The sequence below is a fragment of the Sphaerotilus uruguayifluvii genome (assembly GCF_013294065.1).
Taxonomy (GTDB): domain Bacteria; phylum Pseudomonadota; class Gammaproteobacteria; order Burkholderiales; family Burkholderiaceae_C; genus Sphaerotilus; species Sphaerotilus uruguayifluvii.
Genome location: NZ_JABSNM010000003.1, coordinates 54,753 through 97,251, shown reverse-complemented (window position 1 = coordinate 97,251; position 42,499 = coordinate 54,753). Strand labels below are relative to the sequence as shown.

Here is a 42,499-nt window from a genome sequence, read left to right as displayed (position 1 = left end):
AGACGCTGGGGGGTGCTCATCCCGCCCCGTGACATGAGCACCCCCCCGAAAGAACACTGAAAGCGTCGCATCAGTTCTTGAACGTAATCAATCGGAATTCCCATGAAAGAAGCCAGCAACAACAGCAACAGCAACAGCAACACCACGACCGGGGGCACGTCCCCGGTGCAATTCCTGTCCGTGAATGATGTCATGGCACTGACGCGCACCGGCCGGACCTGGCTGTATGCACGCATGAAAGACGAGGTTGACCCCTTCCCGGCGCCGGTGCGGTTTTCGCCTCGCTGCGTGCGCTGGTCGGCGTCCGAGGTCAACGCATGGATGGGCCGCCGGGTAGACGGCAAGTCCGCCGACCTGGTGGAGCAGGCGAAGGGCGGAGCCTGAGAAGGCATGACGATGGACCACGACGACGAAACCGGCCCGACGCTGGCGGACTGCCGCGCCTGGTGCGTGTCCTTCCTTGAGGGGGTCGCCGACTTCCTCCAGTCGCATGACTGCGTGAACCGGCGTGAATTCAAGTACCGGGCGAACCCGGGCGAGCTGTACCGGGTGACGTTCGATCACCGGGGCGTGATCCGGGTGACGGAATGGGCCACGGGGCGCCATGTGGTCACGTCCCTTCCCGGCCGGCCGACTGAACCGAACATGGGCATTGCGCCTGCTGCCCTGGGCATCACTGCCCGGGTGATTCCGTTCCCCGGGGGCAACGCATGAGCGCGCATCACCGCGAGATCACGCCCGACCTGGTTGAACAGGCCCTGTCCTTCATCCCGCCCGACATCGGGCACGACGAGCGGGTCAGGGTCGCTTTCGCTGTCTTCGACGGGCTGGGCACGGGTGGCGGCGACGCCTGGAAGGCATGGGCCGGCCGGCGCCAGAAGCCGAGCGAGGCGGAAGACGCCGCGACCTGGCGCAGCGCCTGCAAGCCTGGCGGCAAGGTCAAGGTGTCAACCCTGTTCCACATCGCCAAGCAGCACGGCTTCAGGTTCCCGCGTGCCGAGCGTGACGGGCAGCCGCAGCGGGCCGGCCGGCCGGCGCCGAGCGCCGACGAGATCGCGGCGCAGCGTGCCGAGCGCGAGCGCCTGGAAGTCGAGGAAGCGGCGGCGCTGCTGGCCGAACACGAGGAAGCGGCCCGGCGCTGCGCCGAACTGTGGGAGAAGGCCAGCGAGACACCCGCAGCCGAGGGCGTGCCCTACCTGCAGCGCAAGGGCGTGCAGGGGCTGGGCCTGCGCTACCTGCACGACGGCACGGCGCTGGTGCCCATGCGGGACGCTGCCGGCAAGCTGTGGAGCCTTCAGCGCCTTCTGCCGGCCGACCTGGTGGACAAGGAATCCGGCGAGGTGATCGGCTGCAAGCTCTACGGCCCGCCCCCGCGCAAGGGCGGGCGCGACAAGGTGCGATCCCGCAAGACCGGCTTGTTCCACCTGGTCGGCCTGCCGGCCGATGCCGACCCCCTGGCCGTGTCCCTGGTGCTGGTCTGCGAGGGCTACGCCACCGGGGCGAGCCTGCACCAAGCCACGGGGCACCCGGTGGCCGTGGCCTTCGATGGTGGCAACCTGCGGCACGTCGTGGGGGCGCTGAACGGGCGATTCCCTGCGGCGCGGCTGCTGATCTGCGGCGATGACGACAAGCCGACCGAGGCCCGCGGCAAGGGCAACCCGGGCCGCAAGTCCGCAGCCGCTGCAGCCCGTGAGATCCGGGCGGCCGGCGCCCTGGCCCGTGTTGTCTTGCCCGAGGGCCTGCCGGATGGCGGGTCCGACTTCAACGACCTGCACCAGTCGGCCGGCCTGGCTGCGGTGGTCGATCAGGTCGGCGCGGCGGTCGCCGAGCTGCTGCAGGCCGATGCCGCCGAGCTGGCCGACACCCCCGACGATGCGCCGGCCGATGCCTCGCCCCCCTGGAGCGATGACCCGGCCCCGAGCGGCGACGATCAGCGCCCCGAGCCCCCGCCCGAGGATGAGCCCGCCAGCAGCGCCAGCAGGCCCGCCAAGCCCCGGGGCAAGGCCGGCAAAGGGGCCGGCAAGGGCCGCAGCGGATCGGGTGACGGCGACAGCGCCAGCAGCGCCACGGACGACGGTTTCCGGCTCGATGACCGGGGCGTGTGGTACCTGCCGAAAGACGCCGAGGGCAACCCGAAGAAGCCGATCTGGTTGTCGTCCCCTCTGCAGGTGACGGCGATCAGCCGCGCCACGGACGGCAACGGCTGGGGCTTCCTGGCTGAGTTCACCGACCGGGACGACCGCCCGAAGGCGTGGGCGATTCCTGCGGCGCTGCTGGCGAGCGATGGCGCTGAATGGTTCGCTCGGCTGCGTGACATGGGCTTGCGAACCAGCGTGACCCGTGGCGCCCGGTCCCTGCTGGCGCAGTACATCGACACCCGCAACCCGTCGGAGCGGATCACCAGCACCGACCGCACCGGCTGGCATGACGGGCGGGTGTTCGTCACGCCCAGCGCCAGCATCGCAGCGACCGGGGCGGGCCGGCAGTTCGTGTTCCAGTCGGAAAGCAGCGTGGAGGACACGCTATCGACGGCGGGCGACTTCGACACCTGGCGCGATGCCGTGGCGCGGCGCTGCGTGGGCAACAGCCGGTTGTCATTCGTGCTGTCCTGCGCCTTCGCGGCTCCCCTCGCGCATGTGCTGGGCGTGCCCACGGGCGGATTTCACCTGCAGGGTGATTCGAGCCTGGGCAAGACGACCGCCCTACTTGTGGCGGCGAGCGTGTGGGGCTCGCACAAGTTCAAGCGGCAATGGCGCCAGACAGACAACGCCCTGGAGTCGGTCGCGGCGCAGCACTGCGACCTGCTGCTGATCCTTGACGAGATCGGGCAGGCGGACGGGCGCATCGTCGGGGAGTGCGTCTACATGCTCGGCAACGAGATGGAGAAGGGCCGCGCCACCCGGGGCGGCATGGCCCGGCGTGTGCGCACCTGGCGCCTGCTGTTCCTGAGCAGCGGGGAAAAGAGCCTGTCCGACTACATGCGCGAGGCCGGGCGCAAGGTCAACGAGGGGCAAGAGGTGCGCATGCCGTCGATCGTCGCGGATGCTGGCGCTGGGCTCGGCATGCTGGAAGCCCTGCACGACCAGCAGAGCGGGCGCGACTTCTCCGACACCCTGCAGCGGGTCACGGCATCGCACCACGGGCACGCGGGCCGGCGCTGGCTGCAGCACCTGGCCGACCGGATGGACAACCTGGAAGGCGAGGCCGGCGAGCTGGTCGGCCAGTTCGAGGACGCGGCCGTGCCGCAGTACGCGCACCCGCAGGTGTGGCGGGTGGCCCGGCGCTTCGCCCTGGCGGCTGCAGCCGGCGAGATGGCGACCCGTGCCGGCCTGACCGGCTGGCCCGATGGCGAGGCGATGGCCGGGGCGCGGCGCTGCTTCGAGGCGTGGCTTTCCTTGCGGGGGCACACGGGCAGCGGCGAGAAGGTCGCGGCGCTGCTGCAGGTCCGCGCCTTCCTGGAAAAGAACGGGGATGCGCTGTTCACCTGGTGGCACCGGGCGACCGACGATCACCGGCCGAACACGGCTCTACGGGTCGGCTTCAAACGGTGGGTGAACGCCAACGGCGAGCCGGTCAAGCGGACCACGGCGGATGACTACTGCGACGCGCGCGCCCCCGATGGCGGGCGCAGCATGGATGACGATTCTCTGTCCCTGGAATACCTGGTTCTGCCTGAGCAGTTCCGCTCCGAGGTGTGCAAGGGCCTGCGGCCCGACTTCGTGGCGCAGGTGCTGAAGGACGCGGGGTGTCTGAACCATGAAAAGGGCCGGTTGACCCGGAACCATCGGTTGCCGGGCATGGGCTCCACCAAGGTGTTTCACATCCTGCCGGCGGTCTTCTCTGTTGACGTGGAAGGGCTGGAAGCATGAGAGAGACATTCACGCCACCTGCCGAGCTGGCGCCCGCGGCGGATGCCGCTGAGTCGGTGCTGATCTGGGCAGAGGATGCCGCCCGCCGGCTCCTGGAGCGGGACAGCCCGGCCAGTGCGCCCGAGCTGCTGCGGCGCGTGGCGCAGGGGGGCGCAGTGCTGCGGCTCACCCTGTCGGGGTCGGTCCAGCGGTGCGCGCTGCTGCTGCAGGTGGTCGAGGCCGGCCACGGCGGCGACTGCTGCAGGTCGGTGCCCGTGCCCGATGACCTGGCCGCCGAGCTGCCCCCCGTCCTCCTGGCGCTGCTGCACATGGTGGACGTGGCCCGCACGAGCGGCCGGCGGCCGGCCCGGCGCCTGGTGGCCCTGTCCCGGTCGGTCGAGGCCAGCAGCGCCGGAATCGTGTTCCGGGTTGACCTGCGCGGCTCGCTCGCCTGCATCGCGGCGACCGACCCGGGCGGGATCGTATTGATGCGGGCCGCATGCCTGCGAGAAGGGCCGGGCATGGACGCCCGGCCGTCCATTCACTGAGGGAAAAGACATGAACGACACCCAGACCATGAACCCGCAACCGCTGTCTATCGTCGGCGTGGACATCGCACAGGACGAATGCGGGCGCTACTCGCTGAACGATCTGCACCGGGCTGCGGGCGGCGCCGAAAAAGACAAGCCCGCGAACTTCCTTCGGGCTGACGGTGTGGCGGCGTTCATCGCCGAGCTTGACCGTACCGATGCTCAAAATCGAGCATCGGTATCAAGCACCAAGGGCGGACTGAATCAAGGCACCTACGGCACCCGCCTGGTGGTCCTGCGCTATGCCGCATGGATCGCGCCCGCCTTCGAGGTGCAGGTTTACCGCTGCTTCGACGAGATGACGCAGGGCCGGGCCGACGCCTACCGGGTCAGCGATGACGCGCGGCGCGTGCGCGAGGTGTTCGCGGCGGCGGCGATGCCGTCGCGGGCGATGGGACTGAAGGGCGCGGCCCGGGTCGAGTCTGTGCGGGCGGTGGTGGCCGACATCGCGCCCGACCTGCTGCACCTGGTGCCGGATCGGCCTGCCCCGAAGGGCAAGCCCGATGAACCGAGCCCGGCCGACCTGGTGGCCGTCGTGCGTGACTGGCTGCGCCAGTACGGGCCGGCGTTGCCCGCTTTTTGAAGTGAGGATGTTTGCGACGTGCTGCGGTGCACGTCATCGGGCCTGCCTCATCGACCAAGCGCCCAGCATCTCGCAGCGCCGCAGCCAAGGCACCTGCGTTCTAGCCCTGTCAGATGACGGAACCGAACGTATGCGAGCTAATGATGTACTCGCCCCGGTCGCTGTCGATGAAGTCAGCCGCTGCCCCGGTGTAGTTGCTGTTGCGGCCCGCAGCGATCAGCAGATCGGGCTCCGTTCGCGTCAAGTCGCCGTGACGAAGCACACGAAGAACGCCAGAACTCTGACGACACAATCAAATTGATCACTTCTCTCAGTGAAAATTTGAAAATTTCAGGGGTAAAAGATGCATGTGAACTACGACTTTCTTCAGTTCGATAAGGCAAGACTGCGCGCAACTGAAGCAGCTTGGCTCGATGATGCGGAACAGGAGTACGCCTTTCCGGGCACCGTTGAAGCACACATGACGTGGCTTGAGAACCACACTGAACATGTAGAAGGAGAGGGTGTAGCTTACGGAGTGTTCCCTCCTGAAGGAGGTGCTGTCGCCGTAGCAACATGCAAGTGCATCTTCCGGGGGTATGCCAAGAGCACTCAGTGGGTCAAGTTCATCAGCATGACGTTGCGACCTGAGCTGGAAAACCGCCTTGATGGCGGAGAGGTTCACGCTCTCCGAGTCGCGATTGATGCATACAGAGCTGCCGTCTTCGGGGTCATGCGCTTGATGAGCGAACAGAAAGCACCCATCATGAAGATATACGGAAGAAGTCACGACCAGTTACGATTGCTCCAGCAGTTGGCCGTCGACCTAGACGATAACGAGGACTTCAGCGAGCACCACACCTCGAAGATTGAGGGTCGCTGGCTAGTCATTGGTCCTCGCTGCTAAACATCCGACGAATCGCATCAACCACAGCAAGCCAGAACCATGAATGTCACTACGCTGTTCCCAACGCAACAACAGACCTCCCTGTCGCCTGTAGCCATCGAAGCCTTCTGCAAGGTTTTTGATCAACGGATTGCACAGATGACAGAGGCACAACTGAGATCTCTGGTCGAAGGCTATCGTGCGTGGAACACGGCGCCGGAGGCCGTCAAGGCCGCATGAGTCGTCAGACGGACTCAAAAGCCGGCGGAATGCCGGCTTTTTGTTGCCTGTACTACGGCGTCTCTGCTTGGTGGTCCCGCACTATGGACACGGATCGTGCTTGCCTTCGAGGTGCAGGTTTACCGCTGCTTTGATGAGATGACGTAGGGCCGGGCCGGCGCCTAACGGATCAACGATGATGTGCGGCGCGTGCGGGCGGTGGTGGCCGACATCGCGCCCGACCTGCTGCACCTGGTGCCGGATCGGCCCGCCCCGAAGGGAAAGCCCGATGAGCCGAGCCCGGCCGACCTGGTGGCCGTCGTGCGTGACTGGCTGCACCAGCACGGGCCGGCGCTGCCCGATCTGCTGGCGCTGCGGGCCGCAGCAGCAGCGACACCGGGGCAGCGGATGGCGGCGGCCGACTTCATGGACGATGCCCGGGGCGAGTACGTCATAAGTGCGCATACGTTCGCTTCCGTCATCTGCAAGGGCTGGAATGCGGGTGCCGTGGCTGCGGCTCTGCGAGATGCCGGGCACCTGATCCATGAGGCAGGCCGGATGACGCGAACCCGGCGCATGCCGGGCGGGGGCATGGCGAAGTTCTACACGGTCCGGGCGGCGCTGCTGTCCTGACCCGAGGGGTTGCGGCCCCTTGCCTCCACCTGAGCCGGCCCCGTGCCGGCTTTCGTGCTTCTGGCCGGCGCCCAGCGCCAGCAGCGGATCGCAGGGGCGCTGACCTGGCCGGGCGGTGCGCTGGGCGTCAGCCTGGCTGCGGCTGCGCTACGGGGCCGGCAGGCCCGGCCGCTGGCACGTCGAGGCGCTGGCGCTGCTGCCGGCCGGCGCCGAGCTGGTCGAGGTCGAGGGCCTGCCTCCTGGTGCTGCAGGCTGTGGCCGGCGCCCAGCGCCAGCAGCGGGAGGACGGTTGTTCCCGCGATCCTGCCGACTGTTCCCAATGCTGTTCCCGATGGCCCTTCGTCGGATCGGACGCATGCGGGCCAATGCGAACAATTTTCGGCCTTTCGTTCCCGTGTTCCCGATGCCAAAGCAGCCGGGAAGGCTTCGCGAGGTGCGTTTTCTGCGTCGAGGCGCTGGCGCTGCTGGCCGGCCGGTGTCGGACTGGTCGAGGTCGAGGGCCTGCCCCCTGGTGCGTCAGGCGGTGGCCGACACCCTGCGCCAGCCGTGGAAGGACGGTTGTTCCCGCGATCCTGCCGGCTGTTCCCAACGTTGTTCCCGATGGCCCTTCGTCGGATCGGACGCATGCGGACCCATGCGAACAATTTTCGGCCTTTCGTTCCCGTGTTCCCGCTGTTCCCGAGGCCAAAGCAGCCGGGAAGGCTTCGCAAGGTGCGTTTTCTGCGTCGAGGCGCTGGCGCTGCTGGCCGGCGCCGGGCTGGTCGAGGGCCTGCCTCCTGGTGCTGGGGTCGGTGGTCGGACAGCCCTTGCCGGTTACATGGCCGGCCGGTCGCGGCGCTTCCAGCATCGGCAGGGGTCCGAAAAGTTACAGCGCCTGCCCTGCGATGTGTCCGGAAACTTCGCGTACCGTTACTCTCGATAATCCAGAGTTATCGCTAGTAATCCGACTTATCAGACCGCTCGGCAGGTACGGCGCACCGTAACCGTGCCACCGAGAAAAAGGGAATCGGGTTACATGGTGGCCGGTGCCGGGCCGGGGGCGGCTGGTCGCAGTCGGCACCAGCGCCAGCAGCAGACCGCAGGAGGTGCCGACCTGGCCGGGCGTTGCGCTGGGCGTCAGCCTGGCTGCGGCCGCGCCACGGGGCCGGCAGGCCCGGCCGTGGGCACGTCGAGGCGCTGGCGCTGCTGCCGGCCGGTGCCGGGCTGGTCGAGGTCGAGGGCCTGCCTCCTGGTGCTGTGGTGGCCGGTGCCCAGCGCCAGCAGCGGGCCGCAGGGGCGCTGACCTGGCCGGGCGGTGCGCTGGGCGTCAGCCTCGCTGCGGCTGTGCCACGGGGCCGGCAGGCCCGGCCGCGAGCACGTCGAGGCGCTGGCGCTGCTGGCCTGGCCGGTGCTGAGCTGGTCGAGGTCGAGGGCCTGCCTCCTGGTGCTGTGGTGGTCGGTGCCCAGCGCCAGCAGCAGACCGCAGGGGGCGTGATCGGGGAGGGTGGCGGGTGTTCCGCTGGTGTGCCGATTGGGGGCAACAGGGTTCCGAAGATGGGGGCAACATGGTGTTTTTCGTCGTTCCCTCATTCGGAAATTCTTCCCTGTCGGGGACCAGACCCGTCCCCGCTCACTTTCCTGCCGTCGCCCCCGACGCCGCCCGCACCGGCGGCAGCAGCGCAGGCGATCCCCACTGCCAGGTCCAGATCAGGTCGAGCGCGTTGTCCGCGCCGGACTGGGCGCGCAGCGTGAAGCGTCTGGCCGCGCGGTAGATCAGCTGCCAGGTGCCGCTGGCGGCGGTCAGGCTGCGTTCGTAGCCGACGTACCAGCGCTGGCTGATCTGCTTGCCCAGCGTGACCACCGTCTCGCGGCTGTCGCCGTCGCCGCTCTGGCGCACCGAGAGCTGGTCCAGGCCGATGCGCTCGACCAGCGAGGGCGCGTCGTTCTCGCCGGCGATCAGCGCGGTGGCGGCGCGCTGCAGCAGCGCCAGGTCGGTGCGGCCCAGGCCGTCGGAGGCCCGCCCCAGGATCAGCCACGACAGCCGGTCGGTGTCGCTCATCGACGGCTCGCTGATCAGGCGAACGCGCGGGTTCTGCGCGGTGCCGGTGACGCTGACGCCGACGCGCACGTCCTCCAGGTCGGGCCGGATCGCCTCGATGTCCAGACGCGGGTTCTCGGGCACGCCGGTGAAGCTGATGACCGAGCGCTCGATGCGCAGCTTCTGGCCGTAGGCCGCGTAGGTGCCGTCGACCGCGTGGATCGCGCCCTGCACCGCCAGGCGGCCGGCCGGGCTGCCGACCCTGAGCTCGCCGGTCAGGCGCGCGCCCAGGCCGCGGCCGCGCAGCATGAAGCGCTCGCCCAGGTCGACGCGCAGGTCCAGCGCGGTGGTGCGCCGGCTGGCCGGCGCCGGATCGCGGGCGCGCGTGCCGCGGCCCGGGCTGCCGCGGTCGACGTCCACGTCGTCGCCCAGCGAGGGGGCCTCGGACTGGCTGAGGTCGAAGCGGCCCTCGTCGATCTTCAGCCGGCCCTGCAGCCGCGTCTGCTGCGCGTCCAGGCGCAGGTCGGCGCCACCGCTGAGCACGACGCGCCGGTCGATGCGCTGCAGCGCGGCGAAGCGGTCGGCCTCGAGCCGCAGCGTCAGCACGGGGGATCCGGCCAGCTCGGCCTGGCCGCGCAGGTCGAGCGTGCCGGTGCCGGCGCGCACGGTGAAGGTGTCGATGCGCGCGGTCTCGCCGTCGAGCCGCACGCGCAGCTGCGCATCGCGCCAGTCGATGCCCTCGAGCACGTTGCGCACCGACAGGCCGCTGCCCTGCAGCGTGCCGGCGTAGGTCGGCGCGCCGGCGCGCCCGCCGATCTGCGCCTGCCCGGCCAGCTTTCCGCCCAGGCGCCAGCCCGCCGGCAGCCAGCCGCCCCAGTGCTCGAGCTGCGCGACCTGCAGCTCGAGGCGGCCGTCGAGCGCCGAGTCGGCGGCCGGCCAGGGCTGGTCGGCGCGGGTGCGCAGGCTCTGGCGGCCGTCGATGCGCCCGAGCTGGCTGCCGTCGATGCGCTGGCTGAACTGCCACAGGCCGTCGGCGGCCTGCAGCTGCAGCGCGATCTCGCGCAGGCCGAGGTGGCGCGGCCCGGTCCCGAGCTCGCGGTCCTCCAGGCTCAGGTCGCCCGACTCGCGCCGCAGCGCGCCGTCGAGCGTCGTGCGGCCGTCGGCCGACTGCAGCTTCAGGTGGCCGCCGAGCACCAGGTCGCCGCTCCAGCCGAGATCGGGCTGCAGCCGCTGCAGCACCGGCGCCAGCGCCAGCGGCTCGAGCCGGGCCTGCAGCGCCAGCCGGGGCGGCTGCTGCGGCGCCAGCCGCGCCTCGAGCGTGTCGATCGCGACGCGGCCGTCGAGCAGCGCCAGCCGGCCCGGGCCGGCGCGCAGCTGCGTCGCGCCCTCGGCCAGCCGCTGCAGCGACAGCGGCAGGTCGTCCAGGTGCAGCAGCGCCATGACCGGAGCCGGCGCGGCCGGATCGGCGCCGCGCAGGTCGAGCTCGCGCAGCCGGCCCTGCCAGTTCAGCGGCCCGTCGGGAGCCGCCAGCCAGCGCGAGGCCTCGGCAAGGCGGCCGTCGAGCGCCAGGCGCAGCTGCAGGCGCCGCGGCGTGGCGGCCACGTCGCCCGCGTCCGCTCCAGGGTCCGCGGGCGATGCGGCGGCGCTAACCAGGCGGCCGTCGAGGTTCAGCTGATGCTCCTGCAGGCTGCCGCGCCCGCGCAGCGTCAGCGCCTCCAGGCTGCGGCCGGGCTGCTCGAGGCGGTCCAGGTCGAGGTCGATCTCGAGCGGGTCGCCGGCCGACTGCAGGCCGGCGCGGGCCTGCAGCTTCAGGCCGCGCAGCGTGCTGCGCTGCGGCAGCTCCAGCCGGCCGGCATCGAGCCGCGACTGCAGCCGCAGCGCCGGCCAGCGGCCCTGCAGCTCGGCCTCGCCGCGCAGGTCGCCGGCCAGCCGCGCGTCCAGGCCGGCCAGCCGCAGCCAGGGCTGCAGCCGCTCGAGCGTGCCGCTGCGCAGCGTCGCCTGCCAGCGGTCGTCGGCGCCGCGCTCGGCCAGCGCGCCGCGCAGCGTCAGCTCGGTGGCCTCGGCGCTGCCGGCGCCGGCCCCGGCCTGCAGCGCCAGATCGGCCTGCAGCGGTCCGGCGCTCCCGGCCGGGCTGCTGCGCGCGCCGCGCTGCAGCTGCAGCCGCCCGGACAGCGGCACGCCCGCCAGCACGCTGGGCTGCAGCTCCGCATGGGCCTGGCCGTCGATGCTCGCCGCCAGCGTCGCCGCATCGACCCCGGCGGCGGGGCGGGGCAGCGTCAGGTCGGTGTCGAGGTGGCCGTCGAGCCGGTGCGGGCCGCGCTGCCATGCGCCCTGCGCCTCGCCCGGCCACCACAGAGAGGGATCGAAATGCGCCAGCCCGGCCTGCAGCCGCAGCCGCCAGCGCTCGTCGCGGCCCTCGCCGCTGCGTTCGGCGCGGCCGGAGGCCTCGAGCCGGGCGCTGCCGCTGCTGGCCAGCAGCCGCTCGAGCTCGAGCCGCTGCGCGGTGGCCTGGGCCTGCAGCAGCAGCCGCACCTCGCCGACCTCGGCGCCGCCCGGCGCCGGCCCGCTCAGGCGGCCGCGCAGATCGGCGAGCAGCGTCGCGCGCGGCAGCGCCACCGCTGCGGCCGGCGGACTCGCGGCCTGCGGCTGGCTCCAGGTCAGCGTCAGCGGGCCGCTGACATGCATCGCCGGTGCGCGCGGATCCAGCCGCGACGGACGCAGGTCCTGCAGCGTCGCCGACAGCGCCAGCTCGAGCGGCGTGCCGGCCCCGCTGCCGATGCTCCAGCGACCGCTGCCCAGCACGGTGCCGGCGGGATCGCGGCCGTCGTGCAGGCCGATGCGCAGCGTCTCGAGCGTGCCGGTGTCGGCGGTGCGCAGGTCGCCCAGCGCACCCAGGCGCAGCGTCTCGACCGGGATGCGCTGGCGGTCGAGCCGGCCGGGCTGGTGATTGACCAGGTCGGCCTGCACCCGCAGCTGCTGCGCGGTGGCCGCGCCGGCGCGCTGGTCGAGCTGCGCGTCGATGCGGCCGCTCAGCGCGGTCGTCGGCAGGCCGCTGGCGAAGGGCGCCAGATCGAAGGCCTGCATCTGCGCCTGCAGCCGCGACAGCGGCTGGCGCTGGTCCGGGCGGATCTCGGCCTCGGCGTCCAGCGCCTGGCCGTGCGAGACCAGCCGCGCCTGCAGCGCCAGCCGCGCCAGCGGGCCGCGGGTGCCGACGTCGAGCCGCCAGTCCGGCACCGGCGTGTCATGCGCCGGCTCGATCTCGAGCTGGGCCTCCAGCGGCAGCGGCGCGGCCGCGCCGAGCGCGAGCCGTCCGCGCAGGCCGATGCGGTCCCAGCGCAGCGCCAGCGCGTCGATGCGGTGGCGCGCGCCGCTGCCCGCGGGCAGGTCGATGCGCGCGACGATGTCCTGCACCGGCCGATCGCGGATCGCGTCGACGCGGAGCCGGCCGATGTGCAGCCGGTCGACGGACAGCGCCAGCGGCAGCGCCAGCGCGGTCGGCAGCACCGCCGGGCTGTCGTCGGCCGAGCGCCCGCGCAGGTCGATCGCTCCGATCTCCAGCGAGGCCAGCCGCAGCGAGGGCGCCTCGCCGCGCGGCCAGCCGGCCTGCAGCCCGCGCCAGGCCAGGTGCTCGAGGCGCAGCGTGCGGCCCGGGCCGAGCGCCAGCTCGAGCGCGTCGATGTCCAGATCGCCGGCCAGCCGGCCGCGCAGCCCGTCGACCGTCAGGCCCGGCACCATCGACAGCAGCCGGCGGCTGCCGTCCTGCGAGCCCAGCGCCGACAGCAGCAGCGTCGCCGCCGCCGTCAGCAGCAGCACCAGCGTCAGCAGCGCGAGTGCCCAGCGGCTGCCGCGTCGGCCGCGGCCACCGCCGGAGAGGGCCGGCGCGCCGGCAGGCGGGGTGTCGGGGGAAGGGGAGGGGGCGGAGGCGTCGTCGCGGGGCATGGGCCGCAGTCAGGCGAAGGGGGCGGTGGAGGCAGGTCGGTCCGGTTCCGGCCGGGTCGTCAGTAGGTGATGCCGAGGCTGAAGTGCAGCCGCAGCCGGCGGTCGCGCTGGCCGTAGGCGAGGTCGAGCCGCAGCGCGCCGACCGGGCTGCGCCAGCGCAGGCCGACGCCGTAGCCCAGCACCGGGTTGAAGCCGTTCCACGAGGCCTCGGCATGGCCGGCGTCGATGAAGACGGCGCCCTGCAGCGCCGGATTCGACGCCCGCAGCGGCCGCGCCGCCTCGACGCTGGCCACCGCCAGCGCCCGGCCGCCGACCGCGTTGCCGGAGGCGTCGGTCGGGCCCAGGCTCTGGCTGGCATAGCCGCGCACGCTGTCGTCGCCGCCGGTGCGGAACAGCAGCGTGTACGGCACCGCGACCGCGTCGCGCGCCAGCACATGGCCGAGCTGCACCCGCGCGGTGGTGTACCAGTCGCCGAGGCGGTCGTAGCGGGTCAGCCGGCCGGTGGCGCGCACGAAGGGGCCGGGCTCGCGCGGCGTCGAGCGGTAGGAGTGGCCGACGCCGAGCTGCAGCGACAGGCTGGTGCCGCGGGTCGGCAGCAGCGCGTCGTCGAGCCGGCGCCAGACCCACTGGTAGTTGGCGCTGACGGCGGGGGTGTCGTCGCTGATGCTGCCGTCGGCGATCACGCGGGTGCGCACCCGCTGCCACTCGAGGTAGTAGAGCCGCTCCAGCCGCTCGTCGTCCTTGCTGCGGCCCAGGCGCGCGCTCTGCGTCGTCACCGCCAGGCCGCTGGCCTCGGCGTGCTGCGCCAGCACCGAGGCGACGTTGCGGTAGGGGCCGGGATGCGGATGCGAGGTCAGGTCCAGCGACAGCAGCCGGTCGGTGCGCGCGAGCTGCAGCTTGGTCTTGCCCTGCCAGTTCAGGCCCATCCAGCGCTGGTGCAGGTGCTCGAGCGTGACGCGCGGGCCGGTCGAGTCCGACACGCCCAGGCCGAGCGTGGCCTGCTGCAGCGGGCGCTCGCGCAGCCGCACCGTGACCGGCATCGCGCCGGCCTGCTCCGGATCGGGTTCCATCTGCACCGCGACGGTGTCGAACAGCGACGAGCGCGTCAGCCGCGCCTGGAATTCCTGCAGCGTCTGCTCGCGCAGCGGCTCGCCCGGCGCGAAGTTCTCCAGCGCCTGCACCGCGTCCGGGGCCACATGGTCCAGGCCCTCGTAGCGCACCTTGCCGAAGCGGAACAGCGGGCCGCTGTCGGCGACCAGGAAGAGCCGCGCCTGCGCCTGCCCGGCCTCGACCTGCGCGACGGTGCCGCTCCAGGCCGCGGTCGCGTAGCCCTCGGCGCGCAGCAGGCCGAGCGTGGCACCCTTGGCGCCGCTCCAGGCGTCCTGCGTGAAGACCTGGCCCGTCCCGAGCGACCAGGACTGGCGCGCGCGCTGCTGCAGCGCCTGCGCGGCGGCGTCGCCGCCATCGGCCGCCAGCGACAGCGCTCCCTCGAACTCGAGGCGGACCGCGCTCACCCGCGTCGGCGCGCCGGGCTCGACGATCAGCTTCAGCCGCACCAGCGGCAGTGCCCGCTCGCCCGGCGCGACCTGCGTGCGCTCGCCGCGGTCGACCGCCTCGGTGCGCACCTTCGCGCCGAACAGGCCCTCGGTCTCGAGCAGCGCGCGCGCCTGCGCCGGCGCGGCCTGGCGCAGCCGCATCAGCTCCGCGCGCGGCACCTGCGCCGTCTCCGGCGCGGCGAGGTAGCGCGACAGGTCGAGGTGGCGCTGCAGCAGCACGCGCAGCGCGTCCGGCGCCTCGATGTCGAGCGTCCAGGTCACGTCCTCGGCCGCGGCCGGGGCGTCGGCCTCGTCGGCGGACGGCAGCGCCTGGGCGAAGGCGCTCGCGCCGGGCAGCGCCAGCAGCGTCAGCAGCACGCACAGCGCATGCGCCGGCGCGGACGACAGGACGGGGCGGCGGTCGGTCGGCGCCCGCCTCATTTCGACAGCAGCCGCATCGCCTGCTCGAGGCCGGCCACGGTCAGCGGGAACATCCGGTGGCCCATCAGCTGCTCGATCATCGCGATGCTCTGGCGGTAGGGCCAGACGCCCTGCGGCTCCGGATTGATCCAGGCCGACTTCGGGAAGGCGCGCGTCAGGCGCTGCAGCCAGTCGGCGCCGGCCTCCGGGTTGTGGAACTCGACGCTGCCGCCGACCTGGGTGATCTCGTACGGACTCATCGTGGCGTCGCCGACCACGATCAGCTTCCAGTCCTTGTTGTACTTGCGGATCAGGTCCCAGGTGGGCAGCTTCTCGGCGTGGCGGCGGCGGTTGTTCTTCCACACGTGGTCGTAGACGCAGTTGTGGAAGTAGTAGAACTCGAGGTGCTTGAATTCGCTTTTCGCGGCACTGAAGAGTTCCTCGACCTTCGGGATGTGGTCGTCCATCGTGCCGCCGACGTCCATCAGCAGCAGCACCTTGACCTTGTTGTGGCGCTCGGGCACCAGGCGGATGTCGAGCAGGCCGGCGTTCGCCGCGGTCGAGTGGATGGTGTCGTCCAGGTCGAGCTCGGTCTCGGCGCCCTCGCGCGCGAAGCGGCGCAGCCGGCGCAGCGCCACCTTGATGTTGCGCGTGCCCAGATCGACGGTGTCGTCGTAGTCGCGGTAGGCGCGCTGCTCCCAGACCTTGACCGCGCTGCGCTCGCGCCCGGGGCCGCCGATGCGGATGCCGCGCGGATTCTGGCCGCCGTGGCCGAAGGGGCTGGTGCCGCCGGTGCCGATCCACTTCGAGCCGCCCTCGTGGCGCTCCTTCTGCTCCTCCAGGCGCTTCCTGAGCGTCTCCATCAGCTCGTCCCAGCCCAGCGCCTGCAGCCGGCTGCGCTCCTCGGCGGAGAGCTCGCGCTCGAGCGTGCGGCGCAGCCAGTCCTCGGGCAGCTCGCGCAGGTTCTCGGTCAGCATCTCCACGCCCTTGAAGTAGGCGGAGAAGGCGCGGTCGAAGCGGTCGAAGTGCGCCTCGTCCTTCACCATGATCGTGCGGGCGAGAAAGTAGAAGTCGTCGAGGCTGGGAATGCCCCGGCCGTCGTCGCCGTCGAGCACGCCGAGCTTCAGCGCCTCGAGCAGCACCAGCAGCTCGCGCACCGACACCGGCAGCCGCGCCGCCCTCAGGGTCTGGAAGAAGTCGATCAGCATGGCCTGACAGTCTAGGCCAGTCGACGCCGCGGCGGCGCCCGAGCGCCGGAATTGACCGATCCGCACCCGGATGATCGGCGGCTCGGACGGGTTCAGCGCGGGCCCGGGGCGGTCGAAAACGCCCGGATGAACCTGCATGTGCGTCCTGCCCGGCGCGCGGTCCGTGCCGCCGGGGCCGGCTTCAGCGCGATCGAGCTGATGGTCTCGATCACGGTGATGGCCATCGCCCTGACGATGGCGGTGCCGGGCATGGTCGGCTTCATCGCGGCGCAGCGGGCGCAGACCCTGGCTGGCGACTTCGTGACCTCCCTGGGGATGGCGCGCAGCGAGGCGATCCGGACCGGACGCCAGGTCACGCTGGAGGCCCTGAGCGGGGGCAGTTCCGGCAACGAGTTCGCCGCCGGATGGGCGCTCTATCTCGACAGCGACGGCAACGGCGTGCTGAGCGCTGCCGAGCGGGCCGCCTCGCCCAATCCGCTGCGTCTCCAGGCGGGGCCGCCGGTCTCGCTGCGGCTGCGGGCCTCGGGGGGGCTGCAGCGCATCGTGGTCGGCTCCGACGGCTTCCTGGTGCCGCCGGCCAGCGTCACCGTCGAGGCCTGCCCGGTCGCCGGCGGCGCGACGGGCGTGCGCATCGAGGTGCCGCCCAGCGGCATCGCCGACGTCACCCGTCGCATCACCTGCACGTCATGAGCCTGCACCCGCGAGCCTGCCGAGGCATCACGCTGATCGAGGCGCTGATCGCGCTGGTGATCCTGTCGCTGGCCGCGCTCGGCTATGCCGCGCTGCAGATGCGCGGGCTGTCGTCGAACGCAGGCGCGATGTGGCGCAGCAAGGCCGTGCTGCTGGTCGGAGAGGCCGCCGACCGGATGCGCGCCAACCAGCCCGGCGTCTCCACCGGGCTGTACGCCGGCTTCACCGGCGTGGGCGGATCCTGTCCGGTGGCGGCCGTCTGCGGTCTGGGCGTCAGCTGCAGCGCGGCGCAGATGGCCCGCGACGACTTCGACCAGTGGCGCTGCCGGGTGCGCGACGCGCTGCCCGGCGGTGTCGGCGTCATCTGCCTGGACAGCACGCCCGACGACGGCAACGTCTCGGTGCCCGCCTGCGACGGGCTGGGCAGCACCCTGGCGGTCAAGGTCTTCTGGAGCGAGGCCGCGGCATCGCTGCGCTCGGGCAGCGACCTGGATGCCGAGCGGCGCATCGTCAGCATGGTGCGGCCATGAGGCGGCTTCAGCGGCGGATCTCGCGCGGCTTCACGCTGGTCGAGCTGATGGTCGGCCTGGCGGTCGGACTGTTCCTCGTCGGCATCGCGAGCCTGATGTTCGTCGGCAGCAAGAGCACCCTCGTGTCGCAGGGCCATGCCGGTCGGCTGCAGGAGAGCGCGCGCTTCATCGCCGAGACGCTGTCGGCCGACCTGCGCATGGCCGGCTACCGCGGCTGCCGCGGCCAGGGCGCGACGACGCCGCTGACCAACACGCTCAAAACCCCGACCGCGCTGCGCTACAACTTCGCGCAGGGGGTGTGGGCCTCGCGCCGCGTGTCCTCGGCCTGGTCGCCGGCACTCGATCCGGAACTCTCGGGCCTGGCGGTGCCGCCGACGCCGGCCGGCGACGTGCTGGTGCTGCGCCGGGCCTACGGCCCGGGCTGGGCGCTGACGGCCGAGATGGGCTCGGGCACCGCGGTGCTCAATGTCTCGCCGACGGCGTTCCTGCGCCGGGGCGACCTGATGCTGGTGTCGGACTGCAGCGGCGCGGCGGTGCTGCAGGCGACCAACGCCACCCCGGGAACCGACGGGGCGATCGAGCACAGTGCGGCGGTGTCGCTGACGCCCGGCCTGACCACCGCCGATCTCGGCCGCGCCTTCCTGCAGGACGCGCTGGTGCACCGTCTGGGCATGGTCGTCTACTACCTCGCGCCGAGCGCGCGTGCCAGTCGTGCCGGGCAGTCGGCGCTGTGGGTGTACCGCTGGCCGTCCTACGACGGCTCGGTCACGCCGCTCGAGCTGGTCACCGGGGTCGAGCGCCTGACGGTGCGCCTGGGTCTCGATGCCAATGGCGACGGTGCGGTCGAGTCCTACGTGACTCCGGACCAGGTGATCGACTGGAGCCAGATCGCGGCTGTCCAGATCGACCTGCTGGTGGCGAGCACCGAAGACGGGGTCACCACCGCCGCGCAGCCCTATGCCTGGAACGGCGTCAGCGTGACGCCGACCGACCGCCGGCTGCGCACGGTGGTGCCGGTGATCGCGTCGGTGCGCAACTCGGTGCGCTGACATGCACGACCGGCAACACGGCAATGGCGAGGATCCGGTCATGACGGCGGACGGCATCACGCATGGCGTGCCGCGGCAGCGGGGCTTCACGCTGATCAGCATCCTGCTGATGGTGACGGTGCTGGCCGCGCTGGCGGTGGCCGGCATGGGGGCCAGCCTGATGCAGGAGCGCATGGCCGGCAACGCGCGCGATCGCAGTCTGGCGATGCAGGCGGCGGAGGCGGCCCTGCGCGATGCCGAGTCCGACATCGAGGCCTCGATCACGCCCGATTCGGACTTCGCCTCGGGCTGCGCCGACGGGCTGTGCCTGCCCCCTTCGATGTCCTCGTCGTCGCCGAGCTCGGTGCCGCTGTGGCAGACGCTGGACTGGAGCGCCTCGGCCGGCCTCAGCCGCGCCTACGGCTCGCGCACCGGTGTGGCGGCGCTGGCCGGCGTGGCGCAGGCGCCTCGCTACATCGTCGAGCTGCTGCCGCCGCTGCCGCCCGCCAGCGGCCAGTCCGCCGGCACCGGCGTGTCCCTGGTCAGCCTGGCGCAGGCCTACCGGATCACGGTGCGCGCCACCGGTGCGCGGGCCACGACCGTCGTGGTGCTGCAGTCGACCTACATCAAGCAGTGAGAAGAGCGAGAGAACCGTGATGCGAGCACGAACCCTGCTGCAGGCCTGCCGGGTGGCCTGCGTGGCGACCCTGGGCACCGGCGCGGCGGCGCAGACGCTGAACTTCGCGCAGGCGCCGATCTACCTGGGCAGCTCCGTCAAGCCCAACCTGCTGGTGCTCTACGACAACTCGCAGTCGATGGACGGCACGATGCCCGGCCGGCTGATCGCCGGCGATGACCCGAGCACGCGCGGCAACATCGCCCGCCAGGTGCTGCGCGACGCGATCACCAACTACCGCTCGGTCTTCCAGTGGGGCCTGGGCAGCTTCGGACTGACGGCGGCGCCGGCGAGCTATTTCACCTACGCCTACTATTTCGGCAGCGATACCCAGGTCGTCTACACCAACAGCTGCGTCGGCGGTGTCTCGCCTGCCAATGGCGGACTGCGCTGCATCGCCAATCCCCAGCCCGGCAACGGCTTCGGCTTCCTGACCTACGGCCGTTCCGGCGACGATGCCGACATCAACGACGTGCTCTACATCGGCGGCAACTACGGCGCCCAGCTCTACGGCCGAGGGGTCTCCGGAACGACCAGCTACGACGTCTACCAGAGTCACTCCAGCGGTGCGGGCTCGAGCTGGGCCGCCGGCGCCTTCTCGGGCGGGCTGGGCAACTGGACCTTCACCCCGACCGATGCCGGCTTCCTGCCGCAGACGCCGCCGTACACGCGCATCTTCTGGCTGCGCCGCGCCTGGGGCTACAACAACGACATCACCGGGCAGGGCGTCATCAACCAGCCGGTCGCTCCCGACTCGGCCTCGCAGTACTCGGCCCTGATGGCCCGGCTGGCCAGCGAGACGTCCAGCGCGACCTCGACCGAGCTGAAGAACGCCGCGACCTTCACGCCGCTGGCAGGCACGCTGGGCACGGCCGCGAGCTACTACGGCAACACCCTGGCGGGCCAGACCACGCCGATCACGCAGACCTGCCAGCGCAACTTCGTGCTGCTGGCCACCGACGGCAATCCGACCGGGCGCACCGACGGCACGATGTACACGCTGGCCGAGCAGCAGAACACCTACAGCGCCGCAACCGGCCAGTGGACCTTCTCTCAGGCCGCCAGCGACGTGTTCACCCAGGTCAGCGCGCTGCGCAGCGTCGGCATCACCAACAGCACCGCCGTCAACGGCCGCTACGACGTGAAGACCTATGTCATCGGCCTGGGCGACTCGGTGGCCAATGCCGCCTCGATCGCGATGCTCAACCGCATGGCCTCGCTCGGCGGCACCACCCAGGCCTACCTGGCCAGCGACTCGGCCACGCTGTCGCTGGCGCTGCAGCGCATCAGCAACGACATCATCGCGCGCACCAGCGCGGCCTCGGCGGTGGCGGTGAACGCCGGTGCCTGGACCTCCGGCTCGGAGGCCTACCAGGCCCGCTTCAACTCCGGCGACTGGTCCGGCCAGCTGCTGGCGCTGCCGCTCGGCAGCGACGGCACGCCGGCGACGACGCCGCGCTGGGATGCCGGCCAGCGGCTCGGGCTGCAGAACTGGAACACCGGGCGCCAGATCCTGAGCTATCGCGGCGCGAACGCGCTGGGCAGCCGCGGCGTGCCGTTCCGCTGGCCGGCCAACCCACTGCTGCCGACCTCCGCCGAGATCGACGCGGCGATGGTGTCCGCGCTCAACACCAGCCTGACCGGCAGCACCGACGGCCAGGGCGCGCTGCGGCTGAACTACCTGCGCGGCGACACGTCGCGCGAGCAGCGCAACTGCAGCGCCTGCAGCGCGCCGACCTTCCGCAACCGGACCACCTCGGTGCTGGGCGACATCGTCAACTCCGGCCCGGTGCATGTGTCGAGCGGCGGCCTGTACCTGCGCGATGCGGTCGAGGCCCAGAGCTACGCAGCCTACCGGCGCCAGCGCGCGGCGATGCCGGCGATGGTCTACGTCGGAGCCAACGACGGCATGCTGCACGGCTTCAGCGCCGCCACCGGCGACGAGGTCTTCGCCTACGTGCCCTCGCTGGTGGCCTCCCGGCTGAGCGCACTGACCGATCCGGGCTACGCGCACCGCTACAGCGTCGACGGCTCGCCGGTCGCCGGGGACGTGTACTACGGCGCGGCCTGGCACACCGTGCTGCTGGGCACGCTGGGCGCCGGCGGCAAGGGCCTGTACGCGCTCGACGTCAGCGACACCAGCAACTTCACCGAGGCGCGTGCCAGCCGGGTGGTGCGCTGGGAGATCGGCGCCACCGATGCCGACATGGGCCACCTGTTCCACAAGCCGGTCATCGCCCGGCTGGCCAACGGCCGCTGGATGGCGCTGACCGGCAACGGCTACAACAGCAGCAACGGCGTGGCCACGCTGCTGGCCATCGACATCGAGACCGGCGGGGTCACGCGCATCGGAACGCAGGCCGGCAGCACCACCTCGCCGAACGGCCTGTCGGGCGTCGTCGCGCTCAGCAGCCGCAGCAACGGCATCGTCGACACCGTCTATGCGGGCGATCTGGCCGGCAACCTGTGGAAGTTCGACCTGTCCTCGAGCAGCCCGACCGACTGGAAGGTCGCCTATGGCCCCCCCTCCAGCCCGCGGCCGCTGTTCGCCGCCGGCAGCAGCCAGCCCGTCACCTCGGTGCCGGACGTGACGCCGCATCCGTCCGGCGGCTACATGGTGACCTTCGGCACCGGGCGCTATCTGGACGTGAACGACGGCGCGGCCGGTGCGGTCCAGGCCGTCTACGGCCTGTGGGACAAGGGCAGCACGATCACCGCCAGCCAGCTGGTGACGCAGTCGGTGCTGGGCACCGCCACCGGCGGCGACAGCCGCGACTACCGCTTCACCACCTTCGCCGTCGGCACGCCCTCCGGGGCGCGCTACACCGGCGACGCCGCGCTCACCTTCGACCAGTACGTCTCCACCAAGCGGGGCTGGATGCTGACGCTGCCTGCCTCCGGCGAACGGGTCGTCTCGCAGGTCACGGTGCGCTACGGCAAGACCATCCTGACGACCATGATCCCCAGCACCCAGCCCTGCAGCAACGGGGGCGACAGCTGGGTCATGGAATTCGATCCGGTCACCGGCAACCGGCCCGACTCGCCGGCGTTCGACACCAACGGCGACAACAGCGTCGACGCGGCGGACCGTCTGACGCTGCAGGCCAGTCTGGCGCATGTCTCGGGCGTTCGCGTCGGCTCGATCGGCACGGCACCGACGCTGATCCGCTCGCGCAATCGCCAGCTCGACGACAAGCTGCTCAACACCTCGGGCGGTTCGGTGATGCGCATCCGCGAGCAGGGCAACACCAGATCTTCCGGCCGCGCCGGATGGGAGCAGCTGCAATGACGACGCCGCGCACGCGGCATCCGGTCCAGGCCGGGGCCCTGGGACTGGTTCTTCTGGCTCTCCTGCCGCCTGCCGGCGCGGCACGGCTCGCCCCGGGCATGGCCGCCGGCGCGACCGACAGCCGTGCAGGTGCCGCCGCCGCGGTTCCTGCGCCGCAGGCCGGGCTCGACCTGGCCCGCGCCGTCATCGTCCGTGTCGACGCGGCGCGGTCCACGCTGGTCCTCGACGGCCAGCCGGTGGGCTGGGACAGCGGTCAGCTGCGGGTCTACACCGCCTCGGGCGAGCCGACCGGCCCGGCCGCGCTGCAGCGCGGCCAGCGCATCCGCTATGCCCTCGAACCCTTCGTCGCGGTCGGCCGGCCGCGGCGAGTCGTGCTGATCTACCTGGACTCTCCGGAGCGCGCGCCATGAATGCTGCCCTTTCGTCCTCCTGTCCCTCCCGTCGTCGCGTCCACGGGCTGACGCTGATCGAGCTGGTGATCGTGGTCGCCGTGATCGGCGTGCTCTTCGCGGTGGCCACGCCGACCTGGCGCGAGCATGTCGCGAGCTCGCGTCGCAGCGAGGCCAAGGCCGCGCTCATGGAGATCGGGCAGACGATGGAGCGGCTGTACTCCGAGCGCAGCAGCTATGCCAGCGCGCGCATCGGCAGCCGCTCGGCCGCCACGGACGTGCTGGTCTATGGCCAGACCACGACCCGCAGCGGCTACTACACGCTGTCCTTCTCGCTCCAGACCGACCAGACCTACCGGCTGGTGGCCACGCCCGCCGGCGCGCAGGCGGGCGACAACTGCGGCAGCTACACCTGGGACCAGGCGGGCACGCGCGGCGTCAGCGGCGGCAACCCCGGCTGGACCGTCGCCAGGTGCTGGTGAGCCGCGCCGCGCCTCAGCGGTTGCGGCTCTGCATGAACACCAGCTTCTCGAACAGCGTCAGGTCCTGCTCGTTCTTCAGCAGCGCGCCGACCATCGGCGGGATCGCCACCTTCTGGTCGGCCGTCTGCAGCGCCTCCGCGCCGATGTCCTCGGCCAGCAGCAGGCGCAGCCAGTCGATCAGCTCCGAGGTCGAGGGCTTCTTCTTCAGCCCCGGCAGGCTGCGGATCTCGTAGAAGCGCTGCATCGCCGCGCTCAGCAGCTCCTGCTTCAGGCCGGGAAAGTGCACGTCGACGATGCGGCGCATCGTGTCGGCTTCCGGGAACTTGATGTAGTGGAAGAAGCAGCGGCGCAGGAAGGCGTCGGGCAGCTCCTTCTCGTTGTTCGAGGTGATGAAGACCAGCGGTCGGTGCTTCGCGCGGATGGTCTCGCGCGTCTCGTAGCAGTGGAACTCCATGCGGTCGAGCTCGCGCAGCAGGTCGTTCGGGAACTCGATGTCGGCCTTGTCGATCTCGTCGATCAGCAGCGCCACCGGCTGCTCGGCGCTGAAGGCCTGCCACAGCGTGCCCTGCACGATGTAGTTGCGGATGTCGCGCACCCGCCCGACGCTTTCCGGGTCGGCCATCTGGCTGTCGCGCAGCCGGCTGACCGCGTCGTACTCGTACAGGCCCTGCTGCGCCTTGGTGGTGCTCTTGATGTGCCACTGCAGCAGCGGCAGGCCGAGCGCCTCGGCCACCTGCTCGGCCAGCATCGTCTTGCCGGTGCCGGGCTCGCCCTTGACCAGCAGCGGGCGCTGCAGCCGGATCGCCGCGTTGACCGCGAGCATCAGGTCGGGCGTGGCGACGTACTGGTCGGAGCCGGTGAACTTCATGCGGGATGTCCTCGTGTGATCCTGTGTCTGGGGCACGGGCCAGTATATCGAGGCGGTCGTCAGGGCGCTCCGGCGCCCGGTCATGGACAATCCGCGCATCGACAGGCAAGGACCGACAGGCAAGGAGGACGTCATGCGCTGGCAGGTGGCGGTGAGGTCGTCGCAGGACGCGGCGGCGGCGGTGCGGGCAGGGGCCCTGGGGCTGGAGCTCCAGGTGGCCGCGCCCGAGCGGGTGCGGGCGATCTGCACCCAGGTTCGCAACCAGGCCGACGGCGTGCTCATCGGCGTGACGCTGCCGCAGGCCGGCAGCACCGCGGCGCTGCAGGCGCGGCTGCAGCCGCTGCTCGAGGCCGGCGCCGACCGCATCGCGGTGCCGCTGGGCGACGCCGCGACGGCCGCGCCGCTGCTGCGGCTGCTGGCGACGCTGGACCGGCGCGAGCGTGGACGCGGCGGCCCGGCGCTGGTGCCTGTGCTGGCGCTGCCCGTGCACGAGCTGGCCGGCGGCACGGCGGTCGACCGCGTCGAGTCGCTGGCTTCCCTGGCCCGGGCGGAGGGCCTGCGCGCGGTGCTGCTCGATCTCGAGGCGGGCGCGGCGGACACGCCCGGCGCCGTCTGGCGCCTGCGGCCGCTGCCTGCGCGGGTGCCGGCGCTGATCCGCGCGCTGCAGGGCGCCGGCATCGAGGTCGGCGTGCAGGTCGCGGTGCGGCGCGAGGACATCGGCCGGCTGGTCGACTGGGCGCCGGACTCCGCGACGCTGGTCTGCCAGGAGCGCGACGCGCAGGGCGATCCGGTGCTCGACGTCGACCGCCTGCTCGAGCGCCTGCGCGATCCGCGCACGCCGCAGCGCCAGCCGGCGCTGGCCGGCTGAAGCCGCCTGCTCGGAGGCCGCGATGACGCTCGACTATCTGCTGCTGAAGAAGATCCATGTGCACTGCGCGGGCCTGAGCGTGGCGCTGTTCGCGCTGCGTCTGGGGCTGCGGCTGGCCGCGCCCGAGCGCCTGGCCGCCTGGACGGTCCTGCGGGTGCTGCCGCACGGGGTCGACACGCTGCTGCTGTCGGCGGCGATCGCGATGGTGGTCGTCGGCGGCATCGACCTGCTGCACGCGCCGTGGCTGCTGGCCAAGATCGGCGCGCTGCTGCTCTACATCGTGCTGGGCTCGGTGGCGCTCAAGCGCGCGACCACCCGCACGGGCCAGGCCGCGGCCGGCCTGGCGGCGCTGGCCACCGTCGGCTGGATCGTCGCCACCGCGGTGGGCAAGCAGCCCTGGCTGCCCTGACGGACTCTTCCTGCTTCCATCCCTCCATGACGCTTCCCGGCTTCCATTCCCCCGCGATCGGCTTCGAGCAGCCCTTCGAGATGCTCTCGGCCTGCCACGAGCGGGTCGAGCGCACGCTGGCGCTGTTCGAGCGCCTGGTCGCGCATGTGCGCGCGCAGGGCCATGACGCCGCCTCGCGCTCGGCCGCGGCCGACGTGCTGCGCTACTTCGATCTCGCCGCGCCGCACCACCACCAGGACGAGGAGCGCCATGTGCTGCCGCGGCTGCGCGCCTCGGGCGCGGCGCAGGCGCGGGCGCTGGCCGACACGCTCGAGGACGAGCACCGCCGGATGGAGCAGCTGTGGGCGCGCCTGCGCGAGCCGCTGATCCTCTGGCGCGAGGCGCCGGACGGCGAAGGGGGCGACGGCCCGGGCCGCGACTTCCCGCTCGAGGCCGAGCGGCAGGCCTGGGCCGCGCTCTACGCCGGCCACATCGAGGCGGAGGAGGGCCGCGCCTACCCGCAGGCCCGTGCGGGGATCGACGCGCAGCCCGCCGCCGCCGAGACGCTGGCCGCGATCGGCGCCGAGATGGCCGCGCGCCGCCGCGTGCCGGGCGGCGCGGCATGAGCGCCCGCCGCGATTGGCTGCGCCGGGCGCTGGGCGGTGGTGCCGGCCTGGCGCTGGGCTGGACCGGCGCGCGCGCTCAGCCGGTGGCGGTGCTGGAGCTGCCGCAGGAACACGCGGTGCCCGGCGGCGTGGTGCTGATCCCGCTCGGCCCGGCGGCGCAGATGCCGCGCGCCGAGCATCAAGGCGTGCCGCTGCTGGTGGTCGGCGACCCGATCGCCTGGACCGCGGTGCTCGGGCTGGCGCTGGCGGCCGCGCCCGGCGCCGGCGAGATCGTCGTGCGCCGCGACGATCGCCCGCCCGAGCGGCTGCCCTACCGCGTGGCTCCGCACCGCTACGCCGAGCAGCGCCTGACGGTGGCGCCGCGCCATGTCGAGCTCTCGCCCGCGGATCTGGCCCGCCACGAGCGCGAGCGCGAGCGCCAGGCGCAGATCGTCGCCCGCTTCAGCCGCCCGCTGCCGGTCACGCTGCGCATGCGCGCGCCGGTGGGCGGGCCGCGCTCGAGCTCCTTCGGCCTGCGCCGCATCTTCAACGGCCAGCCGCGCAATCCGCACAGCGGCATGGACATCGCCGCGCCGACCGGCACGCCGGTGGTGGCGCCGCTCGACGGCGAGGTGGTCGACGTCGCCGACTACTTCTTCAACGGCCGCACCGTCTGGCTCGACCACGGCGGCGGCCTGCTGTCGATGTTCTGCCACCTCTCGGCCGAGCATGTGCGCCCCGGCGACCGGGTGCGCACCGGCGAGCGGGTGGCCGATGTCGGCGCCACCGGCCGGGTGACCGGCCCGCACCTGCACTGGTCGGTCAGCCTGAACCGCGCGATGGTTGATCCAGCGCTGTTCCTGGCTGGAAGCACGGACTAGGCTGGAGGGATCTGCCTTTCTGCCAGGAGCGCCGCATGTCCCAGGCCCGGACCAGCCAGTCCCATCCGCTGCAGATCGCCCCGGTGCGCGCCAGCGCGGCGCACGGGCGCATCGGCATCACCTTCTGTCCCGGCAAGCATGACCGCTTCGCGATGACCGGCCGCTGGGAGCGCGACCTGGCGACGGACCTGGACGCGATCGCCGCCTGGGGCGCGCGCCTGGTGCTGACGCTGGTCGAGCCGGCCGAGCTGGTCGCGCTGCGCGTGCCCGATCTCGGCCTGGAGGTGCAGCGGCGCGGCATGCGCTGGTGCCATCTGCCGATCGCCGACTTCTCGGTGCCCACCGAGCTGTTCGAGCGCCAGTGGCAGGCGCGCGGGCCGGAGATCCGCGACCTGCTGCGCGGCGGCGACGACGTGCTGGTGCACTGCAAGGGCGGGCTGGGTCGCGCCGGCATGATCGCCGCGCGGCTGCTGGCCGAGCTGGGGCTGCCGCCGGAGCAGGCGGTGCGCGAGGTGCGCCGCGCCCGCCCCGGCGCGATCGAGACGCCGGGCCAGCTCGCGCTGGTGCGCGCCACCGGCGTGGTCGCCGACGACGACGCGATCGACGTCGCGTCGATGCGCCGGGTCGGCGCGTCGACGGGCAGCCACCCCGGCGGCGTCTTCGAGGACGACGCGGGCCGGTGCTTCCACGTCAAGACGCTGGAGTCGCCCGAGCATGCGCGCAACGAGCGGCTGGCGGCGCGGCTGTACCGGCTCGCCGGCGCGCCGACGCTGCGCTACGTGCCGACCCGCGCGCCCGATCAGGTCGCCACCGTCTGGACGCCGCTCGAGCGCCGGCCGGTCGCGCGCTTCACCGAGGCCGAGCGCCGCCAGGCGCAGCGATGGTTCGGGGTGCACGCCTGGACGGCCAACTGGGACGCGGCCGGCTTCGCCGGCGACAACCAGGGCGTGTCGGCGCAGGACGGCACGGTGCTGACGCTCGACGTCGGCGGCGCGCTCGAGTTCCGGGCGCAGGGCGAGCCCAAGGGCCGCGCCTTCGGCGACCGGGTCGGCGAGCTCGACCTGATGCGCACCGACCCCGGCAACCCGCACGCGGTGCGCCTGTTCGGCGACATGGACGCGGCGGCGCTGCGCGAGGCGATCGCCGTCGTCGTCGCGATCGCGCCGGAGCGCATCCGCGAGACGGTCGCCGCCGAGGGCGGCCGTCCTGCGCTGGCCGAGCGGCTTGTCGCGCGTCAGGCGGACATGGCGCGGTGGCTGACCTCGATCGCCCGCCCCGTCTCCAGGAAGGCGCCGCCGGCGACGTAGTGCAGCGTGCGCGGCACGGTGCTGCCGGGCGTGTCGTCGACATGCCAGCGGCCGTCGCGGAACGCCCGCGCATCGGCCTGCGCGGCGACCACCTCGGCGATGAACAGGTCATGCCGGCGCTGGTTCTCGGCGTCGGGCAGCACGCGGCATTCCAGCCAGGCCAGGCAGCCGGCGATCCGCGGCGCGCCCACCTGCGTGGCCGCCAGCCGCTCGAAGCCGCAGGCACCGATCTTGTCGGCCTGCTCGCGTCCCGAATCCGATCCGGCCGTCAGCACGGCGGCGGCCTGCGCGCTCGACGGAATGTTCAGCACGAACTCGCCCGAGGCCTCGACCAGCTCGCGGGTGAAGGTGCTGCGGTCGATGACGACCACCACCTTCGGCGGCATGAAGTCCAGCGGCATCGCCCAGGCGGCGGCCATGACGTCGTCGCGCCCGGCGTGGGCGCTGCTGACCAGCGTGACCGGTCCGTGGTTGAGCAGGCGGTAGGCGCGGTCGAGGGGGACGGGGAGGAGGGGGGCGGAGCTCATGGACCGGATTGTGAGCGTGCAGGCGCCTGTGCCGGACACGGAAACACTCTGTCCCTTGCCCGGAACACCCCGCCCGCCGTGCCGCGGTCCCGGTCGGGCCGTTCCCCCTGAGTCCACGGGTTAACCCGTCATGGAACGTCGCTTGCAGCAGCAGGCGGCATGAACGCGATTCCCGGCTTTCTCCAGGGTGACGACGGCGAGGGGCCTGTCGAGGCGGCGCCGCGGCAGGTGCATGTCGAGGCGCCGGCGCGGCTGCATCTGGGCTTTCTCGATCCGGCGGGCTCGCTCGGGCGGCCGTTCGGCAGTCTCGGGCTGACGATCGACGCGCCGTGCACCCGGCTGACGCTGGCGGCGGCGGCCGACGGGGTGACCCGGGTCGAGGCCGCGCCCGGCGTGCCGCCGGAGGAGGCCGAGCGCGCGGCCGCGCATCTGGCCTTGCTGGAGCGGCGCACCGGCCGCTCGGCGGCGCTGCGGCTGCGGCTGCACGAGGTGCTGCCGCCGCATGCCGGCTTCGGCTCGGGCACGCAGCTGGCGCTGGCGGTCGGCCGCGCCTTCCTGCGCTGGCACCGGCTCGATCTGCCGAGCGCGCAGCTCGCGCAGTGGCTCGGGCGCGGGCTGCGCTCGGGCATCGGCATCGCCGGCTTCGACCAGGGCGGGCTGCTGCTCGACGGCGGGCCGCTGCCCGATGGCCGGCCCGCGCCGCTGCTGGCGCGCCTGGCGCTGCCGCCGGCCTGGCGGGTGCTGCTGGTGACCGAGCCGGGCGGGCGCGGCCTGTCGGGCGCGGCCGAGCGCGCCGCGCTGGCCGGCCTGCCGCCGCTGCCGCGCGAGGCGGCCGCCTGCATCTGCCACGAGACGCTGATGCGCATCCTGCCCGGCGCCGGTGGCGCGGGCTTCTCGAGCTTCGCCGCCGGCGTCAGCGCGGTGCAGACGGTGCTGGGCGAACACTTCGCGCCGGCCCAGGACGGCGAGCCCTTCGCGCGCCCGGCGATCGGCCGGCTGATGCGCTGGCTGGCCGAGGCGGCGGCGCAGCCCGCGCCCGGCCTGGGCCCGGGGCAGACCGGCGCCGGCATCGGCCAGAGCTCCTGGGGACCGACCGCCTTCGCGCTGCTGCCGTCGGCCGAGCGCGCCCGCACGCTGGCCGAGGCCGCCCGCCGCGCCGGCCTGCTCGCGCCGGGCCTGCAGTTCCAGATCGTCGCGCCCGGCGCGCACGGGGCACGCGTGGCCGTGCTCGAGCGCGGCCTGCCGGCGTGGCCGATGTCGTCCAACCCTCCTGTCCAGGTCCCGCGATGGAACATCCCTACATCCTCCACATGTTCACCCCCGGCTCGCAGATGAGCCCCTTCGACATCAACATGGCCGCCGACGCCGGCTACCAGGTGCTGGCGCCGTGCTGCGGCGTCACGCTGGCGGCGGTGACCGGGCTGACGCAGGACACCATCTTCTCGCGCAGCCCCAAGGGCCTGGCGCGCACCGGCATCTTCATCGGCGGGCGCGACGCGCTGCTGGCGGCCGACATGCTCGACCGCGCGAAGGCGGCGATGGTGCCGCCCTTCCGCGTCGGGCTGATGGCCGATCCGAGCGGCGCCTACACGACGGCCGCGGCGATGGTGGCCTGCGTCGAGGCGGCGCTGCTGCGCGGCGGGTCGGCCGGCGGGCTGGCGGGCCGGCGCGTGGTCGTGCTCGGCGGCACCGGGCCGGTCGGCCGCATCGCCGGCGTGATCGCGGCGCAGGCCGGCGCGCAGGTCGCGCTGTCGAGCCGCAACGGCATCGACGCGGCCGGCGAGGCGGCGCAGCAGACCGGCGCGCGCTTCGGCGTCGCGCTCGAGGGCGTCAGCGGCGGCGACCGCGAGGCGGTGCTGCGCTCGATCGCCGAGGCCGACGTGGTGCTGGCCTGCGCGGCCGCGGGCGTGCAGGTGGTCGACGCCGAGGCGCTGGCGCAGGCGCGTGCGCTGAAGGTGGCGGCCGACGTCAACGCGGTGCCGCCCTCGGGCATCGCCGGCATCGGCGTGATGGACGACGCCGTGCCGATCGCCGGCCGGGACGGCGCGGTGGGCATCGGTGCGCTGGCCATCGGCAACGTCAAGTACCAGACCCAGCAGCAGCTGCTGCGGCGTCTGCACGAGGCCGCCACGCCCGAGGTGCTGGGCTTTGCCGAGGCCTTCGCGGTCGCGCGAGAGCATCTGCGCCAGCGCGCCGGCGCATGACGGCGGACCCGGGTCGGCGGCTGCGCATCGCCGGCGTGTCGGTGCGCGCCGCGACCGAGGCGGCGCGGCGCGACGGCTTCGAGGTGCTGGCGATCGACCGCTTCGGCGATCTGGACACCCGTGCCGCGGCGGGCGCCGGCTGGCAGGCGCTGGCGCCGGACCCGGCCGAGGCGCTGCCCGGCGCGGACCGGCCGCTGCTGGTCGGCGCGGGCTTCGAGGCGCCGGCCCAGCTCGAGCGGCTGCGCCGGCCGGGCGTGCGCCTGCTCGGCACCGCGCCGGACGATGTGGCGCGGCTGCGCGATCCGGAAATCTTCTTCCTGACGCTGGGCGTGCTCGGCGTGCCGCATCCGCCGGTGCGGCTGAGCGCGCCGCCGCCGTCGTCGGCGCGGCTGTGGCTGCGCAAGGACCTGCACGGCTGCGGCGGCGAGCAGGTGCTGCCGGCCGACGCGCCCGAGGCCGGCGGCGCGACGCCGGGCGGCTTCTGGCAGCGCCGCGTCGACGCGGCCCGGCCGGTGTCGCTGACGCTGATCGGCGACGGCCGGCGCGCCGCGCTGCTCGGGCTGAACCGCCAGCGGGTGCATCCGGCGCCGCCGTGGCGCTGGCGCTTCGGCGGGCTGATCGGGCCGCTGCCGCTGCGTCCGGCCGAGGGCGCCGCGCTGCAGGCGCTGGCCGACCGGCTGGTCGACGCCTTCGGCCTGCGCGGCCTGTGCAGCATCGACGCGCTGCAGCCGACCGACGGCGGCGCGCTGCAGGTGCTGGAGATCAATGCCCGGCTGCCCGCCAGCCTGGCGCTGTACGGCCGCGAGGGCGGGCTGATCCGCGCCCATGTCGAGGCCTGCCGCGACGGCCGCCTGCCCGACGCGGCGGCGCTGGCGCGGCTGGCCGGCGGCGCGCCCGGCGGCTGGGAGATCGTGCGTGCGCCGACGGCGCTGGCGCTGGATGCGCGGGCGATCGAGCACCTGGCCGCGCAGGCCGCCGCGCTCGGCCTGCATGACCTGCCCGCGGCGCCGCAGCGGCTGGCCGCCGGCGAGCCGCTGTGCTCGGTCGGCGTGGCGCCTGCCGCGGGTGCCGGTGCGGCGGCCGTGCGCCGGCAGCTCGCGCTGCGGGCGCGTGCGGCGCTGGCTTTCCTGAACCCTTCTTCCTGACGAGTCCGCGATGAACCTGCCTCCTGCCTCCATTGCCGGCGCCCGGTCCGGCGCCATGCCCCGAGCCGTGACCTGCATCAACCGCCGCGCCGCGCCCGGCGTCGATCGGCTGGTCGAGCAGGCCGACCTGCTCGGCGTGGCGGTCGACGCCGGGCCGCTGGGCGTGCGCCTGATCGACGCCGGCATCGACGCGCCCGGCAGCACCGAGGCCGGCCTGCGGATCGCGCAGATCTGCCTGGGCGGCCTTGGGCGGGTGGGGCTGCAGGCGCTGCCGCGGGAAGGCTGGCCGGCGTGGCTGCAGGTCGACAGCGCGCAGCCGGTGGTCGCCTGCCTGGGCAGCCAGTACGCCGGCTGGAGCCTGGCGGCGAGCAAGGAGGAGACCGGCGGCAGGCGCTTCTTCTCGCTCGGCTCGGGCCCGGCGCGCGCGCTGGCGGCGAAGGAGGCGCTGTACGCCGAGCTGGGCTGGCGCGACGAGGACCGCTCGCGCGGCGGCGTGCTGGTGCTGGAGGTCGACCGCCGCCCGCCCGAGGTGGTCGTGCGGCGGCTGCTGCGCGACTGCGGCCTGGAGGGGCCGGAGCTCACGCTGATCCTCACGCCGACCGCCAGCCGCGCCGGCACCGCGCAGGTGGTCGCGCGCGTGCTGGAGGTGGGGCTGCACCGCGCGCACGAGCTGAAGTTCCCGCTGGCCGACGTGCTGGAGGGTTCGGCCTGCGCGCCGCTGCCGGCGCCGGCGGGCGATGCGATCGAGGCGATGGGGCGCACCAACGATGCCATTCTCTACGGCGGCCAGGTGCGGCTGGTGGTGGGCGGCGCTGTCGAGGCGGCCGAGGCGCTGGCGCGGGCGCTGCCCTCGGCCGGCTCGCGCGACTTCGGTCGGCCCTTCGCCGAGATCTTCCGCGCCGCCGACTTCGACTTCTACCGCATCGATCCGGCGCTGTTCGCGCCGGCCGAGGTCTGGGTCTCGCATCCGGCCAGCGGGCGCACCTTTCACGCCGGCGCGCTGCGCATGGACCTGCTGCACGCCGCCTGGGGAGGCTGAGCCATGCGGGTGGCGATCCTGACCGACGAGACCGGCTGGCATACCCGGCAGCTGCAGCAGGCGCTGCGCGCGCGCGGCGCCAGCGGGCGCTGCGTCGACCTGGCCGACTGCGACATCGACACCTCGGCGCCGGGCAGCGGGCTGCTGATCCCGGGCTTCGGGCGGGGCCTGCCGGATGCGGCGATCGTGCGCGGCGTGGCCGGCGGCAGCTTCGAGCAGGTGACCAAGCGCCTGGGCGTGCTGCATGCGCTGGAGGGGCTGGGCGTGCCGGTCTACAACGGCCCGCGCGCGATCGAGCGCTGCGTCGACAAGTCGATGACCAGCCTGCTGCTGCACGCCGCCGGCGTGCCGACGCCGCCGACCTGGGCGACCGAGTCCGAGGCGCGTGCGCGCCGGCTGCTGATGCGCGAGGAGGCCGCCGGCCGTGCGCTGGTGATGAAGCCGCTGTTCGGCTCGCAGGGCAAGGGCCTGGCGCGGGTCGGCCGGGTCGAGGGCGAGCCGGTGGCGCTGCCGCCGCTGTCGCGCTCGGGCGGGCTGGCCTATCTGCAGCGCTTCCTGCCGTCCTCGCCCCCGGACGACGCGCAGGCGGAAGGCTTCGACTGGCGGGTGCTGGTCGTCGGCGGCCGCGCGATCGCGGCGATGCGGCGCGTGAGCGCGCACTGGGTGCACAACGTCGCGCAGGGCGCGCGCTGCGAGCCCGCCGCGCTGGAGCCGGCGCTGGCCGCCACCGCCGAGGCCGCGGCCGCGGCGCTGCAGACCGACTACGCCGGCGTCGACCTGATGCCCGGCCCCGACGGCCGGCCCTGGGTGCTGGAGGTCAACGGCGTGGCCGCCTGGCGCGGGCTGCAGCGCGTCACGCCGTTTCCGATCGCGCAGGCGCTGGTCGACGACCTGATCGACCGCCGCATCGGCGGCCGGTCTGCCGGCCTCGCGCCGGTGCGCTGCGCATGACCGCCGCGGCGGAGGTCGCTGTGGCGACGGTGGCGCAGGCCTTTCTCGACGCCTGCGCCTGGGACGTGGCGGTGCGCAAGCCGGGCAATGTCAGCCTGCATTCGCCCGGCCACCGCATGCAGGCCGAGGACTTCCTGGCCAGCGCGCGCGCCTGCGTCGGCGCGCTGGTCGCGCCGGGCCGGCGCGTCGGGGAGCGGGTGGAGGCGGCGGTGCGGGCCACCCGTGCGGCGGTCGGCTGCAACACCAATCTCGGCATCGTGCTGCTGTGCGCGCCGCTGGCGGCGGCGGCCGAGCGTCCGGGCCGGCTCGGGGCCGGCCCCGAGGTCTGGCGCCGGGCGCTGGAGGCGGTGTTCGCGGACCTGGACCGCGAGGATGCGGCGGCGGTGTTCCGCGCCATCGTCGTCGCGTCGCCGGGCGGGCTGGGCGCGGCGGCGCAGCAGGACGTGCACCAGCCGCCGACGCTGGCGCTGCGCGCGGCGATGGCGCTGGCGGCCGGGCGCGACCGCATCGCGCGCCAGTACCGCGACGGCGCGGCCGAGCTGCTCGACCTGGGCCTGGCGGTGCTGGCGCGGCACGGCCTCGAGGGCGGACTGGGGCCGGCGCCGGCCGTGCCCGACGCCGCCCGGGTGGCGGCGGTGGAGCATCTGCATCTGGCCTGGCTGGCCTCCGCGCCCGATTCACACATTGTCCGGCGCCACGGCGAGGCCGCGGCACAGACTGTCCTGTCGCAGGCCGGGGCCTGGCTGGCGCGGGTGGGCCCGGGGCGGCCGCTGCAGGGCGATCCGGCCTTCGCGGCCTGGGACGAGGCGCTGAAATCGGCCTCGATCAACCCCGGGACCAGCGCCGACCTGGTGGTGGCGACGCTGATGCTGGCCACGCTGCAGGGCGGCGGGCGGTGGCACGAATCGTGATTCTTCTCCCCCGATCCCCCCGGATCTCTCTTTCATCCCTTCGCACATTCCTTCACACCAGGAGACACACGACATGGCAAAGATCGATCGCATGATGGTGGGCGAGTCGCTCGTCGGCGATGGCAATGAGGTCGCGCACATCGACCTCATCATCGGCCCGCGTGGCAGCGCCGCCGAGACCGCCTTCGCCAATGCGCTGACCAACAACAAGGACGGCTTCACCTCGCTGCTGGCGGTGGTGGCCCCGAACCTGATGGCCAAGCCGGCCACCGTGATGTTCAACAAGGTCACGATCAAGGGCGCCAAGCAGGCGGTGCAGATGTTCGGCCCGGCGCAGCGCGGCGTGGCGATGGCGGTGGCCGACTGCGTCGAGTCCGGCGTCATTCCGGCCGCCGAGGCCGACGACCTGTTCATCTCGGTGGGCGTCTTCATCCACTGGCTGGCCGCCGACGACGCCAAGATCCAGGACTACAACTACGCCGCCACGAAGGAGGCGCTCGAGCGTGCGGTGGCCGGTCTGCCGACCGCCGACGAGGTGGTCTCGCGCAAGGCCGAGGCGACGCACCCCTTCGCCGCGCACGCCTGACGCGCACGCTGCGACCGGGCCCGGCCCCTGCAAGGGGGCCGGGCCTGCGTGCGTCGCGGCGCAGGACGGCGGCTCAGGACTGCGGCACCAGGCCCGAGCCGATCCAGCCCAGCACCTGCGCGCCGGGGCGCGGGGCCGGGCTCGCGGCGCGGCGCTCGATCTGCACGCCCACCGAGGCGACATGCGCGAACTTGCGCGGCTTGACGATGCGCACCCGCACCCAGCTCGCGCCGAAGTCGTCGAGCAGCAGGCGCGCGATGCGTTCGGCCAGCGCCTCGAGCAGCTGCACGCCGTGGTCGAGCATCAGCGCGTCGAGCCGGGCGCAGACCGCGCCGTAGTCGATGGTGTCGCCGATGCGGTCGGTGCTGCAGGCGCGCGCGCGCGGCTGGCCGGCATGCAGGTCGATCACCAGCGGCTGCGGCCGGTGCAGCTCGTCGTCGTGGATGCCGATGACGGTCTGGCCCTGCCAGCCCTCGATCAGGATCAGGTCGAGCGCGGCCGGCTCGTCGGCGGCCGCGGCGGCGGGCGGCAGGGCAGGGCTCAGCGGCAGGGGCGTGGGCATCGGGCTCATCGCGGGCGGTCCTCGTTCGGTGGGGCAATCGTCGGGAAATGACCGCCCGGTACCTGCAGGAGGCGTGCCCGGTCCGCGCGGGCGGCCGTTTCGCCGGCCATCGGGGCTTTCCCCGGCGACGCGGGATTTTTTCCCGTTCATCATCAAAAGAGCGGGCAAGACCCGGGGCCGGCCGGCCCTGCGGCGCGATCACGACAACAGCAAGCACCACAGGCTCGGAGTCCCACCATGTCCCTGGATCTTCTCGGCGCGGGAGCGCATGCCGAACGTGTCTTCGACGTCGTCCGAGGCGGCTTCGTCGAGGGCGGCAACGATGTCGTGGCCCGCTCCTGGCGGCGCTGCCTCGACGAGTACCTGCTGCATCCGGACCGGCCGCGCGAGCTGCGCGCGCTCGACGACGACCAGCTCGCGCGCCGGCTCGAGCGCATGGCAGTGCTGCTCGACTGCGCCCGCCACGAGATGTCGACGCTGTTCCAGCAGCTCGCCGACGACGAGTCGGCGGTCGTGCTGACCGACACCGACGGGGTGATCCTGCACATGGTCGCCTCGCCGGGCTTCACCGCCGAGGTCGCGCCGATGGGCCTGCGCCCCGGCGTGGTCTGGAGCGAGACCGAGGCCGGCACCAACGGCATGGGCACCTGCCTGGCCTCGGCCTGCCCGGTGTCGGTCCGCCGCGAGGACCACTTCTACACCCAGTTCACCGGCCTGACCTGCTCGGCGGTGCCGATCCACGATCCGTCGGGCGAGATGGCCGCGGTGCTCGACGTGTCGAGCCGCTCCTCGCTGATGCAGCAGCACCTGCTGGTGCTGCTGGGCATGACCGCGCGCATGATCGAGAACCGGCTGATCGACCAGTGCTTCCGCCACGCCCATCCGCTGCATTTCCACAGCCGGCCGGAGTTCGTCTACACGCTGCACGAGGGCCGGCTGGCGGTCGACGACGACGGCCGGGTGCTGGCGGCCAACCGCAGCGCGCTGTTCCAGCTCGGCCTCGGCTCGGTGGCCGAGATCCGCGCGCGCCGCCTCGACGACATCTTCCAGACCACCGTCGACGACCTGCTGCAGCGCAGCACGGCCGCTTCCTTCCACCCGGTGGTGACCTACCGCGCGCGGGCCTCGCACCGCTTCTTCGCGGTGATGCGCCGCCCGGCCAGCGAGGCCGGCCAGCCGGCGGCGCCGTCGCTGGTGCAGATGGCAGGAATCGGCCGGCCGGTGCAGCGCGCTGCCGCGCCCGGGCGCGCCGCAGCGGCCTCGCCCGCGCCCGACGGGCCGCCGCCGCCGCTGATGGCGGACCCGCAGCTCGCGCGCCATCTGGCGGTGGCGCGCCGGGTGATCGCGCGGCGCACGCCGGTGCTGCTGTGCGGCGAGACCGGCGCTGGCAAGGAGGTCTTCGCCCGCGCGGTGCACGACGGCAGCCCGGTCGCGGCCGGCGCCTTCGTGGCGATCAACTGCGCCAGCCTGCCCGAGAGCCTGATCGAGGCCGAGCTGTTCGGCTACCGCGCCGGCGCCTTCACCGGCGCGCAGAAGGCCGGCCGGCGCGGCAAGGTGCTGCAGGCCGACGGCGGCACGCTCTTTCTCGACGAGATCGGCGACATGCCGCTGGAGCTGCAGGCGCGGCTGCTGCGGGTGCTGGAGGAGCGCCAGGTCACGCCGCTGGGCGCGGAGGAGACGGTGTCGGTCGACTTCCAGCTGCTCAGCGCCAGCCACCGCGACCTGGCCGAGCTGGTCGAGCAGGGGCGCTTCCGCGAGGACCTGTACTACCGCCTGGCCGGCGTGGAGCTGCGGCTGCCGGCGCTGCGCGAGCGCACCGACCGCGCCGAGCTGATCCGCCATCTGCTCGTCGCCGAGGGCGGGCCGGACAGCCGGCTGACGCCGCAGGCCGAGCGGCTGCTGATGGAGCATCCCTGGCCGGGCAACGTGCGCCAGCTGCGCCATGTGCTGCGCTCGGCCTGCGCGCTGGCCGATGGCGAGCCGATCGCGCTGGAGCACCTGCCCAGCCTGATGCGCGGCCTGCGCCCGGCCGAGGCCGCGGCGCTGCCGGCGCCGTGCGTCGAGCCGTGCGAGGAGGCCGACCCGTCGTCGGCACCGATCTTGCCTTCTCCGGGAGCGACGGGCCCCGGGACCGATGCCGAGACCGAGGCCGCCGTCGCCCGACTCAACCCGATCCTCGCCAACGAGCGTCAGGTGCTGCTGCGACTGCTGGAGCACCACCGCTGGAACGTGAGCAACGTGGCCAAGGCCCTCGATGTCAGCCGCAACACTCTGTACCGGAAACTCCACAAGCTCCACATCCGGATCTCCCACCCCCTGCACGCCGGCTGAGCCGGACGACGACGCGGGCGGCGCGCCGGGCTCGCGCTTCGCCTGGTGCGTGACCGGCTCGGGCCACGGGCTGCACGAGGCGCTGGCGCTGGCGGCGCGCCTGCCGGGGGTGGACCTGATGCTGTCGGCCGCCGGCGAGGAGGTGCTGGCGATCTACGGCATCACGCTGGCCTCGCTGCGCGAGCGCTTCCGGGTCTTCCGCGACAAGACCGCCAGCAGCGTGCCGGTCGGGCGGCTCTACACCGGCGTCTACCACACCGTCGTCATCGCGCCGGCGACCAGCAACACGGTGGCCAAGTGCGCGCTGGGCCTGAGCGACACGCTGCCGACCAATCTGCACGCGCAGGCCGGCAAGCTCGGCATCGAGACGCTGGTCTTCGCCTGCGACACCGAGCCGGTGGTCGTGACCCGCGCGCCGCACGACTGGGTCACGCTGCGGCCGCGCCGCGTCGAGCTGGACCATGTCGAGCGGCTGCGCGGCCTCGAGTTCACCCGCGTCGTCGCCTCGCCCGCCGAGCTGGAGCGGGCGCTCGAGCACCGTCTGCACACGCTGGAGCTGGCATGGACCACCTGCTCTTCCTGACCGGGCGGCTGGCCTTGCCCGCGCTCGAGCGGGTGCTGGGCGAGCTGGCCGACCCGAGCGATCCCGCGCGGCCCTTCGACTGGACGGTGCACGAGCCGGGCCTGCAGGTCGCCGCGCTGATGACCGCCGAGATGATCGCGCGCCGGCTGCCGCGCGAGCGGCTGGCGGGCATCGACCGGGTGATCGTGCCCGGGCGCTGCCGCGGCGACCTCGAGGCGCTGGCGCAGGCGCTGGGCCGGCCGGTGCAGCGCGGGCCGGAGGAGCTCAAGGACCTGCCGGCCTTCTTCCGCCGCGCCGCGCGCCCGGTGCCGCTGCACGAGCACCGGGTGGCGATCTTCGCCGAGATCACCGACGCGCCGCGGCTGACGCTCGAGGCGCTGGTCGCGCGGGCGCTGGCGCTGGCCGGCGAAGGTGCCGACGTCATCGACCTCGGCGGCCTGCCCGGCACGCCGTTTCCCCACCTGGAAGACGCGGTGCAGGCGCTTCATGGCCTGAGCCTGAAGGTCAGCGTCGACTCGCAGCAGCCGGACGAACTGCTGCGCGGCGGCCGGGCCGGCGCCGACTACCTGCTCAGCCTGACGCCCGAGCTGCTGTGGATCGCCGACGAGGTCGCCGCCACGCCGGTGCTGGTCGGCGCGACGCCGGACGACGAGGCGGGGCTGTGGGCCTCGGTCGAGCGGCTGCAGGCGCGCGGCCGCGCCTTTCTCGCCGATCCGATCCTCGACCCGATTCCCTTCGGGCTGGCGCGCTCGATCGTGCGCTACCACCGGCTGCGCGAGCGCTTTCCCGACGCGCCGATGCTGATGGGCACCGGCAACCTGACCGAGCTGACCGAGGCCGACACCAGCGGCATCCATGCGGTGCTGCTCGGCCTGTGCGCCGAGCTCGACATCCGCGCGATCCTGACGACGCAGGTCAGCCCGCACGCCCGCCGCGCGCTGCGCGAGGCCGACGCGGCGCGCCGGCTGATGCACGCCGCCGCGACGCTGCGCACGCTGCCCAAGGACCTCGGCGGCGGGCTGGCGACGGTGCACGAGCGCCGGCCCTGGCCCGACAGCCCGCAGGAGATCGCCGCGACCGCCGCGCAGGTGCGCGACCCGAACTTCCGCATCCAGGTCGCCGCCGACGGGCTGCACGTCTACAACCGCGACGGTCTGCGCCACGCGCAGGACGCGATGTCGCTGTGGCCGCGCCTGGGTCTGGGCGACGCGCCGGGCGATGCGGCGCACGCCTTCTACCTCGGCGCCGAGCTGGCGCGCGCCGAGATCGCCTGGCAGCTCGGCAAGCGCTATGTGCAGGACCGGCCGCTGGACTGGGGCGTCGCGGCGGACGCGCCGCCCGAGGATCTGTCGCGCGCCTGCGCGCCCGGCGCGACGATGGCGCCCACCGCGCTGGAGCGCCATGCCGCAAGGAGAACGTCATGAGCCCTGTTTCCGCAAGAATCCACGAGGCGGTGGTCTGCACCCGCGACGCCGACGGCCGGCTGCGCAGCGCGCCGATGGGCGTGCGCTGGCAGCCCGGCGGGCCGGGCGGGGCGCTGCAGGCGGTGCTGATGCCCTTCCGGCCGTCGACGACGCTGGACAACCTGCTGCGCGAGCGGGTCGCGGTGCTGAACCTGCTGGTGGACGCGCGGGTCTTCGCCGGCTGCGTGACCGGCCGGCGCGACTGGCCGAGCCGCGCGGTGGCGGGGGACGGCCACGGGCCGTGGCCGGCGCGGCTGGACTGCGCGCTGCGCCATGTCGCGCTGCGGGTCGCCGCGGTCGAGGACGATCCGCAGCGACCGCGCCTCCGGCTCGACCCGGTCGAGGACGTGACGCACGCGCCCTTCGACGGCATGAACCGCGCTCAGGCGGCGGTGATCGAGGGCGCGGTGCTGGTCAGCCGGCTGCACCTGCTGCCGGTCGAGCGCATCGCCGAGGAGATGGCCGCGCTGCAGGTCGCGATCGACCGAAGCGCCGGCCCCGAGGAGCGCGAGGCCTGGTCCTGGCTGCTGGAGGCGGTCGAGGCGCGCCGGCGCCGGCCGGTGGCCCGTCCGGCCGCGGTGACGGCCCGGGGAGCGACCGCATGAAGGTGCTGGTGAGCGTGCGCGACGCGCACGAGGCGGCGCTGGTGGCGCGCGCCGGCGTCGACTTCATCGACCTGAAGGAGCCCTCGCTCGGCGCGCTCGGCGGCCTGCCGGTCGAGACCGTCGCCGCGCTGCTGCGCCAGATCCGCCGGGACGCGCCGGCCACGCCGGTGACCGCCACCATCGGCGACTGGCCGGCCGAGGCGCTCGACGAGATCACCGAGCGGGTGCTGCGGGTGGCCGCCACCGGCGTCGATCAGGTCAAGGTCGGCGTCGAGCGCGGCCCAGCCGCCTTGGCGCTGCTCGACCGCCTGGCGACGCTGAAGGCCACCGGCACCCCGGTCGTGCCGGTGCTGATCGCCGACGACGGCATCGACCCCGCACGCCTGCGCCTGGCCGCCGCCGGCGGCTTCGCCGCGGTCATGCTCGACACCGCCGACAAGCGCGGCGGCTCGCTGCTCGACCGCATTCCCGCCGCCGATCTGCAGCACTTCATCGCCACCGTCCGCGCCACCGGCGCCCTGGCCGGCCTGGCCGGCGCGCTGCGCCTGGAGGAGATCCCGACGCTGCGGCGGCTGGGGGCGGACTTTGCGGGGTTCAGGTCGGCGGTGTGTGAGGGGGGGAGGGGGCAACAGTTGGATGGGGCGAGGGTGGAATCTTTGCTGTCGTTTGCTTGGCGTATGAGCTTGTGTGAGCAGCTACGTTCGGAATAGTACTAATTTTTTGGCGTGTTGGTTATTAAAGTTATTTGTCTGTGAATACAATAAATTTTTTGTCTTTCCACTCGGATGCGGTTGCTAGGCATTGAACACGCCTGCTCCCTATTTTTATTCCCCAGTCTTCTCCGACATTAAACTGTTCGGTGTGGCTGGATTGTCCATTGACAAAAAACCTAATGTACTCTTTGTAGTTGTTTGGGTGGTAGTATTTTATTTCTAAGGGGTATAAGGAGTTGTTGACTATTTCCACTTGACCGACGCGACCGCCAAACTTGCAGCCAAGTAATCTATATTCGATCTCACTGATGTTTGCAAAATATGTTGCGGCCGTGGCGGCCGTGGCGGCCGTGGCAATAAAAGCTATTTTCGCAATGTTTTTTATTGCTCGACCACCTTTAAGTAGATTGCTTGCCGCTACTTTTGTTTCAATTACAATGTCTCCTATTGGGTTGAGTATGGTGGTTGCTTTTAGATATGGTGGGATTGATTCCAGAGGCGTGTTGTCTATATTTATTGGTAGAACATGATGATTAGGCGCCCCCATTTTTTTTGTGCTATTTTCAGCTCGCTCAGTGCATACTTTCCCTTTCTTATGGAGTTTTTTGATATTAGAAATATAAACAGATCGCACCCCTTGATTGCTGATATTATTTTGTTGTTGTAGTCCGCGGTCTCTTTTAAAGATGTGTCATCAAAAAATACATCGTGTTCATCTGATTTGAGTGCGAGATGAATTGCATCTGCAATTTCTTTGTCCTCTGATGCGTGACAGATAAATATCTTCGACATGGTTAGCATGGTGAGTTGCTTTGTTTGATTGTTGCTGAAATTTTTGCATGCATTTTGATATCGATCAAATTTTGATTTATGAGGGTGTTGCTTGTCTTGAAGATGAGAATTGGGGGTGTTATTTTTGTGTTGTCGATGTGGTGCGGTGATGAATTTTCATCCTGTTGGATGTTGTTGATTTTAAATGAGGCGTAAATGTCTGAATGTAATTTTTCGGTTCGCCCGGAGA

General features: G+C 72.5%; 42 protein-coding genes (1 of these 42 running past the window's edge). 33 read left to right on the top strand and 9 right to left on the bottom strand.

The annotated features are described in order from the left end of the window. The first annotated feature begins 102 nt into the window (after positions 1-102). From HNQ01_RS04510 to HNQ01_RS04475, 8 genes are all read left to right on the top strand, one after another. A complete protein-coding gene (locus HNQ01_RS04510) occupies positions 103-384 on the top strand; it encodes a helix-turn-helix transcriptional regulator (RefSeq protein ID WP_173804179.1) in 282 nt (93 codons plus the stop codon). Positions 385-396: 12 nt separating this feature from the next. Beyond that, positions 397-714 (top strand): hypothetical protein, encoded by a 318-nt coding sequence (locus tag HNQ01_RS04505; RefSeq protein WP_173804178.1) that lies wholly within the window; start codon positions 397-399, stop codon positions 712-714. After that, complete coding sequence (locus tag HNQ01_RS04500; protein ID WP_173804177.1) at positions 711-3,869, top strand: DUF927 domain-containing protein; 3,159 nt, start codon at positions 711-713, stop codon at positions 3,867-3,869. Before HNQ01_RS04505 ends, HNQ01_RS04500 begins: the two co-directional genes overlap by 4 nt. Further along, positions 3,866-4,396 (top strand): hypothetical protein, encoded by a 531-nt coding sequence (locus HNQ01_RS04495; RefSeq protein WP_173804176.1) that lies wholly within the window; start codon positions 3,866-3,868, stop codon positions 4,394-4,396. Before HNQ01_RS04500 ends, HNQ01_RS04495 begins: the two co-directional genes overlap by 4 nt. Positions 4,397-4,406: 10 nt before the next feature. Further along, entirely contained in the window at positions 4,407-5,021 is a 615-nt protein-coding gene (locus HNQ01_RS04490; RefSeq protein ID WP_173804175.1) for a KilA-N domain-containing protein, read from the top strand. Between the two features lie 343 nt (positions 5,022-5,364). Further along, positions 5,365-5,907 (top strand): hypothetical protein, encoded by a 543-nt coding sequence (locus HNQ01_RS04485; RefSeq protein WP_217427401.1) that lies wholly within the window; start codon positions 5,365-5,367, stop codon positions 5,905-5,907. Positions 5,908-5,946: 39 nt separating this feature from the next. Next, positions 5,947-6,126: a hypothetical protein gene (locus HNQ01_RS04480; protein ID WP_173804173.1), complete on the top strand. Its 180-nt coding sequence runs from the start codon at positions 5,947-5,949 to the stop codon at positions 6,124-6,126. Between the two features lie 201 nt (positions 6,127-6,327). Continuing rightward, the gene (locus HNQ01_RS04475) at positions 6,328-6,738 is read left to right on the top strand and encodes a hypothetical protein (protein ID WP_173804172.1); all 411 of its coding nucleotides are present in this window, start codon (positions 6,328-6,330) and stop codon (positions 6,736-6,738) included. Between the two features lie 1,116 nt (positions 6,739-7,854). Here HNQ01_RS04475 and HNQ01_RS04470 read toward each other — a convergent pair. The 4 genes from HNQ01_RS04470 to HNQ01_RS04455 are packed head-to-tail and all read right to left on the bottom strand — an operon-like array spanning position 7,855 to position 15,857. Beyond that, positions 7,855-8,307 (bottom strand): hypothetical protein, encoded by a 453-nt coding sequence (locus HNQ01_RS04470; protein WP_173804171.1) that lies wholly within the window; start codon positions 8,305-8,307, stop codon positions 7,855-7,857. A gap of 40 nt (positions 8,308-8,347) precedes the next feature. Next, a complete protein-coding gene (locus HNQ01_RS04465; protein ID WP_173804170.1) occupies positions 8,348-12,694 on the bottom strand; it encodes a translocation/assembly module TamB domain-containing protein in 4,347 nt (1,448 codons plus the stop codon). A 59-nt stretch (positions 12,695-12,753) separates the two neighbouring features. Then, complete coding sequence (locus tag HNQ01_RS04460; RefSeq protein ID WP_173804169.1) at positions 12,754-14,670, bottom strand: autotransporter assembly complex protein TamA; 1,917 nt, start codon at positions 14,668-14,670, stop codon at positions 12,754-12,756. Next, complete coding sequence (locus HNQ01_RS04455; RefSeq protein ID WP_173804168.1) at positions 14,667-15,857, bottom strand: vWA domain-containing protein; 1,191 nt, start codon at positions 15,855-15,857, stop codon at positions 14,667-14,669. The genes HNQ01_RS04460 and HNQ01_RS04455 overlap by 4 nt, the downstream gene beginning before the upstream one ends. Positions 15,858-15,983: 126 nt before the next feature. On the opposite strand from HNQ01_RS04455, the gene HNQ01_RS04450 reads away from it, so the two are divergent. Genes HNQ01_RS04450 through HNQ01_RS04420 form a run of 7 tightly spaced genes read left to right on the top strand, consistent with a single transcriptional unit; the run spans position 15,984 to position 22,941 of the window. Further along, positions 15,984-16,547: a GspH/FimT family pseudopilin gene (locus HNQ01_RS04450; RefSeq protein ID WP_173804167.1), complete on the top strand. Its 564-nt coding sequence runs from the start codon at positions 15,984-15,986 to the stop codon at positions 16,545-16,547. Next, on the top strand, positions 16,544-17,077 hold the full coding sequence (gene pilV, locus HNQ01_RS04445) for a type IV pilus modification protein PilV (protein ID WP_173804166.1): 534 nt from the start codon (positions 16,544-16,546) through the stop codon (positions 17,075-17,077). Before HNQ01_RS04450 ends, pilV begins: the two co-directional genes overlap by 4 nt. Next, positions 17,074-18,126, top strand: coding sequence for a PilW family protein (locus tag HNQ01_RS04440; protein WP_173804165.1), 1,053 nt, complete (start codon positions 17,074-17,076; stop codon positions 18,124-18,126). Before pilV ends, HNQ01_RS04440 begins: the two co-directional genes overlap by 4 nt. Before the next feature lies 1 nt (position 18,127). Then, on the top strand, positions 18,128-18,742 hold the full coding sequence (locus tag HNQ01_RS04435) for a pilus assembly PilX family protein (RefSeq protein ID WP_173804164.1): 615 nt from the start codon (positions 18,128-18,130) through the stop codon (positions 18,740-18,742). Positions 18,743-18,761: 19 nt separating this feature from the next. Continuing rightward, a complete protein-coding gene (locus HNQ01_RS04430; protein WP_173804163.1) occupies positions 18,762-22,070 on the top strand; it encodes a pilus assembly protein in 3,309 nt (1,102 codons plus the stop codon). Further along, complete coding sequence (locus tag HNQ01_RS04425; protein WP_173804162.1) at positions 22,067-22,480, top strand: hypothetical protein; 414 nt, start codon at positions 22,067-22,069, stop codon at positions 22,478-22,480. Before HNQ01_RS04430 ends, HNQ01_RS04425 begins: the two co-directional genes overlap by 4 nt. After that, positions 22,477-22,941 carry a type IV pilin protein gene (locus HNQ01_RS04420; RefSeq protein WP_173804374.1) on the top strand — a complete coding sequence of 155 codons (465 nt, stop codon included), beginning with the start codon at positions 22,477-22,479 and terminating at the stop codon, positions 22,939-22,941. The genes HNQ01_RS04425 and HNQ01_RS04420 overlap by 4 nt, the downstream gene beginning before the upstream one ends. Before the next feature lie 13 nt (positions 22,942-22,954). On the opposite strand, the gene HNQ01_RS04415 is transcribed toward HNQ01_RS04420, so the two are convergent. Continuing rightward, positions 22,955-23,809, bottom strand: coding sequence for an AAA family ATPase (locus HNQ01_RS04415; protein WP_173804161.1), 855 nt, complete (start codon positions 23,807-23,809; stop codon positions 22,955-22,957). An 82-nt stretch (positions 23,810-23,891) separates the two neighbouring features. On the opposite strand from HNQ01_RS04415, the gene HNQ01_RS04410 reads away from it, so the two are divergent. Genes HNQ01_RS04410 through HNQ01_RS22320 form a run of 5 tightly spaced genes read left to right on the top strand, consistent with a single transcriptional unit; the run spans position 23,892 to position 27,858 of the window. Further along, positions 23,892-24,677, top strand: a complete 786-nt coding sequence (locus tag HNQ01_RS04410; RefSeq protein ID WP_173804160.1) for a hypothetical protein — start codon at positions 23,892-23,894, stop codon at positions 24,675-24,677. A gap of 22 nt (positions 24,678-24,699) precedes the next feature. Continuing rightward, positions 24,700-25,086: a SirB2 family protein gene (locus HNQ01_RS04405; RefSeq protein WP_173804159.1), complete on the top strand. Its 387-nt coding sequence runs from the start codon at positions 24,700-24,702 to the stop codon at positions 25,084-25,086. A 26-nt stretch (positions 25,087-25,112) separates the two neighbouring features. After that, entirely contained in the window at positions 25,113-25,691 is a 579-nt protein-coding gene (locus tag HNQ01_RS04400) for a hemerythrin domain-containing protein (RefSeq protein WP_173804158.1), read from the top strand. Continuing rightward, positions 25,688-26,551, top strand: coding sequence for a peptidoglycan DD-metalloendopeptidase family protein (locus HNQ01_RS04395; RefSeq protein ID WP_173804157.1), 864 nt, complete (start codon positions 25,688-25,690; stop codon positions 26,549-26,551). The genes HNQ01_RS04400 and HNQ01_RS04395 overlap by 4 nt, the downstream gene beginning before the upstream one ends. A gap of 35 nt (positions 26,552-26,586) precedes the next feature. After that, positions 26,587-27,858, top strand: a complete 1,272-nt coding sequence (locus HNQ01_RS22320) for a cyclin-dependent kinase inhibitor 3 family protein (RefSeq protein WP_173804156.1) — start codon at positions 26,587-26,589, stop codon at positions 27,856-27,858. Here the strand turns inward: HNQ01_RS22320 and HNQ01_RS04385 are convergent. Next, the gene (locus tag HNQ01_RS04385) at positions 27,786-28,385 is read right to left on the bottom strand and encodes a flavin reductase family protein (protein ID WP_173804155.1); all 600 of its coding nucleotides are present in this window, start codon (positions 28,383-28,385) and stop codon (positions 27,786-27,788) included. The genes HNQ01_RS22320 and HNQ01_RS04385 overlap by 73 nt on opposite strands. A 159-nt stretch (positions 28,386-28,544) precedes the next feature. Between HNQ01_RS04385 and HNQ01_RS04380 the strand changes: the two genes are divergently transcribed. The 7 genes from HNQ01_RS04380 (at position 28,545) to fae (ending at position 35,221) form a co-directional block, all read left to right on the top strand. Beyond that, the gene (locus HNQ01_RS04380) at positions 28,545-29,720 is read left to right on the top strand and encodes a GHMP family kinase ATP-binding protein (RefSeq protein ID WP_286180462.1); all 1,176 of its coding nucleotides are present in this window, start codon (positions 28,545-28,547) and stop codon (positions 29,718-29,720) included. Next, positions 29,672-30,589 (top strand): NAD(P)-dependent methylenetetrahydromethanopterin dehydrogenase, encoded by a 918-nt coding sequence (locus HNQ01_RS04375; protein ID WP_173804154.1) that lies wholly within the window; start codon positions 29,672-29,674, stop codon positions 30,587-30,589. Before HNQ01_RS04380 ends, HNQ01_RS04375 begins: the two co-directional genes overlap by 49 nt. Next, the gene (locus HNQ01_RS04370) at positions 30,586-31,734 is read left to right on the top strand and encodes an ATP-grasp domain-containing protein (protein WP_173804153.1); all 1,149 of its coding nucleotides are present in this window, start codon (positions 30,586-30,588) and stop codon (positions 31,732-31,734) included. Before HNQ01_RS04375 ends, HNQ01_RS04370 begins: the two co-directional genes overlap by 4 nt. A gap of 10 nt (positions 31,735-31,744) precedes the next feature. Further along, on the top strand, positions 31,745-32,773 hold the full coding sequence (gene mch, locus HNQ01_RS04365; protein WP_434801482.1) for a methenyltetrahydromethanopterin cyclohydrolase: 1,029 nt from the start codon (positions 31,745-31,747) through the stop codon (positions 32,771-32,773). Between the two features lie 3 nt (positions 32,774-32,776). Beyond that, the gene (locus HNQ01_RS04360) at positions 32,777-33,724 is read left to right on the top strand and encodes an ATP-grasp domain-containing protein (RefSeq protein WP_173804152.1); all 948 of its coding nucleotides are present in this window, start codon (positions 32,777-32,779) and stop codon (positions 33,722-33,724) included. After that, positions 33,721-34,635: a triphosphoribosyl-dephospho-CoA synthase gene (locus tag HNQ01_RS04355; RefSeq protein ID WP_173804151.1), complete on the top strand. Its 915-nt coding sequence runs from the start codon at positions 33,721-33,723 to the stop codon at positions 34,633-34,635. Before HNQ01_RS04360 ends, HNQ01_RS04355 begins: the two co-directional genes overlap by 4 nt. A gap of 73 nt (positions 34,636-34,708) precedes the next feature. Then, positions 34,709-35,221 (top strand): formaldehyde-activating enzyme, encoded by a 513-nt coding sequence (gene fae / locus HNQ01_RS04350; protein ID WP_173804150.1) that lies wholly within the window; start codon positions 34,709-34,711, stop codon positions 35,219-35,221. A 73-nt stretch (positions 35,222-35,294) separates the two neighbouring features. On the opposite strand, the gene HNQ01_RS04345 is transcribed toward fae, so the two are convergent. Continuing rightward, positions 35,295-35,792 (bottom strand): dihydroneopterin aldolase, encoded by a 498-nt coding sequence (locus tag HNQ01_RS04345; RefSeq protein WP_173804149.1) that lies wholly within the window; start codon positions 35,790-35,792, stop codon positions 35,295-35,297. Positions 35,793-36,020: 228 nt separating this feature from the next. On the opposite strand from HNQ01_RS04345, the gene HNQ01_RS04340 reads away from it, so the two are divergent. The 5 genes from HNQ01_RS04340 to HNQ01_RS04320 are packed head-to-tail and all read left to right on the top strand — an operon-like array spanning position 36,021 to position 41,475. Further along, positions 36,021-38,114 carry a sigma-54-dependent Fis family transcriptional regulator gene (locus HNQ01_RS04340; protein WP_173804148.1) on the top strand — a complete coding sequence of 698 codons (2,094 nt, stop codon included), beginning with the start codon at positions 36,021-36,023 and terminating at the stop codon, positions 38,112-38,114. Next, positions 38,038-38,697, top strand: a complete 660-nt coding sequence (locus HNQ01_RS04335; protein WP_173804147.1) for a flavoprotein — start codon at positions 38,038-38,040, stop codon at positions 38,695-38,697. Before HNQ01_RS04340 ends, HNQ01_RS04335 begins: the two co-directional genes overlap by 77 nt. Continuing rightward, positions 38,676-40,121, top strand: a complete 1,446-nt coding sequence (locus HNQ01_RS04330) for a DUF6513 domain-containing protein (RefSeq protein WP_173804146.1) — start codon at positions 38,676-38,678, stop codon at positions 40,119-40,121. The genes HNQ01_RS04335 and HNQ01_RS04330 overlap by 22 nt, the downstream gene beginning before the upstream one ends. Further along, positions 40,118-40,765, top strand: a complete 648-nt coding sequence (locus tag HNQ01_RS04325) for a DUF447 domain-containing protein (RefSeq protein ID WP_173804145.1) — start codon at positions 40,118-40,120, stop codon at positions 40,763-40,765. Before HNQ01_RS04330 ends, HNQ01_RS04325 begins: the two co-directional genes overlap by 4 nt. Beyond that, positions 40,762-41,475 (top strand): (5-formylfuran-3-yl)methyl phosphate synthase, encoded by a 714-nt coding sequence (locus HNQ01_RS04320; RefSeq protein WP_173804144.1) that lies wholly within the window; start codon positions 40,762-40,764, stop codon positions 41,473-41,475. Before HNQ01_RS04325 ends, HNQ01_RS04320 begins: the two co-directional genes overlap by 4 nt. A 31-nt stretch (positions 41,476-41,506) precedes the next feature. On the opposite strand, the gene HNQ01_RS04315 is transcribed toward HNQ01_RS04320, so the two are convergent. Both HNQ01_RS04315 and HNQ01_RS22545 read right to left on the bottom strand, forming a co-directional pair. Next, complete coding sequence (locus tag HNQ01_RS04315; protein WP_173804143.1) at positions 41,507-42,025, bottom strand: hypothetical protein; 519 nt, start codon at positions 42,023-42,025, stop codon at positions 41,507-41,509. Continuing rightward, complete coding sequence (locus tag HNQ01_RS22545; protein ID WP_353621638.1) at positions 41,992-42,270, bottom strand: toll/interleukin-1 receptor domain-containing protein; 279 nt, start codon at positions 42,268-42,270, stop codon at positions 41,992-41,994. Before HNQ01_RS22545 ends, HNQ01_RS04315 begins: the two co-directional genes overlap by 34 nt. A 195-nt stretch (positions 42,271-42,465) precedes the next feature. Here HNQ01_RS22545 and HNQ01_RS04305 point away from each other — a divergent pair, with 195 nt between their 5' ends. Then, positions 42,466-42,499, top strand: partial view of a patatin-like phospholipase family protein gene (locus HNQ01_RS04305; RefSeq protein ID WP_173804141.1) — the beginning only. 1,157 nt of this gene lie beyond the right edge of the window; the window shows 34 of its 1,191 coding nt (coding positions 1-34); its start codon is at positions 42,466-42,468; its stop codon lies off the right edge, out of view.

Coding starts and splice junctions, on each gene's coding strand:
- HNQ01_RS04510 (WP_173804179.1), top strand. CDS start 103: ATGAAAGAAGCCAGCAACAACAGCAACAGCAACAGCAACACCACGACC.
- HNQ01_RS04505 (WP_173804178.1), top strand. CDS start 397: ATGGACCACGACGACGAAACCGGCCCGACGCTGGCGGACTGCCGCGCC.
- HNQ01_RS04500 (WP_173804177.1), top strand. CDS start 711: ATGAGCGCGCATCACCGCGAGATCACGCCCGACCTGGTTGAACAGGCC.
- HNQ01_RS04495 (WP_173804176.1), top strand. CDS start 3,866: ATGAGAGAGACATTCACGCCACCTGCCGAGCTGGCGCCCGCGGCGGAT.
- HNQ01_RS04490 (WP_173804175.1), top strand. CDS start 4,407: ATGAACGACACCCAGACCATGAACCCGCAACCGCTGTCTATCGTCGGC.
- HNQ01_RS04485 (WP_217427401.1), top strand. CDS start 5,365: ATGCATGTGAACTACGACTTTCTTCAGTTCGATAAGGCAAGACTGCGC.
- HNQ01_RS04480 (WP_173804173.1), top strand. CDS start 5,947: ATGAATGTCACTACGCTGTTCCCAACGCAACAACAGACCTCCCTGTCG.
- HNQ01_RS04470 (WP_173804171.1), bottom strand. CDS start 8,307: ATGAGGGAACGACGAAAAACACCATGTTGCCCCCATCTTCGGAACCCT.
- HNQ01_RS04465 (WP_173804170.1), bottom strand. CDS start 12,694: ATGCCCCGCGACGACGCCTCCGCCCCCTCCCCTTCCCCCGACACCCCG.
- HNQ01_RS04460 (WP_173804169.1), bottom strand. CDS start 14,670: ATGAGGCGGGCGCCGACCGACCGCCGCCCCGTCCTGTCGTCCGCGCCG.
- HNQ01_RS04455 (WP_173804168.1), bottom strand. CDS start 15,857: ATGCTGATCGACTTCTTCCAGACCCTGAGGGCGGCGCGGCTGCCGGTG.
- HNQ01_RS04450 (WP_173804167.1), top strand. CDS start 15,984: ATGAACCTGCATGTGCGTCCTGCCCGGCGCGCGGTCCGTGCCGCCGGG.
- pilV (WP_173804166.1), top strand. CDS start 16,544: ATGAGCCTGCACCCGCGAGCCTGCCGAGGCATCACGCTGATCGAGGCG.
- HNQ01_RS04440 (WP_173804165.1), top strand. CDS start 17,074: ATGAGGCGGCTTCAGCGGCGGATCTCGCGCGGCTTCACGCTGGTCGAG.
- HNQ01_RS04435 (WP_173804164.1), top strand. CDS start 18,128: ATGCACGACCGGCAACACGGCAATGGCGAGGATCCGGTCATGACGGCG.
- HNQ01_RS04430 (WP_173804163.1), top strand. CDS start 18,762: ATGCGAGCACGAACCCTGCTGCAGGCCTGCCGGGTGGCCTGCGTGGCG.
- HNQ01_RS04425 (WP_173804162.1), top strand. CDS start 22,067: ATGACGACGCCGCGCACGCGGCATCCGGTCCAGGCCGGGGCCCTGGGA.
- HNQ01_RS04420 (WP_173804374.1), top strand. CDS start 22,477: ATGAATGCTGCCCTTTCGTCCTCCTGTCCCTCCCGTCGTCGCGTCCAC.
- HNQ01_RS04415 (WP_173804161.1), bottom strand. CDS start 23,809: ATGAAGTTCACCGGCTCCGACCAGTACGTCGCCACGCCCGACCTGATG.
- HNQ01_RS04410 (WP_173804160.1), top strand. CDS start 23,892: ATGGACAATCCGCGCATCGACAGGCAAGGACCGACAGGCAAGGAGGAC.
- HNQ01_RS04405 (WP_173804159.1), top strand. CDS start 24,700: ATGACGCTCGACTATCTGCTGCTGAAGAAGATCCATGTGCACTGCGCG.
- HNQ01_RS04400 (WP_173804158.1), top strand. CDS start 25,113: ATGACGCTTCCCGGCTTCCATTCCCCCGCGATCGGCTTCGAGCAGCCC.
- HNQ01_RS04395 (WP_173804157.1), top strand. CDS start 25,688: ATGAGCGCCCGCCGCGATTGGCTGCGCCGGGCGCTGGGCGGTGGTGCC.
- HNQ01_RS22320 (WP_173804156.1), top strand. CDS start 26,587: ATGTCCCAGGCCCGGACCAGCCAGTCCCATCCGCTGCAGATCGCCCCG.
- HNQ01_RS04385 (WP_173804155.1), bottom strand. CDS start 28,385: ATGAGCTCCGCCCCCCTCCTCCCCGTCCCCCTCGACCGCGCCTACCGC.
- HNQ01_RS04380 (WP_286180462.1), top strand. CDS start 28,545: ATGAACGCGATTCCCGGCTTTCTCCAGGGTGACGACGGCGAGGGGCCT.
- HNQ01_RS04375 (WP_173804154.1), top strand. CDS start 29,672: ATGGAACATCCCTACATCCTCCACATGTTCACCCCCGGCTCGCAGATG.
- HNQ01_RS04370 (WP_173804153.1), top strand. CDS start 30,586: ATGACGGCGGACCCGGGTCGGCGGCTGCGCATCGCCGGCGTGTCGGTG.
- mch (WP_434801482.1), top strand. CDS start 31,745: ATGAACCTGCCTCCTGCCTCCATTGCCGGCGCCCGGTCCGGCGCCATG.
- HNQ01_RS04360 (WP_173804152.1), top strand. CDS start 32,777: ATGCGGGTGGCGATCCTGACCGACGAGACCGGCTGGCATACCCGGCAG.
- HNQ01_RS04355 (WP_173804151.1), top strand. CDS start 33,721: ATGACCGCCGCGGCGGAGGTCGCTGTGGCGACGGTGGCGCAGGCCTTT.
- fae (WP_173804150.1), top strand. CDS start 34,709: ATGGCAAAGATCGATCGCATGATGGTGGGCGAGTCGCTCGTCGGCGAT.
- HNQ01_RS04345 (WP_173804149.1), bottom strand. CDS start 35,792: ATGAGCCCGATGCCCACGCCCCTGCCGCTGAGCCCTGCCCTGCCGCCC.
- HNQ01_RS04340 (WP_173804148.1), top strand. CDS start 36,021: ATGTCCCTGGATCTTCTCGGCGCGGGAGCGCATGCCGAACGTGTCTTC.
- HNQ01_RS04335 (WP_173804147.1), top strand. CDS start 38,038: ATGTCAGCCGCAACACTCTGTACCGGAAACTCCACAAGCTCCACATCC.
- HNQ01_RS04330 (WP_173804146.1), top strand. CDS start 38,676: ATGGACCACCTGCTCTTCCTGACCGGGCGGCTGGCCTTGCCCGCGCTC.
- HNQ01_RS04325 (WP_173804145.1), top strand. CDS start 40,118: ATGAGCCCTGTTTCCGCAAGAATCCACGAGGCGGTGGTCTGCACCCGC.
- HNQ01_RS04320 (WP_173804144.1), top strand. CDS start 40,762: ATGAAGGTGCTGGTGAGCGTGCGCGACGCGCACGAGGCGGCGCTGGTG.
- HNQ01_RS04315 (WP_173804143.1), bottom strand. CDS start 42,025: ATGGGGGCGCCTAATCATCATGTTCTACCAATAAATATAGACAACACG.
- HNQ01_RS22545 (WP_353621638.1), bottom strand. CDS start 42,270: ATGTCGAAGATATTTATCTGTCACGCATCAGAGGACAAAGAAATTGCA.